Below are 55,767 nucleotides of genomic sequence, written 5' to 3' on the forward strand. Positions count from 1 at the left end.
AGATTTTGCGCAATATCATCGCCGAGCGTGTGCTGGGCCTGCCGGGCGACATCCGTGTCGACAAGGACGTGCCGTATAACAAGATCCCGACCAAGGGGCGGTGATATGGTCTTGTAGGGTGGGTTAGCCTGGCGGATGCGCGAAGCGCGGCCGCCACGCGTAACCCACCAATTCTGCCGACGCGGAAACAAAAGAGGTTACGCTAGCGGACTGTGCTTCGCACAGCCGCGAGCTAACCCACCCTACGAAGAATGCGAGCTGATTCATGGACGCACAAGTGAAACAAAATGACCGCATCGGCGTGCTCGAAGAGCTCCTCAACGAGCGCTACTCGGTTCGCGCCTTCCTGCCCAAGCAGGTCGACCGCGCCACCATCGAGCATGTGCTGACCACCGCGCAGCGCACCGCGTCCTGGTGCAACAGTCAGCCCTGGCAGGTCATCATCGCCAGCGGCGAGGCCAAGGAGCGTTTTCGCAAGGCGATCTACGCGGAAGCCTCGAAAGGCCTCGGCGACGATTACGATTTCACCCCGCCGCGCGAATATGTCGGGGTCTACCTCGAGCGCCGCCGCGAGAGCGGCTTCCAGCTCTACAACACGCTCGGCATCGCCCGCGGCGACAAGGCCGCCTACGCCAGGCAGGCGCTGGAGAACTACAATTTCTTCGGCGCGCCGCATATCGCGATCATCCACACCAACGAGCCGCTCGGCATCTACGGCGCGATCGATTGCGGTGCCTATGTCTCGAATTTCATGCTGGCGGCGCAGGCGCTCGGGCTCGGCACGATTCCGCAGGCGGCGCTTGCACGGCATTCCGGCCTGATCCGCCGCCATTTCAACCTGCCGGACGACCGCCGCGTCGTCTGCGGCATCTCATTCGGCTATGCCGACCACGCCCACAAGGTCAACAGTTACCGTACCTCGCGCGCGAGCGTGCCTGATACCGTGACGTTCGTGGAGGAGTAACGACGTGCACGAAGGCGGCCGCGCGAACGGCCGCCTTCACACGTGTGCTGTGGACCCGATGACCGCGCTATCCGCCGCTGCCGCCGATCACGGCGCGCACGGTCTCGTCGGGCCCGAAGTCTTCGGCGCCGTCGACATAGAGCAGCGCGGCGAGCTTCGAGCGCGCGCGATTGACGCGGCTCTTGATCGTGCCGACCGCGCAGCCGCAGATCGAGGCCGCGTCCTCATAGGAGAAGCCGGAGGCGCCGACCAGGATCAAGGCCTCGCGCTGGTCCTGCGGAAGCTTCTCGAGCGCGCCGCGAAACTCCTCGAACTCGAGATGCGCGTTCTGCGAAGGCTGCGTCTTCAGCGTCTTCGCATAATTGCCCTCGGCATCCTCGACCTCGCGCCGCCGCTTGCGATAGTCGGAGCGAAACAGGTTGCGCAGGATCGTGAACAGCCAGGCCGGCAGGTTGGAGCCGGGCTGGAAGGAGTCGATGTTGGCGAGCGCGCGCAACAGCGTTTCCTGAACCAGATCGTCGGCGCGGTCTGCGTTGCCGCTGAGCGAGATCGCGAACGCGCGCAGGCTTGGCACGGCCGCCAGGATGTCGTTACGCAGGGATTCCGTGAGAGGCATTAATCCCTCCCATTGTTGTTGTCGTTGGAGCCCCCATCAGTTTCCACTTGGGGTGCGCCTCCCGGCGCATCAAGTTTCTTGATCAGTTCCGCGAACCGGTCCGGAACCCCTTGCCGCACGACGTCGTCGTACATGGCGCGCAGTTGATGCCCGATCCGGGATTGAATCTCCGGAGTGAGGCCTCCCTTGCCGGGGGTCGTGCTTTTGCTGGCTTGAGACTTGAGATCTTTCATGACCTGTTCCACGTTTCCCCGAGTTAAGTCGCTGTAAAATCGAGAAGTTTTCTCAACCGGGAGCCGTTCCCTGGATAGGCACAATTCCAGGTTCGACAAAAAGTTCCCCCTCTCGCGGAACTTTTCTTGTCCTGAGGCGTAGTCAGTCCAGCAGGGGAACCCGGGCCTCCCCTCTTGGTTCCTATTCTCTGAGGTTGGCCCGAAGATGAATGGAGTGGGGATGTCCCGTTCACAGCTTGTCGCTGAACACTTGCCGTTGCTGCGCCGGTATGCCCGCGCCCTGACGGGCAGCCAGGCCTCCGGCGACGCCTATGTCGCAGCCATGTTGGAAGCCATGCTGGGAGATCCGTCGGTGCTCGACGAGAGCCACGGGCCGCGCGCTGGCCTGTTCCGGCTGTTCACCCAGATCTGGAATTCGGTTTCGGTCAACGACGATGCCGAGGTGACGACCCTGCCGATGCCGCCCGAGCGGCGGCTGTCGAACATCACGCCGCTGCCGCGGCAGGCATTCCTGCTGCTGTCGCTGGAGGGATTTTCGGAAGAGGAGGTCGCCTTCATCCTCAGCACCGACGTTGCCGAGACGCGGCGGCTCGCGGACGCCGCAGGGCGCGAGATGGCGGCCGAGATCGCCACCGACGTGCTGATCATCGAGGACGAGACTTTCATCGCCATGGACCTCGAGAGCCTGGTGAAGAATCTCGGCCACAATGTCGTCGGCGTCGCGCGCACCCATGCCGACGCGGTGGCGCTCGCCAAGAACAAGCGGCCCGGCCTGATCCTGGCCGACATCCAGCTCGCCGACGGCTCGTCGGGGCTTGATGCCGTCAACGAATTGCTGCGCACCTTCGAGGTGCCGGTGGTGTTCATCACCGCCTATCCGGAGCGCTTCCTCACCGGCGAACGCCCGGAGCCGGCGTTCCTGATCTCAAAGCCGTTCCAGCCGGCGATGGTGTCGGCGGTGGCGAGCCAGGCGCTGTTCTTCCAGCGCAACTCGCGCAACCGCGCGCCGAAGGTGCCGGCGGCGTAAGGAACCTCTGTCGGACAAGAAAACGGCGCGTCGCAGGGCGCGCCGTTTTCGTTCGCCAACCCTGCTCAACAACCCCGGCAGATGCTGTTGAGCTTCGTTTTCAACTTCGTTTCGTCCACCCATGGCCCGGTCAGGCGCTGCACTCCGTCGAGAGTCATGAAGATGGTAATCCGCTGGAGGTCTTCTTTGGCGTCGGAAGGCGGCTTCGGAAATGGCTCGCTTCGCTCGACCATCTTGAGAGCCGCCGCATCCAGGGGCGCGGAGCCTGTGCTTTCCACCAACGCGTGCGAGATCAGTTGGCCTGAGCGGTCGACCACGAATGTGACGCCGGCATTGCCTATCTGACCCATCGCCTCCGGAGGAAACACCCTGTGGCGCCAGACATGTTCGGTGGCCGCCTTGCGCCAGGCGGCCATGGCGTCGTCCTCTGATAGGACGGGACTGGGCCTGCTCAGTACCAACCCTGAAGGCTGCAACTGGAATTGACCGGCGTTGAAGACGATCGGCACTGTCAGGGTGAGTGACTCATCCTTGAGGCCCGAAGGCGGCGCCGGAAACGGTTGGGCACGGGCGACGATCTGCAGCGCGGCAACGTCGAGCGGCCGAGAGCCGGTACTCATGGCCAGAGCCTGCGATATTAACCTGCCGGACCGGTCGATGACGAATGTGACGCGGGCCTCGCCAGTTTTCCCCAGTGCTTCAGCCGGAAATTGCCTGTAGCTGGCAATGTGTGCCGACAGCCTCGCCTTCCAGGCATTGACGATCTCGCTCTGCGATTCAGTCTGGGCATGCGCGGGCAAAGTCGCGAGCAATCCGAGAAGCGCGGCCAGTACACGGAATTTCATCTGCATCGACCCGATACTAATCGCGGTCCGGTTGATTGCAAGGCTCGCTACTCGTATCGCGTTTCTCACGCTGTGGGCAATTCGCAGGGCCGCGAAGCATAGGCGCTTGACGCCAATCTCATTGCCCCGTTGATACGTCGGGCCAATGACGTGAATCGCAGCCTCAAGCCGCCGGGAGAGCCCTACCATGGACCAGCAACTCCTCGATCGCCTCGCCATCCGCGACCTCGTCGAGAACTGGGCGGTCTGGCGCGACGCCGGTGACTGGGAGCGTTTTGCTACCGTCTGGCACGACGAAGGCTGGATGTCCGCCACCTGGTTTCAGGGGCCGGCGCGGGACTTCATGCGCGTCAGCCAGGAGGGGTTCGCCAAGGGCGTGCGGATCCTGCATTTCCTCGGCGGCACCAGCATCGATCTGTCCGGCGAGCGCGCCATCGCCCAGACCAAGATGACGATCTCGCAGCGCGCACCTGTGCACGACGTGCTCTGCGACGTCGTCTGCACCGGGCGCTTCTACGATTTCCTGGAGAAGCGGCCTGATCAATCAGGTATTGGCAAATGGGGCATCGTCCGCCGCCAGCCGATCTACGAGAAGGACCGCATCGACCCGGTCGATCCCGCCGCGACGCTTCGCCTCGACCAGCAGGCGCTCGCTGCGCTCCCCGAGGGCTACCGCCACCTCGCCTACATGCAGGAGCTGATCGGATACAAGGTCAAGCGCGACATGCCGGGCCTCACCGGTGCTGAGGTCGAGAAACTCTATCGCGAGGGGCGGGACTGGCTGGCGAAGTGAGCCCCAGACAAAAGTAAGGCGCAACCGGCATCACCCCAGTCCGTGGTCGGCGGATAACGATCGATCCCGCGTAATGCCGCTACACCACGGCGTTGCACCCGGCGACTCCGCCGATGCTTTGTCGCGCATCTTCGCTGACGAGGTCCTCCAAGAAGCCTGGCTACCGATCATCGCTGAGGCCAGGCCGGGTGTCTCGCGCAAGTCTTGAGCGTGCGTGGTCGTCGCAATTTTCGTCACGCTGCTGATAAATTCATCCCGCAATATTCACGCGCAGACACGTCACGGCTTTGTCGCGGACCAACGGCAGACGCCGCGCGAGGCGCCGTTCAAAACTTTGAACGAAAAACAAGGTCTGCTTGACAGGCATTTTCAGCTGTCGCAGTTTTAAGTTGAATGGTCGTCGCATGATTTTGCTTTGCTCGTTTGATTTTCCAGGCACCAGACGTGGAGCATTCATATGACGACTATTCCTCCCGCCAGTGGCGTTACGCTCCACGATGGCGACACGATGGACGTCAGCGGCGGCGCCTCCGTCGATAGCACGACGATTTTGGCTGGCGGCTTGCAGACGGTCGGCGGATCCTTCGCAACGAGCACGGCAACCCACACTGTCATCAATGGCGGAGAACAGGACGTCGTCTTTGACGGCGTCGCCAGCTACACGACCATCAACGCAGGCGGCGTCCAGCGTGTCACCGGCGAATATATCCATGAAGGTCCAACCCCCGGCGCTGTCGATCACACCACGATCAATAGCGGCGGCGAGCAGGACATCGACACGGGCACCGCAACGACGACGACTGTCAATTCCGGCGGCGTCCAGAACGTGACGAATGGCGGCAGCGCCAGCGGCACGATCGTCAATTCCGGCGGTGTTCTCAAGGTCTCGGGTGAAACCGTGGAAACGGCGCCCGTGTATCCGGAGCCGGTCATCCGAAGCGTGGCGACGGCCGCAACCATCAACTACCGGGGCGAGTTTGACGTCACTGGTGGCGGGACTGCAGTGAACGCCATCGTCAACGGCGGCGTCATGACTGTCTCGGGATCGATCCCGGATCCGTTCGCCAACGTCCCCGGCCAGCCGGCCGTCGACGCCAGCATGGCGACCGGCACCATCGTTGAAGGTTTTGGAACATTAACGGTATCTGACGGAGCGCTCGTATCGGGCACGATACTCCAGAACTTCGGCACGCTGAACGTTGATGCAGGTGGCACGGCAACCGGCACGACGATCAATTACGGAACGATGGTGCTGTCCGCCGGCGCGACGGCGACCAACACAACCGTCAATCAGTATGGCGCCCTCATTGTGCTTGGTAATGCCAGTTTTTCGGGGACGGTATTCAACGCCGGCAGCACTTTGGAGATCGGCGACGGCACGATTGAAAGCGGATTTACTGTCGCGAAGAGCGTGACGCTGGCCGTCCTGGACGGCGGTGTCCTCAATAACAGCGTCGTCTCCGCAGGTGCAACGCTCATCGCTGAAGCTGGCGCGACGCTGTCCAAAACCACGTTCCAGAGCGGCGCAACGTTTATTGCCGATTATGGCTACTCGGAAAACGGCTTCACCGTATCGAACGGCATATTGTTCAAGGTATTCGGTACGGCCACGAACACGACGATATCGGCGGGCGGCAAGCAAATCGTAGGTAACTACGACTTGGGCGGCGTCGCCAGCAACACCGTCATCAATGGCGGCGAACAGGATGTCGGGCTTAGCGCCACCGCGAGCTACACCACGATCAACATGGGCGGTATTCAGCGTGTCACCGGCATCTATATGCACGATGCGCCGGGTCCAGGGCGGGCGGATCACACCACTGTCAACAATGGCGCCGAGCAGGACGTCGATACTGGCTTCGTGACGTCAACCACCGTCAATGCCGGCGGCGTCCAGAATCTCACCAATGGGGGCTTTGCCAGCGGCACCTTCGTCAAGGCGGGCGGTATCATCAATGCTTCGGGAGAGACGATCTATTATCCTCCCGGAGGCCCGTACGGCATCGTCATCAGAAGCGAAGTCGATTTTGCCGTTGTCGACAGCGGCGGCCAATTGCACCTGTTCGGGGCCGGGATCGCCAAGAAGGCCACCATCAATGGTGGTGTGATGACGGTTTCGGGATCCATTCCAGACCCCACGAACGACCCAAGCGCACCGGCGCTCGACGCCAGCGCGGCGAGCGGGACAATCCTCAATTCAGGAAGTCTCTCCGTCTTGGACGGCGGCATCATCACCTCCACGACTCTGAACGGTGGCACGCTTGATGTGCTCGATCAGGGTACCGCGAACGCCTCGACGATTCATCGCGGTGCCACAGAACTCGTCGAAGCAGGTGGCATTGTCGGCGCGACCACGATCGCCGGCGGCACGCTCGATCTCAAGACGGGTGCGATTTCCGACGACTCGATCACCTTCTCCGGCCAAGGCACACTCAAGATCGAGCAGAAGCTGGTTTCGGGCCAATCGACCTTTGCAAGCCAGATCAAAGGCATTGCGCTCGGTGACCAGATCGACCTTTCCGGGCTGTCCTATACAAGCGGCGCAACGGTGACTGTGTCCGGCTCGAAGCTCTCGGTCAGCAACGGCGCGGCCAGCGAGACCTTCACACTGGCGGATACTTCGGTCACGCGTTTCGGCATCGCGAAAGACAGCTCCGGCGGCATTCTGCTGACAGCCGCGGCTCTCCCGGTCATCGCTGGAGCCATATCGGGACAAGCGACCAGCAACGAGGCTCCAATCAATCCGTTCGCGACCGTAACGATCACAGATCCAAATGCAGCAGCAACGGATAGTCTGATCATCACGCTCGCAGGTGCGGCTGGCATCCTGTCCGGGGTAGGATTGACCTCGCTCGGAAACGGAACCTACGAGCTGGCAGCGACCACCGCTGCCAACCTGACCGCCGAGTTGCACGCCCTCACCTTTGTCGCCTCGCCGCACGGAGATGGCAGCGCAACGACCACGTTCACTTTGAGCGACACGAGCAGCGTCGGCCTGACCGTCAGCGACGCCAGCACGTCCGTCACGGACACGCATCAAGCCGCTGCCACGACGATCAACGGCCCGGCATCCGGTTATGCGATCATTCAGGGCACGACGGGCAACGACATCATCCACGCCTATGGCATGTTCAACACGATCCACGGCAATGGCGGGAGCGACACGATCTATGCCGGATTATACGGTACGGTTAATGTGCCGAGCGGCGACAGTACCGTCTATCTGCAGGGGATCGTCAACCACGTCACCGGTGGCAACGGCAATGTCACGGTGACCGGATCGACAGGCGCCACGACGATTGCGCTCGGCAATGGCAACGACACCATTGAGGCCGGCGGATATGGCAACGCCATCACGCTGGGCAACGGCAACGACGTTGTCCATCCCGGTGACGGCGCAAGCCAACTGACCGCCGGCAACGGCAACGACCAGGTGACGCTCTCCAGATATGGCAACACAGTCAAGCTTGGGAATGGCAACGATATCGTCGCGGGCGGGGATGGCACCAATAGTGTCACTCTCGGCGATGGCGACAGCACCGTGAATCTCGGCGGGATGGGAAACCAGATCACCGTCGGCTCGGGAACAAACACGATCATGGCCGGCAGTGGATCGGACAGCGTCGTTGCCGGCGCGGGCCACGATACAATCGTACTCGGCGGAGCCGCCAATCACGTGGTGCTCAACGGGTCTCAGGCGAATGTGACAAACCAAATCGGCCAAGACGTCATTACGGTCAATGGTGGATCAGACCAGTTCAACTTTGTCGGATTTGGCAATCAGGTGATCATCAATGGCCCGGCCCATGTAAACATCGTCGATCGCAGCGCCGGTCTGGCCGTCTCGATCAACTCCAGCAGCCAGGTCGATGCGATCTCCGGATTTGGGAATGACACGCTCGGCGTCGTCGAACTTGCGAACGGCGTAGGCAACTACCACTCCGTCGCCGACATCATGAGCGCGCTCAGGAGCGATGGACACGGCGGGGCCCTGCTTGCACTGGGGAGCGGTCCTGACGCCGGATCGATCGACTTCGTCGATACCGCGATCAGCCAATTGCACGCATCGAATTTTATGATCGTGTAGTGCTCAGCTTTCTTTGCAACGCTCTTTACGAAGGCAAGAGCTGGACTCGTCGCCGGGACGTGTCCTGACCTGGCGGTTGGGCCGCTCGGCCAGGTGGGCGGGTCGCTGGGGCGGAAGCTTGCAAAGTTCCCATAGCAAAAAAGTAAGGCGCGACTGGCATCACCACAGTCGCGCCCTACGTCGCCGGCTTATGGGGCAGGGGGGAATAGCCGGCTGCTGAGACGACTCCCAGGCGCGAGAGTCGTTCCAGGCGGTTGCGAATTTTTTTGCATGGGCGCCCCGACCTTTTCGCACACGGTTAAGTGATCGAGACGGCCGAGAACCCCCGGTCCTCGGCTCGCGTTGTTCCCGCGATCGCCATGGGGCGAGGGATCGACAGCCATGTCACAGATTCAAAAGGTATTTTTGGGCGCCGTCGCGATTGCCGCAACGCTTGGCGCCGTGCAACTCGCCTCCGGCCACGATCTGGCCGACCGTTGGCAGGCGGTCGCCGACAAGCCGGGTCACGACGTCAATCGGGCCGGCAAGGCCGACCGGCTGGCTGAGATCAAGCAGGCCCCGGTTCCTACCCGCACAGTGTCGATGCGGCTGAACGATCTCGCGGATACCTCGGTGCTGCTGCGGGTCCCCGCGGTGATCGAGACCGGCAACGCCAAGCCGCCGGTGCTGCTCCAGAACCAGAAGAAGCAGCAGGGCCGCAACAAGCCGACGATCGCCTGCGAGCCGATGGTCAGCTCGCTGACCGAGATCGCCAAGCTGCTCCAGCCGGGCCGTTGCGTGACCTGACCGCCCATCGTCCATGGACAGGATCGCCTCTGCCGCAGGCAGGGCCAAGCCCCTCACATCCCCTTGATCCGCCCACTCATCGCGTTATATCCGGGCTTTCCCCTTTTGATTGACCGGGTAAACGCATGACGACGTCAGATACGGCTGTGCATACGCAGCCCTTCCAGGCCGAGGTTTCCGAGCTTCTGCACCTCATGGTGCATTCCGTCTATTCGGAGACCGACATCTTCCTGCGCGAGCTTGTCTCCAACGCCTCGGATGCGTGCGACAAGCTGCGCTACGAGGCGATCGCAACTCCGGCGCTGCTGGGCGAAGGCGACGCGCTCAAGATCCGCATCATCCCGAACAAGACGGCCGGAACGCTCACGATCGCCGACAATGGCATCGGCATGGAGCGGCAGGAGCTGATCGACCATCTCGGCACCATCGCCCGCTCCGGCACCAAGGCATTCGTGTCCAAGCTGAAGGAAGCCAAGGACGGTCTCGGCCTGATCGGCCAGTTCGGCGTCGGCTTCTATTCCGCCTTCATGGTCGCCGACAGGATCGTCGTCATCAGCCGCCGTGCCGGCGAGAGCGACGTCTGGACCTGGACGTCGTCCGGCGGCTCCGGCTTCGAGATCGCCCGGGCCAGTGACGAGGACGCTTCGCGCGTCGTGCGCGGGACCGAGATCGTCCTGCACCTCAAGGACGACGCCAGGAAATACCTCGAAACCTACGAGATCGAACGCATCGTCGGCGCTTACTCCGACAACATCCTGTTCCCCATCGAGCTGGTGCCGGAAGAGGGCGAGCCGCGCCAGATCAACTCGGCGAGCGCGCTGTGGCAGCGCTCGAAGTCCGAGCTCACTGCGGAGGACTACAAGAAGGCTTATCAGCAGATCGCCTCGGCCTTCGACGATCCCGCGATGACGCTGCACTACCGCGCCGAGGGGCGCTACTCCTACGCCGTGCTGCTGTTCGCGCCGTCGACCAAGCCGTTCGACCTGTTCGAGCCGAACCGCAAGGGCCGCGTCAAGCTCTATGTCCGCCGCGTCTTCATCACCGACGATGCCGATCTGCTGCCGGGATACTTGCGCTTCATTCGTGGCGTCGTCGACAGCGAGGATCTTCCGCTCAACATCTCGCGCGAGATGCTCCAGAACAACCCGCAGCTGGCGCAGATCCGGAAAGCCGTGGCGACCCGCGTCGTGTCGGAGCTCGAAAGCCTCGCCGACAAGGATGCCGAGAACTTCACCAGGATCTGGGACGCCTTCGGCGCGGTTCTGAAGGAAGGCATCTACGAGGATTTCGAGCGCCGCGAGAAGCTGCTGGCGCTGTCGCGCTTCACCACCACGTCGGGCGAGAAGCGGTCGCTGAAAGAGGTCGTCGCCGATTTCAAGCCGAACCAGACCGAGATCTACTATCTCGTCGGCGACAGCATCGAGCGGCTGAAGTCCAACCCTCGACTCGAGGCCGCGACTGCGCGCGGCATCGAGGTTCTGCTGCTGTCCGACCCGGTCGACGCCTTCTGGACCTCGATGCCGACGGAGTTCGAGGGCAAGCCGCTGAAGTCGCTGAGCCAGGGCGATCTCAATCTCGACCTGATCCCGCGTCTCGACGACAAGGACGAGGCGAAGAAGGACGAGCCCGTCGCCGATGAAGCGGCCACCATCGCCGTGATCAAGGCCGCGCTCGGCGAGCGCGTCAGCGACGTCAAGGCTTCGACGCGGCTCACCAGCTCCGCCTCCTGCCTCGTCGCGGACAGCCAGGGCCCGAGCCGCGAGCTCGAGCGCATCCTGTCGCAGCAGAACCGCGGCATGCGCACCAAGCCGGTGCTCGAGATCAATCTGCGCCATCCGATGGTGGCGGCGATCACCAGGGCCCAGGCCGGCTCCGGGGACGTCGACGATCTCAGCCTGCTTCTGCTCGAACAGGCGCAGATCCTGGACGGCGAGTTGCCGGAAGACCCGGCGGCGTTTGCAGCGAGGTTGAACCGTCTGGTGCTGCAGGGGCTGGGTGGATAGTGCCGCAGCGCACCGTCCTCACCTTGCCGTCATATGTCCCCAGGAACAGTCGCCTCCGGCGTGGTGTTATGCCATAGGAGGGCGTCGGCATCAGATCTGCCGACGCCATCGATTCGAGGATGTCTCCATGCGTTTGCCGATCCTGACCCTCACCGCGATTGTCATGCTGTTTGCCGCGGCAGATGCCAGCGCGCAGACCTATGATCCGCGCTATCCGGTGTGCATGCACGTCTACATGCCGGGCGGCTTCGGCGGTGGCGGCGGTGATTACTTCGATTGCTCCTTCACCTCGCTGCCGCAGTGCCGCGCCACGGCGTCAGGCCGCTCCGCGAGCTGCGACCTCAATCCCTATTACGCCTTCGACGAACCGCCGCCGCCTCCGCGCAAGCGTCACAAGAAGGTGTATTAAAGCGATCCGGCGCGCAGGAGCGTTCGTCATGCGTTTCTCGTTCGGCCAGGTTGTGATCGTCGGCGGCGCGGTGCTCGCAGCGATGCCGTCGCACGCGCAGACCTTCGATCCCCGCTATCCCGTCTGCATGCATGTCTATTCCGGTGCGAATGGCGGTGGCGGGGAGTGGTACGACTGCTCCTTCACGTCGCTGCCGCAATGCCGCGCCACCGCTTCAGGCCGCGCCGCGACCTGCGATCTCAATCCGTATTATCCGGTCAACGCGCCGTCGCCGCGCCTGCGCCACGGCAGAAGCAGTTAGCGCTGCCTTTTCCGGATCATGCTTCAGGTGCCGTGAGGCGCCGTGTTGGTCGCGGCGGCGATCGCGTCGGCCAATTGCCAGGTCATCTTGTCCGTGGTCCAGTCGCTGACGTGCAGCCTGGTATCATCGCCCGGGTCCACCAGGCGGTCGAACGAGATCTTTGCGACCTCGTGCCAGCCCTTCATCAGCGCGAAGCGGCGGAAGACGTTGACGCCCTTCTTGTGCGCGGTCTGGCTGATCGCCTTGACCATGGCGTCCGCCTTCTTGCGCTTGGCCGGTGTCAGCACTGCGGGCACATATTGAAGGTCCATCAGGATCACGTCGATCCGTTTGGCGCGGAGCAGTCGGTCGACACCTGCACGGATGGCCTTCGTGGTGTCCGCGAACGACGGGCCATCGGCTTGCCACACCGAATTGGTGCCGATCTGCCAGATGACGAGGTCGGGTTTCAGGTCGAAGACGTCGTGGTCGAACCGCTTCAGCTCCAAAGGAGCGTCCTCGCCGCCGACGCCCCGGTTGATCACCTCGATTGCGACATTTGGAAATTTGATCCGAAGGTCCGCCAGCAGCCGCTGCGGATAGGGAGCGATGCCTCCTTCGCCCGCCGTGGTCGACGAGCCGATCGCGACCACCCTGGCCTGCCCACCGTTCACGCGGCTGGCGAAATTCGTCAGTGGCTGCTCGAACGGCGCGGCCTGGACTGGAAATTCTGACGGATCGAGAACCACGGGTCGCCTCCCTTTCAAGCCCCGGCAACGCAGGGTAGAAAAGAATATCCGGTTTACCCGGGATCGCCTAGCCGCGGCGCGGCCGGATCGCTATTCCTTCCTGATCCCCGACAACACGACCACCTTGCGCCAGCGCTCGGTCTCCGCCGTCAGCATGCCGCCGAACGCGCCGGCGTTGCCGTGGAGCGGGATCGCGCCGAGCTCGGCGATGCGGGTCTTGATGTCGGCGTCGGACAGCGCGGTGTCGATCTCGCGGTTGAGGAGGTCGACGATTTCGAGCGGCGTGTCGTGCGGCGCGCCGACGCCGTAGAACGAGCTCGTCTCATACCCGGCAAGCGTGTCCGCGATCGGCGGCACGTCGGGGAGGATCTCCGAGCGTTCGCGCGTGGTGACGCCGAGCGCGCGCAGCTTGCCGGCCCGCACCAGCTCGAAGGACGAGGTGACGTTGTCGAACATCCCCTGGATCTGGCCGCTCATCACGTCGGTCAGGCCCGGCGCCGAGCCGCGATAGGGCACGTGGGTGAACTGCACGCCCGACAGCGACTTGAACAGCTCGCCGGACAGGTGCAGAGAGGTGCCGATGCCGGAGGAGGCGATCGACATCTTGCCGGAATTGGCTTTGGCGTAGGCGATGAAGTCGGCAATGCTTTTCACCGGCAGATCGTTGTTGACGACCAGCACCAGCGGGATCCGCGCCACGCCCGCGACAGGCGCGATGCCCTTGGCGAAATCATACGGCAGCGCCGGATCGAACGAGGCGTTGATCGCGTTCGCGGTCGAGGTCAGCAGCAGCGTGTAGCCGTCGGGGGCCGCGGCTATCACGGCCTGCGTCCCGATATTGCTGCCGGCGCCGGGCTTGTTCTCGACCACGAAGGTCTGGCCGAGCCGGTCGGACAGGCGCTGGCAGAGCAGCCGCGACAGCACGTCGGTCGCGCCGCCGGGGGCATAGGGCACCACCCATTTCACGCTGCGCGAGGGATAAGAGGGGGTGCCTAATGCAAACGCACGCGGCGCAGCGAGCGTGGCTGCGGCACCGGCGACGGCCTGAAGGAAATGTCGTCTGGTGATCATCACGGTCTCCAGTTCACCTCGCCCGCTTGCGGTGAAGGGGGCATGCGCCGCGCGCCAGAATGACTGGATTTGCTATCGCAAGAATCGCCCCAGCCCGCACGCCGTTCCCGCCGGCTTGGTAAAGGATGACTAGAGTTAATCGCGCACTAACCGGCTTTTACCTTGTCTCTTAACACCTGGGCAGGACGCGCGAGCTAAGCTGCCGCCACCAGCAGACACGTTCCGAAAGAATGAACGGCATGACCACCGGCGTCATCGAGCAACCGAAGGCCGCGCGCGCGCCCTCGGCATCAAAGATCTGGCTGAAGGCCATCGAGCTCACCGCGCGGATCGAGACGCTGCCGGGCCGGCTGTTCGCCGACATCGTCGACGATTGGGCGCGGCGCCAGCCCGACCGCATCGCGCTGGCCACGGACGATGTCACGCTCGACTATGAAGGCCTGTCGAAACGCATCAATTGCTACGCACGCTGGGCGCGCTCGGTCGGCGTGGCCAAGGGCGATACCGTCGGCCTGATCATGCCGAACGGCATCGACTATGTCGCGGCCTGGCTCGGCATCAGCCGGATCGGCGGTGTGGTTGCGCTGATCAACACAAAACTCGTCGGCCGATCGCTCGCGCATTGCCTCGACGTCGCAAGGCCCCTGCACATCATCGTCGCGCACGATCTGGTGGAGATTCTGGAGAGCGCGAAGCCGCATCTGAAGACGGAAGCGAAGATCTGGACCCACGGCGATGCCCGCAGCGAGCGCGCCATCGACGTGGCGCTCGCCGCGCTCGACGACGGTTCGCTGCTGACGGAGGAACATGGCGATGTCACCATCGATGACCGCGCGCTGCTGATCTACACCTCCGGCACCACCGGCCTTCCCAAGGCGGCCAGCATCAGCCATCGCCGCATCCTCAATTGGGGTTTCTGGTTCGCAGGACTCACCGGCGCAACGCCGCAGGACCGGCTCTACGACTGCCTGCCGCTGTTCCACTCGGTCGGCGGCATCGTCGCACCCTGCAGCATGTTAGCTGCCGGCGGCTCTGTGGTGATCGCCGAAAAATTCTCGGCCTCGAATTTTTGGCCCGACATCGCGCGGCACGACTGCACGCTGTTCCAGTACATCGGCGAGCTCTGCCGTTATCTGCTCAAGGCGCCGCCGTCGGAATACGAGAACCGCCATCGGCTGCGGCTTGCCTGCGGCAACGGCCTGCGCGGCGACATCTGGGAAGATTTTCAGGCGCGTTTCGCCATTCCGCGCATCCTCGAATTCTATGCGGCGACCGAAGGCAATTTCTCGCTGTTCAACGTCGAGGGCCAGGTCGGCGCGATCGGACGCATCCCGCCGCTGCTCGCGCATCGCTTTCCGGCGAGCCTCGTCAGGCTCGCCCCCGATAGCGGAGCACCGCTGCGCAATGAAGACGGCTTTTGCCTCGCCTGCGCTCGCGGCGAGGCCGGCGAGGCGATCGGCCGCATCGGCACAGCGGACCAGGGCGGCGGCCGCTTCGAGGGGTACACCGATGCGGGCGAGACCGAGAAGAAGATCCTGCGCGACGTCTTCGCCAAGGGCGATGCCTGGTTCCGCACCGGCGATTTGATGCGGCTCGACGACAGAGGCTTTTTCCATTTCGTCGACCGCATCGGCGACACGTTCCGCTGGAAGGGCGAGAACGTCGCGACCTCGGAGGTGAACGATGCCGTGCGCGATTTCACCGGCGTGGTCGACGCCACCACCTACGGCGTTAGCATCCCCGGTACTGACGGCCGCGCCGGAATGAGCGCGATCGTGGTGAACGAGGGTTTTGACATCACCGCGCTACCTGCGCATCTCAGCCAGCGCCTGCCGGCTTACGCCTGCCCGGTCTTCATCCGCATCTCGCGCGAGCTCGATGCCACCGAGACATTCAAGCAGAAAAAGGGCGAGCTCGCCCGCGAGGGCTTTGACCCGGACGCAATCTCCGATCCGCTGTTCATGCTCGAGCCGAACTCCGGTGCCTATCTTGCGCTGGACAGGGAGGCCTATGCGGCAATCTCGGAGGGCGCGATCCGGCTGTAGTGCAACCAAAATCAGGAGATAGGTCCAATTTTATCTGAATTGTCCAAGAAGCCATTTACTTCTGTCGGGTAAACAGACGGCCATGGGGAGGCGGTTATCAAGAGCCGCCGCAACACTGAGATCGATAACAAAAGAGAGCCAACCATGTCGGTAAGGTCTAAGGTCATCGAAGCGATCCAGCAGATCGCCAAGGAGCAGCACGTCACGCTGCCCGCACTCTCGGACGATCTGTCCCTGCACGAGACGGGTTTTGACTCGCTCGCCTTCGCCATTCTGGTCGCGCGTCTGGAAGACGAGACCGGCGTCGACCCCTTCACCATTTCCGAGGATGCAGCGTTCCCCGCCACGGTAGGCGATTTCGTGCGGGCCTACGAAAATGTCCCCGCGTGAGATCTTTGCGCTTCGCGACCATCTCGGCGCGGAGCTGAAGGGCCGCACGATCTCCGATGCGCATGATGTCGTGTCGCTGACCGATATCCTGTCGCACACGGTTCTGGGCGGCCGCCTGCGGGAGCTGTCCGGCCGCGCCGTGCTGCTCAAGCTGTCAGACCAGCTCCGGTCGGGCCTTGCCATGATCGAGCTCGACGGCATCGCCCGCCGCATGCTGCTGTGTCCGCCCGATCTCAATCCGGCGCATCTCGACGCGCTGATCGCCGATGCCGGGATCGATGCCGTCGTCACCGACGAGCCCGATCGCTGGGCAAGGACCGGCGTGCCGCTCATCGTCACCGCACAATTGCCGCTTCAAGCCACGGCGCCGGCCAGGACCGAGCGCGCCACCGAATGGCTGATGCTGACCTCGGGTACCTCAGGCGTGCCGAAAATCGCCGGCCATACGCTGGAAGCATTGACCGGCGCCATCGTTGCCGAAGGCCCCGCGCGCGGACCTGCGCCGGTGTGGGCGACGTTCTACGATATCCGCCGCTATGGCGGCCTGCAGATATTCCTTCGCGCCGTTCTCTCCGGCGGCTCCATGGTGCTGTCGGATCCGCATGAGGCGCTCGCCGATCATGTCGCGCGGCTGAACGCCCGCGGCGTCTCGCACATCTCCGGCACGCCCTCGCATTGGCGCAAGCTGCTGATGAGCGGCTCAGCCGCGCAATTCGCACCGCGCTACGTTCGTCTTTCCGGCGAGATCGCCGACCAGGCGGTGCTCGATGGCCTGAAGGCGGCGTTCCCCAATTCCTCCGTCGGCCACGCCTATGCATCGACCGAGGCCGGCGTCGGCTTCGCCGTCAATGACGGGCTCGAGGGCTTTCCGGCCGACTATCTCGGCAACCGCAATGGCGTCGAGATGAAGGTCGTGGACGGCTCGCTGCGCATCCGCTCGACCCGCACGGCTCATGCTTACATCGGCCGTAACGCCGCCGCGCTCACCGATGCCGACGGCTTTGTCGACAGCGGCGATATCGTCGAGCTGCGCGGGGACCGCTATTATTTCGTCGGCCGACGCGGCGGCATCATCAATATCGGTGGACTGAAGGTTCATCCTGAAGAGATCGAGGCGGTGATCAACCGTCATCCTGATGTACGGATGTCGCGGGCGAAATCGCGCAAGAGCCCGATTACCGGCGGCATCGTCGTCGCCGACGTGATCCTCACTGAGGGCACCGATCCGGCGCGCGCGAAGGAGATCCGCGACCAGATCCTGGAGCAGTGCCGCGCCCAGCTCGCATCCCACAAGGTGCCTGCGGTGATCCGTTTCGTCGAGGCGCTCGACGTCACCCCGGCCGGAAAACTGGCGCGCACCGATGCATAACGTTCTCGTCACCGGTGGCAGCCGCGGCATTGGGCTTGCGATCGGCAAGCGCCTGGTCGCTGCCGGCTTCAACGTGATCGCGGCGGCGCGGCGCGAGAGCGACGAGCTCAAGGCGGCTATCGCCGCCTCCGAGGGGCGCCTGCATTTCCGCGCCTGCGATCTCGCCGTGATCGACGCGATCCCCGCTTTCGCAAAACTCGTGCGCGACGAGTTCGGCCCGATCTATGGCCTCGTCAACAATGCCGGCCTCGGCACCGAGGGCCTGCTCGCCACCATGCACAATTCCGAGATCGAGGCGCTGGTGCAGCTCAACGTGCTGTCGCCGATCATCCTCACCAAATATGTCGCGCGGCAGATGATGGCTGATGGCGCCGGTCGCATCATCAACATCTCTTCGATCATCGCGACCACCGGCTACAACGGCCTGTCCGTCTATGGCGCGACCAAGGCGGCCGCGACCGGCTTCACCCGGTCGCTCGCGCGCGAGGTCGGCAAGCTCGGCATCACCGTGAATGCGATCGCGCCTGGTTTCATCGACACCGAGCTCACGCACAATCTCTCCGACGAGGGCCGCAAGCGCATTGCAGGCCGCAGCGCGTTGCGCCGTTTGCCGGAGACGGATGACGTCGCGCGCATGGTGGAATATCTTCTGGGCGAGGGCGGCCGCAACGTCACCGGCACCGTGTTCACTATCGACGCGGGAAATACAGCGTAAGCGGAACCGAGCTGCCACAATTGAGTTGATTCGGCACAATGACATCCAGCCGGATTTGGTCGTAAGATGCTGCGCAATCGATTGGGTTACGTCAATCGATCTGCCCTAATCGAAGGGGAGCAGTCGATGGCCACTTCAAACATGACCGCGTCAAGTCAGGCTCTGACCGAGCCATCGCGCGCGAAGCCTGATGATGTCCGCTGTCCGCCGATGTCGCATCAGAATTCCGGCGATCACGGCCACGAAATGTATCCGCAGCAATTCGTGCGTCTGGTCGGTTGCCACGACGTTCCCGCATCCACGCTGCGCAAGCGCCAGGACGAGAAGCTGCACTAGGTCCGCTGCTTTGGCAGATCAAGCCGCTCGTGTGAGAATTCCGGCGGCCCCTCGGTGAGGCGGCGGATGCGACGCTCGCGTTCGTCCTCCGGCAATGCGGGATCGAGCAGCCCCTCGATCTCGTGCACCGCCAGCTCCTCGATCCGGTTGGCGTCCGATGCGACCAAATTTTCTGATGTCGATGCGGCGGGCGCGATCTTCAGGCCAAGCTCGACCAGCTGGCAGATTGCATCCGAGCGCGACAGTTGGCGGGCCTCGGCCCAGGCATCGACGGCGGCGGTGAGCAGCTCCGGCATTTTCACCGCACTGATCGCATCGAGCCCCGTGCGCCGGCGTACTGGCGAGGCGGAGTCCTTGCTGCCGAAATCAGACACCCCGATCATCCCCGCGCGGCCGTTACAGATAGATCAAGCGTAAACGTCATTTGCGGCCGGCTGTTTGATGCCGATCAATGACGAACTGCGGCATTGCGGCGCGGTGCGATCTTGTTGTCCGGCTCCATTTCGGCCAATGATCGGAAATCGAACCCCGATCGACCCTGCCACGTATCTGATTTCGGACGCTTCCCAACCCTCCGGCTTCACCCGATGACATCAGGCGAATCCTTTTACGGCGGCATTCCCGTCTTCCGCGGCTTCACCAGCCTGATGGATCCCACGCTCTATGCGCCGCTGCCGGACGATTGGAGCATCGGCGTCGCCGACATCGTCGATTCCACCAAGGCGATCGCGGCGCAGCGCTACAAGGCGGTCAACATGGCCGGCGCGGCCGTGATCGCGGCGGTGACCAATGCGCTGGAGGGGCGGGAATTCCCCTTCGTGTTCGGCGGCGACGGCGCGAGCTTTGCGGTCGCGCCCGGCGATCTCGACCGCGCCCGCGAGGCGCTCGCTGCGACCGCAACCTGGGTGCGGGAGGATCTCGATCTGAAGATGCGCGTCGCGCTGGTGCCGGTGAGCGCCATCCGCGCGCAGGGCCTCGATGTGCGCGTCGCGCGTTTCGGTCCGTCGCCAAATCTGTCCTATGCGATGTTCTCCGGCGGCGGGCTCGCCTGGGCCGATGCCGCGCTGAAGCGCGGCGAGTTCGCCGTCACGGAAGCGCCCGCCGGCACACAGCCGGACCTCTCGGGCCTGTCGTGCCGCTTCGAGGTGATGCCGGCTGCGCGCGGCCTGATCCTGTCGCTGCTGGTGATGCCGGCGCGCGGCGTCGATCCGCACGCCTTCCGCAAGGTGATCGAGGACATCATCCATCTCGTCGAGCGCAGCCCGGAAGGCGGCCGCCCGGTGCCGCCGCAGGGGCCGCCGCTGAAATGGCCACCGCAGGGGCTGGAATTCGAGGCCCGTACCAGGCGCGGCGGTCCGCTGCTCGCGCGCAGAGCCAGCGTGCTCGCCTATACATTGTTCGTCTATCTGATCATGCGTTTCGACCTCAAGGTCGGCGGCTTCGTGCCCAGCCTCTACAAGCGCCAGGTCGTCGAGAACTCGGACTTCCGCAAATATGACGACGGCCTGCGCATGATTCTCGACTGCACGCCGCAGCTCGAGCGCGCGTTGAGCGACCGTCTCGCGGCCGCTGCGCGCGACGGCATCGTGCGCTACGGCCTCTACCAGCAGGACGCCGCGATGATGACCTGCTTCACGCCGTCGGCGCTGCGCAGCGATCACGTGCACTTCATCGACGGCGCGCGCGGCGGTTACGCCTCGGCGGCGACGGCGCTGAAGGCGATGACGGTGTGAGGGCGGATTACCGCCCCGCGCGCGTCCAGGTCTCGCCGCCGCAGAGCGCGCCGACGCAGCCTTCGACCCGTAGCGAATCCGCACCCGTGACCGTGACGCTGCTCGCATAGGTGCTGCCGTCGTCGGCATTGTAGATCTGGCCGGACCATTTGTTCGGACCTGACGGCTGCATGCCGTTGAACAGCGGCAGGCCGACCATCGGACGCTTTGCGAGCGCGGGATTGGGGTTCTTGCTGTCGGTGGCGGGCTGGCCGGTCGCGGTGTCCATGGGCTCGCGCAGCCAGACGATGTGGCCGCAGATGCCGCCGCCGCACTTGCCGATCTTGACGCGGGCATCGCCGGCCTGGGTGAGCCAGGTTCCGTCGGCGCTCTGCGCGTTGGCGGAAGGCGCGCCGAGCAGCGCAGCCAGAATGACGGTGAAAGCGGCGAATCTGAATGTCATGGAGAGAGCCCTGGAATGGAGGCGCCTCCATAGCAGCCCGGCAGGATAGTGCAACGCCGGATTGAATCACATTCCTGCGCGCGATTTGCCTGCGCTCATTTGCCCCAGCGTACGAACGCGACCGAGGCTGCGGTCAAGAGTCCGAACACGGCCATGGCGCCGCCGACCAGCGCGAACAACGTCCAGGCCGGCGCCTGCGCGATCATGAGACCGATCCCGCCAATCGCGACGATCAGCAGCCGCGCGGTGGAGGCCAGCACGGGACCGCCGACACGCGCGGCGCCTTGCGAGGAGAAATACAGCGACACGCCCATGCCGAAGAACACGAAGGCCGGACCTGCCCAGTGGAAATAGCTGTGCGCCGCCGCCGTGACGCCGGGATCGCGCGTGAACAGCGAGACCCACAGCGCGGGATTGAGCGCGACGACGAGGCCGATCGTGCCAACCGTAAGCCCCGAGGCCGCCGCTGCCGTCCACGCCACGCGCCGTGCGCGCGCGACATGTTCAGCGCCCATCGCCATGCCGACCATCGGCACCGAGGCGATGCCGAACGCGAAGGTGATCGGGATCAGCAAAAATTCCAGCCGCGAGCCGATGCCGTAACCGGCCAGCATCTCGGTGCCGAAGGTCGCGAGGATCTTCGTGAAGATGAGGATGGTGAGCACTGTCTGGAGCGGCGACAGGCAGGCGACTGCGCCCACCTTGAGAATGTCCAGGAACATTGCGCGCTCGAAATGGAACGCGCGGAAATCGAGCTGCAGCCGGCTGCGGCCGGACAGGAGATACCAGAGGAAGAAGATCGCGGCGCAGCTGAACGCGATCAGCTGGCCGGCGGCAACGCCGGGCATGCCGAATTGCGGTGCGCCGAACAGGCCGAGCCCCAGCGTGCCGCCGAGCGCGATCTGGAGCACGCTCGCCCCGATCAGAATCATCGAAGGCAGGCGCATGTCGCCGGTGCCCCGGATCACCGAGGCGAGCGTATTCACCAGCCAGATCGCGACCGCGCCGGAGAACAGCACCTGTGAATAGCCGCTGGCTTCCTCCAGCACGCGCTCGCGTCCGCCGAGCAGCGTGAAGAACGAGCGGCCGAACGCCAGCATCATCGCCGTGAAGAACAGTCCGCCGCAGAGGCCGATGATGGCGGCATGCAGCGCCAGTGTCGCGGCGCGGTCGCGATTCCCGGCGCCGAGCGCGCGGCTGACCGCCGACGACACGCCGCCGCCCATCGCGCCCGCGCTCATCATCTGCGTCAGCATCGCGAACGGAAACACCAGCGCGATCGCCGCAAGCGGGATGGTGCCGAGCCGGCCGATATAGGAGGTCTCGGCGATCGCGACCAGCGTGCTGCCGACCATCGCGATCATGTTGGGGATCGCGAGCCGCAATAGCGTCGTCAGGATCGGCGCCGTCAGCAGGCCGGCGATGGGGGAGGCGGCCGGTGCACGGGGCGGCACGGCGTCTAGCGGGGCGTCGATCGTCATGTGCCACGGTGCGGAATATTGAATGATGATCGACATACTATAGGGCGCGCGATATCCGCGCCAGCCCCCATCTCACGCAGGGCTCACCAGGGCAGGCCGCATAGGTCGATGGTGCCCAGCGTCGGGGCGCGGACGATCTCGAAGACGTAGGGCGCCATGTAGTCGAAGCGAATCAGCCCCTCCGGCTGCTCGCAATAGACGTCACCTTTGAAAGGTTGCCATTTGCGTGCCTGGTAGAACGCGAAATTGTGTGGCTCGCAGAACAGGAGCCCGAAGCGGACCGCCTCGTTGGCGCGCATGGTATGCACCGCCGCGTCGATCGCGATGGTCGCGTAGCCGCGGCCGCGCCGGTCCTCGCGCGTGCAGACGCCGCCGATGCCGCCGACGTGAAGCTTCTGTCCGTTCCAGGTCACGGTGCGGAAGTAGACGCCGACATGGCAGACGAGGCCGTCCTCGGGCGTCTCGATCAGCACGCGCAGATCGGCATTGGCCCATTTGACGTGGCTCCAGGCTGGTTTCTCCGCGGCGTCTTGGCCCCAGACCGCGTTGAGCAGCGGCTTTGCGATCGGCCACGAGGCGTCGCCGTTCAAAATGTCGATCTCGATGCTCATGGCGTCGTCCTTCACAGATCCGCTTCGTGGCGCGTTTGTTCTGTCTTAAGCGCTTCAAAGGCAATGATATTTTATGGCGAACCGCAGGTTTGATCGACGGCGGCCCGTTGCGACGAATTTGTGCATTCGGGCAAGACCACCCCATCACGCCTTTTCGCAAATTCTAAGGTATTTAATGGCGTCGGAACCTTCTATAAGGGGTGACCGTTAGAACGTTCCCCACCAGTTGCGGACAAGAAGCCATGACCTTTACGCTGCCCCCACTCCCTTACGCCTATGACGCCCTCGGCCAGTACATGTCGAAGGAGACGCTGGAATATCATCACGACAAGCATCATCAGGCCTACGTCACCAACGGCAACAACGCGCTCAAGGGCACCGAATGGGAAGGCAAGTCCCTTGAAGAGATCGTCAAGGGCTCGTTCGGCAAGAACCCGGCCGTGTTCAACAATGCCGGCCAGCACTACAATCACATCCACTTCTGGAGCTGGATGAAGCCCAATGGCGGCGGCACCAAGCTGCCGGGCAAGCTCGAGAAGAAGATCAACGAGGACCTCGGCGGCTTCGAGAAGTTCAAGACCGACTTCCAGGCGGCCGGCGTCGGCCAGTTCGGCTCCGGCTGGGCCTGGCTCCAGGTCAAGAACGGCAAGCTCGAGATCTCCAAGACCCCGAACGGCGAGAACCCGCTGGTGCACGGCGCCACCCCGATCCTCGGCGTCGACGTCTGGGAGCACTCCTACTACATCGACTACCGCAACCGCCGTCCCGACTATCTCAAGGCGTTCGTCGAGAACCTCGTGAACTGGGAATACGTCGAGTCCCTGTTCGAGAAGGCCTGAGTTCTCACCTCGTCATTCCGGGGCGATGCGCAGCATCGAACCCGGAATCTCGAGATTCTCAGGTGCGCAGCTGCGCACCAGAGTTCGGCTTCGCCGCCCCGGAATGACGGAAATAAAAGGCGGTCGCATCAGTGGCCGCCTTTTTGCTGTGCGGAATTGCCCTGCGCGGCGCGCGTATCGGCCTGTGATCGTACCGTTTGCATCGCGTTGGCGGCGCCCTTAATCAGGATGGGCATCACCCTCGAGCCGCTCCACACCCGTTGTCAGACCTTCCCCCGAAAGCTCCGGCGCCCGCCGAGGACGCGGAGTCCGAGCCGCGGCCGGGACGCGTGCGCAAGCCGATCGGCTGGTCGACCATCATCATCGCGGCCCTGGTGGCGGTGAGCGCAACGCTGGTCTGGCGGCGTGACGGCAGCGCCGGCGTTCTCGACATCCTCACCCACGATCTCTCGCTGTTCGGCGGCATCCTGCCGCGCGTGCTGGCCGGTTGCCTGCTCGGGGCCTTCATCTCCGAGATCCTGCCGCACGAAAAAGTCTCGCGCTCGCTCGGGCCGAAATCCGGGCTGATGGGCCTCCTGATCGGCACTGCCTTCGGCGCGATCCTGCCCGGCGGTCCCTTCACCGCCTATCCGGTGGCGAGCGCGCTGCTCGCGGTCGGCGCCGATTTCGGCGCCACCATCGCCATGGTCGTGAGCTGGACGCTGATCGGCTACGGCCGGGCGGTCGCCTGGGAAATCCCGATCATGGGCACCGATTTCACTCTGTGGCGGATCGCGATTTCGTTGCCGCTGCCGGTGCTCGCAGGCGCCCTCGGCCGCTTCGTCTATGTCAGGCTCTATCCGAAGCCGCTCGCGAAGGGCGACGAGAGTTGAGCGCGGCCCTCCTGATCGACATCCTGCTGTGGGGCTCGGTGCTTGGCGTCGGGCTGATCGCCTTCCGCCGCGGCCCTCCGGTGTTCAAGGCGTCCTTACGCGAAGGCTCGATGGATTTCATCAACATCGTGCCGCGGATCGCGCTCGGTGTGATCGGCTCCGGCTACATCGCCGCGATCATCCCGCAGGAGGTGATCACCGGCTGGCTTGGTCCGGACAGCGGCTGGCTCGGGGTCGCAAGCGCCGTGGTCGCCGGCGCGGCCACGCCCGGCGGGCCGGTGATCGGCTTCTCCATTGGCACGGTGGCGCTGAAGTCCGGCGGCGGGGTGCCGCAGGTGGTCGCCTATGTCGTCGCCTGGGCGCTGTTTGCCTTCCAGCGGGTCATTCTGTGGGAAATCCCGTTCATGCCGGCCCGTTTCGTCTGGTTCCGCTGCGCCGTCTCGGTGCCGTTCCCGTTCGTGGCGGCCGCCATCGCCATGGTGATCGGCAAGCCCTGAGCGCCGCCGTGGACAGGGGTAATGTTATAATATAACGTCCGCGAATGGTTCCCGCCGCATCCCACGCCCACCAGCACGACCATGCCCACGGCCACTCCCATGACCACGCGCATTCGAATGGGCACGACCACACCCACGCCCATGTCCACGATGCAGCCTCGCCGCATCCGGCCCAGGCGGCGCCCTGGTCGATCCTGCGCATGACCATGGCGGGCCGCCTCGCGGCGGCGCTCGCCGTCTGCGCCGTGCTCTGGGGCGTGGTCTTCCTGGCGATGAGGTGAGGATGGCAGCGCTGCATTTCCACAACGTCACGCTCGGCTATGACCGGCATCCGGCGGTGCATCATCTCAACGGCGAGGTTGCGCGAGGCGCGCTGGTTGCCGTGATCGGCCCGAACGGGGCCGGCAAGTCGACGCTGCTGCGCGGCATCGTCGGCATCCTGAAGCCGCTCGACGGCAGCATCCATCTCGGCGGGCTCGACGCCCGCGACATCGCCTATCTGCCGCAGAGCGCGGAGATCGACCGCAGCTTCCCGATCTCGGTGTTCGATTTCGTCGGCACCGGGCTGTGGCGCGACGCCGGCCTGTTCGGTGGCATCGGCAAGGCGGCGCGGGACAAGATTCTCCGCGCGATCGCGTCCGTCGGTCTCAATGGCTTCGAGAACCGGCCGATCGGCACGCTCTCCGGCGGCCAGATGCAGCGCGTGCTGTTCGCGCGGGTGCTGCTCCAGGACGCCAGCCTGATCGTGCTCGACGAGCCCTTCAACGCCATTGACAGCAAGACCACCGCCGACCTGCTCGCGCTGGTCAAGCACTGGCACGGCGAGGGCCGCACCGTGCTCGCGGCGCTGCACGACATGGAGATGGTGCGCAACCATTTCAGCGAGACGCTGGTGCTGGCGCGCGGTCCCGTGGCCTGGGGGGCGACGGCGGAGGTGCTGACGCCGGAGAACCTGATGGTCGCGATGCGGATGTGCGAGGCCTTCGACGACACCGCCGCGGCCTGCGCGGCCGATGATATCAGCTCGCGGGCGGCCTGATATCCGATGGTCTATGACGCGCTGATCGGTCCTTTCACCGAATTCGAGTTCATGCGGCGAGCGCTGGCCGCCGTGATCGCGCTGTCGCTGGCCGGCGCGCCGATCGGCGTGTTCCTGATGCTGCGGCGGATGAGCCTCGTCGGCGACGCCATGGCGCATGCGATCCTGCCCGGCGCGGCCGTCGGCTTCCTGCTCTCCGGTCTCAACCTGTTTGCGATGACGGCCGGGGGCCTGATCGCCGGCTTTGCCGTCGCGATCCTCGCCGGCGTCGTCGCGCGCTCGACCGGGTTGAAGGAGGACGCCTCGCTCGCGACCTTCTATCTGGCCTCGCTGGCGCTCGGCGTCACCATCGTCTCGATCAAGGGCACCAATATCGACCTGCTCCACGTCTTGTTCGGCAACATCCTCGCGATGGACGACCAGACGCTGCTGGTGGTCGCCTTCAACGCCACGGTGACGCTGCTGGTGCTCGCGGTGATCTACCGCCCGCTCGTGATCGAGAGTGTTGATCCCTTGTTCCTGCGCACCGTGAGCCGGGCCGGGGGCCCTGCGCATCTCGCCTTTCTGGCGCTCGTCGTCATCAACCTCGTCAACGGCTTTCAGGCGCTCGGCACGTTGCTGGCGGTGGGCCTGATGATCCTGCCGGCCGGCATCGCAAGGTTCTGGTCGCGCGATCTCACCGCGATGATCTGCATCGCCGTGGTCGCCGCTGCCGTCTCCGGCTATGCCGGCCTGGTGCTGTCGTTCCAGACCCGCGTTCCCTCGGGGCCGGCGATCATCCTGGTGGCGACGGTGCTCTATGTCGTCTCCGTGCTGTTCGGCCGCGTCGGCGGCATCGTCCGGCAACTGTTTCCCGGCCGGCATCTGGAAGCGTGACGATGCGGCGTATCCTGCTTTGCGTGCTCCTGCTGATCGCCTCGCCGCTGCACGCCGCCGAGAGGCTCAACGTCGTTGCGAGCTTCTCGATCCTCGGCGACTTCGTTCGCAATGTCGGTGGCGACCGCATCAATCTGACGACGCTGGTCGGGCCCGACAGCGACGTCCATGTCTACACGCCGGCGCCCGCCGATGCGAAGCGGGTCGCGGCGGCGAAGCTCGTTATCGTCAATGGGCTCGGGCTGGAGGGCTGGCTGCCGCGCCTCGTGCAGTCCGCAGGCAGCAGGGCGCAGGTGGTCACCGCGAGCGCGGGCATTGCGCCGCTGAAGCTCGGCTCGGCCGCGGATCCCCATGCCTGGCAGTCGGTCCCCAATGCCAAGGTCTACGTGACCGACATCGCCAATGCATTGGCCGCCGCCGTCCCGGACGACGGAGAGTTCTTCCGCGCCCAGGCCAAGGCCTATCTGGAAAAGCTCGAAACGCTCGATCGCGAGGTCCGCGAGGCCGTTGGCAAGATCCCGCCGGAGCGGCGCAAGGTGATCTCCACCCACGACGCCTTCGGCTATTTCGCCGCCGAATACGGTATCCAGTTCATCGCCCCCCTGGGCGTCTCCACGGAAACCGAGCCCAGCGCGCGGGACATTGCGGCCATCATCGGCCAGATCAAGGCCCAAAAAATCCCGGCCGTGTTCCTGGAGAATATCAGCGATGATCGGCTGATCCGGCGGATCGCGGCCGAGACCGGTGCCAAGGTCGGCGGGACCCTGATTTCGGACGGTTTGACCGGCGAAAAGGGGCCTGCACCCACTTACATTGACATGGTCAGGCACAATATAAAGGCCCTGACCAGCGCGCTTGACCACTAGGGCAGGGGCCACCCCGCCTCGCGTCGCGCGAAAAAGCCTTAAAGTCCGGAGTTGTTATGTCTGAAGCGACCTCTCAGAAAATTCCCGTGACCGTCCTGACCGGCTATCTCGGCGCCGGCAAGACCACGCTGCTCAACCGCATCCTTTCGGAGAACCACGGCAAGAAATACGCCGTCATCGTCAACGAATTCGGCGAGATCGGCATCGACAACGACCTCATCATCGGCGCCGATGAGGAAGTGTTCGAGATGAACAATGGCTGCATCTGTTGCACCGTGCGCGGCGACCTCGTCCGCATCATGGACGGCCTGATGAAGCGCAAGGGCAAGTTCGACGCAATCATCGTCGAGACCACTGGCCTTGCCGATCCCGCACCGGTCGCGCAGACCTTCTTCGTCGACGAGGACGTGCAGAAGAACGCCCGGCTCGATGCGGTCGTGACGGTCGCAGACGCCAAATGGCTGTCTGACCGGCTCAAGGACGCGCCCGAGGCAAAGAACCAGATCGCCTTCGCCGACGTCATCGTGCTGAACAAGACCGATCTCGTCACCAAGCCGGAGCTCGCCGAAGTCGAGGCCCGCATCCGCGGCATCAACCCCTATGCCAAGCTCCATCGCACCGAGCGCTGCTCGGTGGCGCTGGCCGACGTGCTCGACCGCGGCGCCTTCGATCTCGACCGCATCCTCGACATCGAGCCGGATTTTCTCGAGGCCGACGATCATGACCACGACCATGATCATCACCACCATCACGGCCACGACCATCATCACCATGACCACGGCCTGAAGCACTATCACGACGAGGACATGCAGTCGCTGGCGCTGAAGACCGACAAGCCGCTCGATCCGAACATGTTCATGCCCTGGCTGCAGAATCTGGTGCAGGTCGAGGGCGGCAAGATCCTGCGCTCGAAGGGCATCCTCGCCTTCCACGACGACGACGACCGCTACGTCTTCCAGGGTGTCCACATGATGCTGGAGGGCAACCATCAGCGGAAATGGAAGGAGGGCGAGCCGCGCGAGAGCCGCCTCGTCTTCATCGGCCGCGAATTGCCGGAAAAGGCCATTCGCGAAGGTTTCGAAAGCTGCATCGTCTCGTGATGAAAGAGTTCACGCCGCCCCCCGATTCCGCCTCGATCGTCTCCGTCACCGACCGCGTCAAGCCCGTCGCGCTCGGCATGGCCGTGACCTCAGTGCACTTCCTTGGCCCTCGCGCCGCCTTCGTCGGCGGCGAGGAGAACGTCGCGTTCGTCGATAGCAACGGTGAGATCAGCACGGTCGCCGTGCACAGCGGCGGCATTCTCTCGAACGCTTCCGACGGCAAGCGCATCGTGATGGGCGGCGACGACGGCAAGGTCGTGTCGCTCGATGCCAAGGGCGAGGTGACGCTGCTCGCCACCGACCCCAAGCGGCGCTGGATCGACGCGGTGGCGCTGCATGCCGACGGCGCCTTCGCCTGGTCGGCCGGCAAGACGGCAACCGTCAAGAGCGGCAAGAACGAGGAGAAGTCGCTCGACGTGCCCTCGACCGTCGGCGGTCTCGCCTTTGCGCCGAAGGGCCTGCGGCTCGCGATCGCCCATTACAACGGCGCGACGCTGTGGTTTCCGAACATGGAGGGCTCGGCCGAATTCCTGCCCTGGGCCGGCTCGCATCACGCGGTCACCTTCAGCCCCGACAACAAATTCCTGGTCACCGCGATGCACGAGCCGGCGCTGCATGGCTGGCGGCTGGCGGACAACAGGCACATGCGCATGACCGGCTACCCCGGCCGCGTCCGCTCGATGTCCTGGAGCGCGGGCGGCAAGGGGCTGGCGACCTCGGGCGCCGACACCGTCATCATCTGGCCGTTCGGCAGCAAGGACGGCCCGATGGGCAAGGAGCCTGCGATGCTCGCGCCGCTGCAGGCGCGTGTGTCGGTCGTCGCCTGCCATCCCAAGAACGACATCCTCGCCGCCGGCTACAGCGACGGCACCGTGCTGATGGTGCGGCTGGAGGACGGCGCGGAGATCCTGGTGCGCCGCAACGGCACCCCGCCCGTGGCCGCGCTCGCCTGGAACGCCAAGGGCACGCTGCTGGCGTTCGCCGACGAAAATGGGGATGGCGGCCTGCTGGAGCTTTAATCTGTCATGATTCCGGCCGTATAGGGGGCCATGCGGTTTCTGACGACCTTCCAGCTTGCCGATTTCGCCGACACGCTGGTCAGCCTGACCACGGCTTTCGTGCTCGGCACGCTGATCGGCGCCGAGCGGCAATATCGCCAGCGTACTGCGGGCCTGCGCACCAATGTGCTGGTCGCGGTCGGAGCGGCCGCCTTCGTCGATCTCGCCATGCATCTGACCGGCGCCGACGGCGCGGTGCGGGTGATCTCCTACGTCGTCTCCGGCATCGGCTTCCTGGGGGCCGGCGTCATCATGAAGCAGGGCATGGACGTCCGCGGCCTCAACACCGCAGCGACGCTGTGGGCCTCCGCCGCGGTCGGCTCCTGCGCCGGGGCCGACCTCGTCGCCCAGGCCGCGGTGCTGACCGTGTTCGTCATCGCCGGCAACACCATGCTGCGTCCGCTGGTCAACGCCATCAACCGCATCCCGCTGAACGAGAAGGCGCTGGAGGCGACCTACTACTTCAAGCTGGCGGTTGCCGCCGACGCCTTGCCCGACATGCGCGACCGTCTCGTCGACAAGCTCGAGGCCGCGAAATACCCGGTGGCCGATGTCGACGTGGTCGAGATCGGCGAAGACATGCTGGAGATCGTCGCCAAGCTGGTCGCGACCGCGGTCGATCCGAACGAGCTGAACGCGGTGGCGACCGATCTGCAGCATCTGCCGGGCGTGCGTCACGCTACCTGGGAAGTCAGCACGACGGAGTGAGCACGGCCTTTTGGCGGGTGAGGGGGCGGTTCCCGGCCTCTCCGTTCCGGAACCCATGCGCCCCAGTTTCGTTGATCCTGTGGATGAAGGCGGTGATCAATATGCCCGGCCCAGACAAGCGCAGATTGAAGCTCGACCTGACGATTGCCGGTTTGCTGTTCGCAGCAGGCGTCGTGGTGTCGGTGATGTCGCTCGCCCAGATTCGCGCCGAAAGCCGGATGGAGCTGGCGCAGGGGACGCCACCGCTCCAGGGCACCCCGTCCGACGATCAGAGCAAGACGCCCGCGGAGTCCAAGCCCGGCGGCGACCGGCCGACCACGCCGGCCCCCGAGCCCGCGCGCCCCGACCCGCAGACGCAAGGCGCGGCGACGAAGCCGGCACTGCCGCAGGCACCCGCCGAGAAGATCGCGCCGCCGATCGAGAAGAAGTAGGGCGGCCGCACTCCTGGCCACGCACTTGCTGTCATCCCCCGCGAAGGCGGGGGATCCAGTATTCCAGAGACGAAGCGTGGATACGGAGAAGCCGCGGCGTACTGGATGCCCCGCCTTCGCGGGGCATGACGGTTGAGCTTGGGGCGAGAAGCTTTGTGCCCCTCACCGCACCAGGATATTCCGGAACTGCCAGGGATCGCTGGTGTCGATATCCTCCGGGAACAGTCCCGGGCGATCCGTCAGCGGCGTCCAGTCGGTGTAGAAACCCTTGACCGGGCCGAGATAGGGCAGCTGGATCTCCAGCAGGCGATCGAAATCCATCTCGTCGGCTTCGACGATGCCCTCGTTCGGGTTTTCCAGCGCCCACACCATGCCGCCGAGCACGGCGGAGGTCACCTGCAGGCCGGTGGCGTTCTGGTAGGGCGCGAGCTCGCGGGTCTCCTCGATCGAGAGCTGCGAGCCGTACCAATAGGCATTGTTGTCGTGGCCGAACAGCAGCACGCCGAGCTCGTCGATGCCGTCGACGATCTCGTTCTCGTCGAGAATGTGGTGCTTCTCCTGCATCTTTGCGGCGCGACCGAACATTTCGTGCAGCGACAGCACGGCATCGTCGGCGGGATGATAGGCATAGTGGCAGGTCGGCCGGTAGACCGCCGCGCCCGTTGCGTCCCGCACCGTGAAGTAATCGGAGATCGAGATCGATTCGTTGTGGGTGACGAGGAAGCCGTACTGCGCGCCGCGGGTCGGGCACCAGGTGCGCACGCGCGTGTTGGCGCCGGGCTGCATCAGATAGATGGCAGCGCCGCAGCCGGCTTCGTGGGTTCGCGCATTCTCGGGCATCCATTTCTCATGGGTGCCCCAGCCAAGCTCGGACGGCTGCACGCCTTCCGACAGGAAGCCTTCCACCGACCAGGTGTTGACGAAGACATCAGGCTCCTTCGGCTTCTTCGAACGCTGGGTGTCGCGTTCGGCGATGTGGATGCCCTTGACGCCGGCCTGCCGCATCAGGTCCGCCCATTCGCCCTTGGTCTTCGGCCGGGGAGCGTTGAGCTTCAGATCGGCGGCGACATTGAGCAGCGCCTGCTTGACGAAGAAGGAGACCATGCCGGGATTGGCGCCGCAGCAGGAGACGGCCGTGGTCGAGCCCGCCGGGCGCGCCTTCTTGGCGGCCAGTGTCACTTCGCGAAGCGCGTAGTTGGAGCGGGCTTCCGGGCCCTTCGACGAATCGAAATAGAAGCCGAGCCAGGGCTCGTTGACGGTGTCAATATAGAGAGCGCCGAGCTCGTTGCAGAGCTCCATGATGTCGGTCGAGCCGGTATCGACCGACAGATTGACGCAAAAGCCCTGGCCGCCGCCTTCCGTGAGCAGCGGGGTCAGCACCTCGCGATAATTGTCCTTGGTCAGGCCCTTCTGGATGAAGCGGACATTGTGCTTCTCGCAAAGCGCCTTGCGGCCTTCGTCCTTGGGATCGAGCACGGTGATGCGCGACTTGTCATAGTCGAGATGCCGCTCGATCAGCGGCAGCGTGCCTTTGCCGATGGAGCCGAAGCCGACCATGACGATGGGACCGGTGATCTTCGCGTAGATCTGCGAGGGAGGGCTCATGGGATGGGTTCTCCGGAACGTGCTGGCGGACAAATGGTGAGGGGTGGATCAGGCGCCGCGGCGCTTGTCAGACGCTGCGGCGCTTGGCGGTGACTTCGATCTCGACCTTCATCTCGGGCTTGGCGAGGGCGCTGACGACCAGCAAGGTCGCAGCCGGCCTGATGTCACCGAGAACCTCGCCGCAGACGGCGAAGTGGGCATCGATGTAGCTTGCGTCGGTGACGTAGTAGGTCGCACGGACGATATCGGCCATCTCGAATCCGCCCTCCTTCAGGGCGGCTTCGATGGTCTTGAAGCAGTTGCGTGACTGGCTCGTGACATCGGCCGGCATCGTCATCGTGGTGTAGTCGTAGCCGGTGGTCCCCGCGACGAAGGCGAACTCGCCGTCGATCACGGCGCGGCTGTAGCCGACGGTCTTCTCGAGCGGGGAGCCGGTGGAAATCAGGCGACGGGACATGGTCATGGGCCTTGACTGAAGGGGGTGTTTCGCGGGGTTAAAGGGCGTTTCCGGCGCCTGCGCAACCCCAAAGGAACGGGCTTGGCGCAGGCGCGGCCGGGCGTTGCCGCTCAATGCGGCTTGGGTCTTCGCTATGAAAGCGATCCCTTAGGCCGCGTGTGCGCGGAGGGCGCGAACTACCCTCCGTTTGGACAGGGCCGCGCCGGTCGGGACGATCATCCCCTCGGCGCCGTCGAGGCTACCTGCCTGGAATTCGATCGCCAGCAGGCGGTCGCGCTCGAACGGGCCGGGCAGCGCGAGCTCGGCCGTCTTCTCGGCCGAGAAGCCGAAGCGGGCGTAATAAGGGGCATCGCCGAGCAGGATCACGGCGGCATGCCCGCGCGCCCGGGCGGCGGCCAGCGCTTGATGCATCAGCGCGGCGCCGATCCCGAGCTCGCGGCAGGCAGGGTCCACCGCCAGCGGTCCGAGGACCAGAGCGGGCCTGCCTCCGGCGCTGACATGCCACAGGCGCACGGTTCCCACGAGCTTGCCCTCGCGCATCGCCGACAGGGCAAGGCCTGTGGCGGGCACGCGTCCGTCGCGCAGGCGCTGGCAGGTGCGGCCGTGGCGGGTCTCGCCAAAGCAGGCATCGAGCAGCGCTTCACGCGTCGCGACGTCGGCAGCACGTTCCGCACGGATCGCGAACGGAGCGGCTTTCGAGGTGAGGGCAATCTGTGGCTTCCGAGGAGCAGTCATGGCACGTCAGTCCCCGCTTGAATCCGTGCGCCAAGGGCACGCGGGCTCAAGCGTCGTCAGAATGGCAATGTCAGGGAGGAGCCGGCGGACCGGCTCCCGGGTTCGTCAGGCCTCAGAACGGGAGGCGGATCAGATGTGATACGTCTTCAGCGGCGGGATGCCGTTGAACGCCACCGACGAGTAGGTCGACGTATAGGCCCCGGTGCCCTCGATCAGCACCTTGTCGCCGATCTCGAGCGTGACGGGGAGCGGATAGGGGCTCTTCTCGTACAGCACGTCGGCGCTGTCGCAGGTGGGACCCGCGAGCACGCACGGCGTCATGTCCGCGCCGTCGTGACGGGTGCGGATGGCGTAGCGGATCGACTCGTCCATCGTCTCGGCGAGACCGCCGAACTTGCCGATGTCGAGATACACCCAGCGCACCTCGTCCTCGTCGCTCTTCTTCGAGATGAGCACGACCTCGGATTCGATAACTCCGGCGTTGCCCACCATGCCGCGGCCCGGCTCGATGATGGTCTCCGGAATCTGGTTGCCGAAGTGCTTGCGCAGCGCGCGGAAGATCGAACGGCCGTAGGTCACGACCGGCGGAACGTCCTTCAGGTACTTGGTCGGGAAGCCGCCGCCCATGTTGACCATGGTGAGGTTGATGCCGCGCTCGGCGCAGTCGCGGAACACCTGCGAGGCCATCGCCAGCGCACGGTCCCACGCCTTCACCTTGCGCTGTTGCGAGCCGACATGGAAGGAGATGCCGCAGGGCTCGAGGCGCAGGCGCTTGGCGAGGTCGAGCACCTCGACCGCCATCTCCGGGTCGCAACCGAACTTGCGCGACAGCGGCCACTCGGCGCCGGCGCAGTCATAGAGGATGCGGCAGAACACCTTCGCGCCGGGGGCGGCGCGGGCGACCTTCTCGACCTCGGCGGCGCAATCGACCGCGAACAGCCGAATGCCGAGCGCGAAGGCGCGCGCAATGTCGCGCTCCTTCTTGATCGTGTTGCCAAAGGAGATGCGGTCCGGCGTCGCACCGGCGGCCAGCGCCATCTCGATCTCGGCGACGGTCGCGGTGTCGAAGCAGGAGCCCATGGACGCCAGCAGGGCCAGCACTTCCGGCGCCGGGTTCGCCTTGACGGCATAGAACACGCGGCTGTCGGGCAGCGCCCTGGCGAAGCTCTGGTAGTTGTCGCGCACGACCTCGAGGTCGACGACGAGGCACGGCTCGGTGTCGAGGCCTTCGTTGCGGCGGTTGCGCAGGAATTCCTGGATACGTTCGGTCATGGCACTCTCCAACGGTCCCAGCGACGGGAGCCGTATCAACATGACGTCTGATGAGAGTGTTTCGGCCACATCGCGCGATGGAGGCGCGCTGAGGCCAAAGAACTCAAACCAGACTGTGCTGCCGTGGATTGGTTGGGAGAGATTCCCGCCCGCACACCTGGCAATGAAGGACAAGCCTTTTCAGTAGCCCGCGCCGGCGTTGGACTGCCGGTAGAGACCAAAAAAGCCCGATCCGTCGTTGCTTTAAGTCGCGTCCCCCGTTGAGAGCGAGGTGCGCCGGTTCGCCTCCGGCTGCCAGTCACGGTTGCAAAGAGCGAAGTCACCTTCGACATGGCATCTCTTTGAGAGAGATGCTGGACGCTCCGGGTTTGCTTCGGTCGCTCGACTTTTCAGTCCTCGACTTCCGCACTTCCGAAGAGCCCCTCGGCTTCTTCACCCCTTGGCGGCTGTCCGGCCTCTTGTCCGGATACCTACCGACTGACACACGACCACAGGCACGTGCGAAATTGGGCAAGTCCGCACATAAGCGTTTTGACTCTGGTTCGCAAGAATTTTTTTAGGCTGCGGACAGAATTGCCTAACGTCTGCTTGCGCGCTGTTGCGCGAGCGACGCTGAAGATGAACGAGCGTTAAGTTTTCGCTGCGCCGCGCGTGTTGCTCACGCGCGTGAAGCGTCAGCCGCGCTTCGTGAAGGGCTCGACGCGTTGAGCGCCGCGGATGAATGCGGTCATCACGAGCACGCCGAGCGCAAACAGCACGGCCTGCAGGATGTGGGCGCCTTGATCGCCCAGACCGAACAGGATCGCGAGCGCCCAGCCGCCGGCAAAGGCCGCGCCGAACACCTCCGCGCCGATCAGGATGGCGGCGCTGATGACGGTGATGACGCTGCGCCAGACGATCTGGCGGGACGAGGAAGAAGGCGCGTTCATGAGCTCGGGGGTCCCTGGTCTTCGAGGGCCGCAATCTCCCCGAAAAGCCGGCCGGGAGCAAGGCCAAATGGCCCAAAAAAGCCCCATCGCGTGCTATAGCTGGCCGCAACAATCGAGCCACCAAAATCGGGACTTGCGATGTCAGAACCCCGCCAGACTACGGACTCCGGGACCAATCCGCTGCTGAAGGCCTGGGTGACGCCGTTTGCGACCCCGCCCTTCGACGAGATCAATCCGGAGCACTTTCTGCCGGCCTTCGAGCAGGCCTTCGCCGATCATTCCGCCGAGATCGCGGCGATGACCAACGATCCCGCGGCGCCCGACTTCGCCAACACCATCACCGCGCTGGAGCGCTCCGGCAAGCTGCTGAGCAAGGTCGCGGCGGTGTTCTACGACCTCGTCTCGGCGCATTCCAACCCGGCCATCCTGGAGATCGACAAGGAGGTCTCCTTGCGGATGGCGCGGCACTGGAATCCGATCATGATGAACGCCGTGCTGTTTGGTCGCATCGCCCAGCTGCACGAGAACCGCACCTCGCTCGGTCTGTCGCCCGAGCAGCTCCGCCTGCTGGAGCGCACCTACACCCGCTTCCACCGCGCCGGCGCCGGCCTCTCCGAGGAGGCCAAGGTGCGGATGGCCGAGATCAACGAGAGGCTGGCCCAGCTCGGCACCGGCTTCAGCCATCATCTGCTCGGCGACGAGCAGGACTGGTTCATGGAGCTCGGGGAGGCCGACCGCCAGGGCCTGCCGGAGAGCTTTGTCGCCGCCGCCAAGGCTGCGGCGGAAGAGCGCGGCATGGAAGGCAAGGCCATCGTCACGCTGTCGCGCTCCTCGGTCGAGACGTTCCTGAAGAGCTCGGCACGGCGCGACCTGCGCGAGAAGGTCTACAAGGCCTTCATCGCCCGCGGCGACAACGGCAATGCCAACGACAACAACACGACCATCGTCGAGATCCTGAAGCTGCGCGAGGAGAGCGCCAACCTCCTGGGCTATCCGACCTACGCCGCCTACCGGCTCGAGGACTCCATGGCCAAGACGCCGGAGGCGGTGCGGAGCCTGTTGGAGCGGGTCTGGAAGCCGGCCCGCGCCCGGGCGCTCGCCGACCGCGACGAGATGCAGGCGCTGATCACGACCGAGGGCAGCAATTTCAAGCTCGCCCCCTGGGACTGGCGCTACTACGCCGAAAAGCTGCGCCTGCAGCGGGCTAATTTCGACGACGCCGCGATCAAGCCGTATCTCGCGCTCGACCATATGATCGCCGCCGCCTTCGATTGCGCCACGCGCCTGTTCGGCATCACCTTCGAGGAGCGCAAGGACGTCCCGGTCTGGCACCCCGACGTCCGGGTCTGGGAGGTGAAGGGGCCGGACGGCAAGCACAAGGCCCTTTTCTATGGCGATTACTTCGCCCGGCCGTCGAAGCGCTCGGGCGCCTGGATGACCTCGCTGCGCGACCAGCAGAAGCTCGACGGCGACGTCGCGCCGCTCGTTCTCAACATCTGTAATTTCGCCAAGGGTGCCGGCGGCGAGCCCGCGCTGCTGTCGCCCGACGACGCCCGCACCCTGTTCCACGAGTTCGGCCACGGCCTGCACGGCATGCTCTCCAACGTGACCTATCCGTCGCTTTCGGGCACCTCCGTGTTCACCGACTTCGTAGAGCTGCCGTCCCAGCTCTACGAGCACTGGCAGGAGCGGCCCGAAGTGCTGCAGCAGTTCGCCCGCCACTACCAGACCGGCGAGCCGCTGCCCGACGACCTGCTCCAGCGCTTCCTTGCCGCGCGAAAATTCAACCAGGGCTTTGCCACGGTCGAGTTCGTCTCCTCGGCGCTGGTCGATCTCGAGTTCCACACCCAGCCGGCCGCCGCCGCGCAGGATGTCCGCGCCTTCGAGAGACGCGAGCTGGAGAAGATCGGCATGCCCGAGGAGATCGCGCTGCGTCACCGGCCCACGCAGTTCGGCCACATCTTCACCGGCGACCACTATGCCGCCGGCTATTACAGCTACATGTGGTCCGAGGTGATGGACGCCGACGCCTTCGGCGCGTTCGAGGAGGCCGGCGATATCTTCGATCCCGCCGTCGCCAAACGTCTGCATGACGACATCTACTCGAGCGGCGGATCGGTCGATCCGGAAGCCGCCTACGAGGCCTTCCGCGGCCGCCCGCCGGAGCCCGACGCGCTGCTCCGCCGCCGCGGCCTGCTCGACGACGCCAAGGCGGCCTAATGAGCATGCGCCGCCTGTTCGGATGGCTGCTCGCCGCAGGACTGTCACTCGCGGCAGGCGCAGCGCACGCGCATCCGCATGTCTGGATCACCGCGACCAGCGAGCTGCTCTATGCCGCGGACGGTAGCATCACCGGCGTCCGCCACGCCTGGACCTTCGACGACATGTTCTCGGCCTATGCAGTGCAGGGGCTCGAGAGCAAGACCAAGGGCGCCTATACACGCGAGGAGCTCGGGCCGCTGGCGCAGACCAATGTCGAGTCGCTGAAGGAATACGCCTACTTCACCTTCGCCAAGGCCGACGGCAAGAAGGAGCGCTTCCAGGAGCCGGTCGACTATTTCCTCGACTACAAGGACACGGTGCTGACCCTGCACTTCACGCTGCCCCTGAAGAACCCGGTCAAGCCGAGGCAATTGGTGCTCGAAGTGTTCGACCGCTCGTTCTTCATCGATTTCCAGATGGCCAAGGACAATCCGGTCAAGCTGGTCGGCGCGCCTGCGGGCTGCCAGATGAAGCTGGACCGTCCCAGCGACGGCTCGGCCACCGCCCAGAAGCTCAATGAGCAGACCTTCCTGAACGGCGAGAACAGCAATTTCGGCATGATGTTCGCCAACAAGATCACGGTGGATTGCCCTTGAAGCCGCATCTCTCCCCGCTCGCCCGCGGGCTGATCGCCTGCGTGGCCGTTCTGCTGGTCGTGACCGCGGCCGATGCCGCGCTTCACGATCTCCTCGCGCAAAATCCGTTCGGCGCGCCGCGGCCCGCGCAGGCGGCCGAACCCGAGGCCAGCGGTCTCATTGGCTGGCTGCTGGCAAAGCAGTCGGAATTCTATCGCCAGATGTCGGCGACCATCCGCGCCGCGAAGTCCGACGGCTCGGCGGTGTGGACGCTGCTGTTCATCTCGTTCGCCTATGGCATCTTCCATGCCGCCGGCCCCGGCCATGGCAAGGCGGTGATCGCCTCCTATCTCGTCGCCAACCGCGAAACCGCCCGGCGCGGCATCGCGCTGTCGTTCGCCTCGGCGCTGATGCAGTCGCTGGTGGCGATCCTCATCGTCGGCATCTCGGCCTGGATCCTGAACGCGACCGCCAAGACCATGTGCAAGGCGGAAGGGGTGATCGAGATCGCGAGCTACGCCCTGATCGCGCTGTTCGGCCTGCGCCTCGTCTGGGTCAAGGGCCGCACCTTCCTCCGCGCGCTGCAGGAGGCCCAGCCGGTGCCGGCGATGGCGGGCGTGCCGCATGACCACGATCACGGCCATCACCATCATCACGATGCGCATGGTCATGAGCACGATCATCATCACCACGATCATGCTCATGCCCACGACCATGACCACCACGCCCACGATCACGTCCACGACGAGCATTGCGGCCATTCCCACGGGCCCACCCCGAGCGAGCTCGCGGGACCCGGCGGCTGGCGGCGTGGCTTTGCGGCGATCCTCACCGTCGGCATCCGGCCCTGTTCGGGTGCGATCCTGGTGCTGGTGTTCGCGCTGGCCCAGGGCCTGTTCTGGGCCGGTATCGCCGCGACATTCCTGATGGGGCTTGGTACCGCGATCACGGTCGCCGCCATCGCGGTCGTCGCCGTCTCCGCCAAGGACGTCGCCGCGCGCCTCAGCGCCGGCCGCGACGGCGGCGGCGCGCTGTTCATGCGCGGTATCGAATTTGGCGCCGCCGCCCTCGTACTGCTGTTCGGCGCGGGCCTGCTGTTCGGCTACATCGCCGCCGAACGGACGACGTGTTTTTGAGTGGAGCTACCATTAGCTAGTACCGTCACCCTGAGGTGGCCGCTTCTTCAGCGGCCCTCGAAGGGCGACGGCCACGCTGTATCTCGGCCGTTCATCCTTCGAGGCTCCCCATGGGACGCGCTGCGTCCCATGCCTCGCGCCTCAGGATGACGGGTTGAAAGGAGCTGTGCCGCCTCACACCGGCAAGAACCGCTTCAGCATCGGCATGAAGAAGATCCCGAGATTGATCGCAAAGCCGATGCTCCAGAGGATCGAGCGCAGCGTCGGGCGGTTGCCGAGATAGGTCAGCACATAGGCGATCCGCACGATCAGGAACAGCGCCGCGAGCTCGTCGATCAGCCGCTGCGGCGAGTCCCTGAATTCGGCGAGCAGCACCGCGAAGGCGAAGAACGGAAAGGTCTCGATGCCGTTCTGGTGGGCGCCGAGCGCGCGCTGCGCGATGGCGTCCTCATAGAAGGCGGGATCGCGCGGCCGGGAATTGTCGAAGCTGCGAAACCTGATCCATTTGATCGAGGCGATCGTGGACAGATAAAGCAGCAGCGCCCCGAATACGCACCATTCCGCGAGCGTCATCTTTCCTCCCCCGGCTTGGGTGCGACCCTAGCGAAACCGGCCTCATCTTGACAAGTTCGGACCAACGCGCGACCCAACCAGCCATGAACAGCGTCGTCCCCCTCGAGACTGCGAAACCGGCCACCCGATCCGCCGGGCCGTGCGTCGGCGTGCTCCTGATCAATCTCGGCACGCCCGATACGGCGGATGCGCCCGGCGTCCGGGTCTACCTGAAGGAGTTCCTTTCGGATGTCCGCGTCATCGAGGACCAGGGCCTGATCTGGAAGCTGGTGCTGAACGGGATCATCCTGCGCAGCCGCCCCCGCACCAAGGCGCTCGACTACCGCAAGATCTGGAACACCGAGCAGAATGAGTCGCCGCTGAAGACCATCACGCGGTCGCAAGCCGACAAGCTCGCGACCGCTCTGTCGGACCACGACCACGTCGTCGTCGACTGGGCGATGCGCTACGGCAATCCCTCGATCAAGGCGGGCATCGATGCGCTGATCGCGAAAGGCTGCGAGCGCATTCTCGCCGTGCCGCTCTATCCGCAATATTCCGCCTCGACCTCGGCCACCGTCTGCGACGAGGTCTTTCGCGTGCTCGCGCAGCTGCGCAACCAGCCGACGCTGCGGGTGACGCCGCCTTACTATGAGGACGAGGCCTATATCGCGGCGCTCGCCGTATCGATCGAGACGCATCTGGCAACGCTCCCGTTCAAGCCCGAGCTGATCGTCGCGTCCTTCCACGGCATGCCGAAATCCTATGTCGACAAGGGCGATCCCTATCAGCAGCATTGCATCGCCACCACCGAGGCGCTGCGCCGCCGGCTCGGCATGGACGAGACAAAACTGCTGCTGACTTTCCAGTCGCGCTTCGGCAATGACGAGTGGCTGCAGCCCTATACCGACAAGACCATGGAGCGGCTCGCCAGGGAAGGCGTGCGCCGCATCGCGGTGGTGACGCCGGGCTTTTCCGCCGATTGCCTTGAGACGCTGGAGGAGATCGCGCAGGAGAACGCCGAGATCTTCAAGCACAATGGCGGCGAGCAGTTTTCCGCGATCCCGTGCCTCAACGACAGTGAACCAGGCATGGACGTGATCCGCTCCCTGGTGCTGCGCGAGCTTCAGGGCTGGATCTGAGAGTGCCCATGAACCGCCGCGAGCTCCTGGCGCTTGGGATGATCGCGGCGCTGCCGTCATCGGTGCTCGCGCAGCAGCCCGCGCGCCGGCTCGGCGTGCTCTCGGTGACAGCCGCCGACGATGTCATCGGGCAGACGCGCAGCGCTATCCTGGTCGAGGCGCTCGCGGCCCATGGCTGGAAGGAGCACGACAATTTGCGAATCGATTGGCGCAGCGGCGCCGGTGACCGCGCGCGCATCGCCGGGCTCGCCGACGAGCTGATCGCGCTGAAGCCGGACGTCCTGCTCGCGGTCGGCACGCCCTCGGTGGAAGAGCTGCGCCGGCGCACCACGACGATCCCGATCGTGTTCGCTGTCGTCACCGATCCCGTCAGCCAGGGCTTTGTCCAGAATCTTGCGCATCCCGGCGGCAACATCACCGGCTTCACCGATTACGACGGCCCGCTGGCCGGCAAATGGCTGGAGATGCTGACCCAGGTCACGCCGAAAGTGTCCCGCGTCTTCGTCGTCTACAATCCCGCCACCGCGCCGTTCGCGCCGTTGATGCTGCGCACGATCGAGGACGCCGCACGGACGCTTCACGTCACGGTCGAACCCGCGCCGGTCCATGATACCGCTTCGATCGCGGCGCTGGCTTCGCGACAGGACGGCGGCCTGCTGATCCTGCCGGACTTCTTCACCATGGCCAACCGCGCGCAGCTGCTGGCGGCAATCGCGCAGGCGCGCGTGCCGGCGGTGTTCTGGAGCCGCACCTTCGTCGAGGAGGGCGGGCTGATGTCCTACAGCACTGACAGCGCCGAGCAGCTCCGTCGCGCCGCGGGCTACATCGACCGCATCCTCAAGGGCGCGCAGGCGGCCGACCTCCCGGTCCAGAACCCCACCAAGTTCGAGCTTGCGGTCAACCTGAAGGCGGCCAAGTCGCTTGGCGTCACGCTTTCCCCAAGCCTGCTCGCAATCGCGAACGATGTCATCGAATGAAGCCGTCCGTGCCGGCCGGATTCGTTAACTTTCGCTGATAGGTCTGCGCTCGCACGCTTTCAAGGCCGGCTCGCAAATACATAATCGCGACCGTTCCCTCTCCGTACGTCTTGTGCAGAATCGTGCCGATGCCGACGTTACGCGCGACCGCTGAACCGGTAAGGTCGTGATCCCGACCAATGACAGCGCGGGAAAGGGCTTCTTTCCGCCTTGGAGGAGTTATGAGCGGTTTCGACATTTTCGCGATTGTTCTGGTTTTGCTCGTCATCGTCACGCTGCTGGCCGGCGTGAAGACGGTGCCGCAGGGCTATGACTGGACCATCGAGCGGTTCGGCAAATACACCCAGACGCTGAGCCCCGGGCTCAACCTGATCGTGCCCTATTTCGATCGCGTCGGACGCAAGATCAACATGATGGAGCAGGTGATCGACATCCCCGAGCAGGAGGTGATCACCAAAGACAACGCCACGGTGACGGTCGACGGCGTCGCCTTCTTCCAGGTCTTCGATGCCGCGAAGGCGAGCTACGAGGTCGCCAACCTGACGCAGGCCATCACGGTCCTGACCATGACCAACATCCGTTCGGTGATGGGCTCGATGGATCTCGACCAGGTGCTGTCGCACCGCGACGAGATCAACGAGCGCCTGCTCCGCGTCGTCGATGCCGCGGTGTCGCCCTGGGGCGTCAAGGTCAACCGCATCGAGATCAAGGACATCGTGCCGCCGGCCGACCTCGTCGAAGCCATGGGCCGGCAGATGAAGGCCGAGCGCGTCAAGCGCGCCGACATCCTCGCCGCCGAGGGCCAGCGCCAGTCCGAGATCCTGCGCGCCGAGGGCGCCAAGCAGGGCCAGATCCTCCAGGCCGAAGGCCGCCGCGAAGCCGCCTTCCGCGATGCCGAGGCGCGCGAGCGTCTGGCCGAGGCCGAAGCCAAGGCGACGCAGGCGGTCTCTGAGGCTATTGCCAAGGGCGACGTCGCCGCGCTGAACTACTTCATCGCCGACAAGTACATCAAGGCGTTCGGCCAGTTCGCGGATGCGCCGAACCAGAAGATCATCATGCTGCCGATGGAAGCGACCAGCATGCTCGGCTCGCTCGCCGGCATCGGCGAGATTGCCAAGGCGACGTTCGGCGAAAGCGCGGCCTCTGCGGCGGCTGCGGCCCGCCGCGGCGGCTCGGTGCCGTCGTCCGGCCCGACACCGCCGGCGGTACCGCAGCAGTAACGGATCATACGCAGGCCCCGAACCCGGAAGACCATGCTAGTGGAAAGTGGGCACCGGTTTTCCGATAAGGGCCAGCGCCACTTCAAAGAGGTCGTGTCATGACCGACATGTTCGTATCGCTCGGCACCTGGAACTGGCTGATCTTCGGCTTCATCCTGATGGCGCTGGAGACGATCGCGCCGGGCGTCTTTTTGTTCTGGCTCGGGCTCGCTGCTTTGCTGGTGGGCCTGGTCTCGTTCGGCGTTCATCTGTCCTGGCAGATCCAGCTCGTGATGTTCGCGGTGTTCGCGGTAGCCGCGGTGCCGGTCTGGCGCCGCCTTGCGCGGCCGAAGCCTGACGAAAGCGCAAGCCCGTTCCTCAACAAGCGCACCGAGGCGCTGCTCGGGCGCGAGTTCACGTTGGAGAAGCCGATCATCGACGGCAGCGGCACCGTGCGCATCGGCGACACGGTGTGGCGCGTGGCCGGCCCGGATACGCCAGCGGGCACGCGGGTCAAGGTGGTGCAGGTCGACGGCGCCAACCTGACGGTCGCGGCGGCGTAGCCTTCTTCTTACCTCTCCCCGCTTGCGGGGAGAGGTCGGATCGCTCTTGCGATCCGGGTGAGGGGGTACAGGTCCCTCGACGACCTCTAGCGTGGAGAGAGGCCCCTCACCCCAACCCTCTCCCCGTAAGAACGGGGAGAGGGAGAACACCGTCCTACCTCTTCCACCTCTCCGCAAACCGGTACAGCGGCATGAAGGTCTCGCACAATTCCCGCCCCAGCGCGGTCAATCCGTAGCCGCCGCCGTCGCCCAGCTCCACGAATCCTGCTTCGCGCAGCTCCGTCAGCCGCGCCTGCAGCACCGTGGGCGAGGCCTCGTCGCAGGCGGTGCGCAGGACGCGCGAGGTGAGGGGCTCGTCGCGCAACTCCCACAATATCCGCAGGCTCCAGCGCCGGCCGAGCAGGTCGAGTAGCGCCATGATCGGCCGGCCCGTGCGTGAGCCGCGGACGCCGCGCGTCTTGGAAGCGGCCTGTTTCGCCATCGGTGGTCCCTTGCGTCATGCTACAAATAGTGTAGCGTATTGCTACGATAATTGTAGCAACGGAGGCCGCCTATGTCTTCCGCCACGTCCGAAGCCATGCCGCGCATTGCCCCGCTCACCCCGCCTTATCCCCCGGAGATACAGGCGCAGTTCGACCGCATCATGCGCGGCGCGCCGCCGTTGGTGCTGTTCCGGGTGATGGCGGGCCACGCCCGCGCCTGGGACAAGTTCCGCGCCGGCGGCCTGCTCGATCCCGGGCCGTTGTCGCTGCGCGACCGCGAGATCGTCATCGACCGCACCTGCGCGCTCAACAGATGCGAATATGAATGGGGCGTGCATGTCGCGATTTTTGCCGGGCCGGCGAAGCTCACCGAGGAGGAGGTTCGTGCCACGGTACTGGGCAATGCGACGTCGGCCTGCTGGTCACCGGGCGAGCAGGCGCTGATCGCGGCCGCCGACGCGCTGCACACCCGCGCGACGCTGAGCGACGAGGAATTCGCCGCGCTCGCAGCGCATTACGACGAGGCGCAGGTCTTGGAGATCATGCTCTTGTGCGGCTTCTATCGCACGGTGTCGTATCTGGCGAACGGGCTGCGACTGCCGCTCGAGGAGACGGCGGCGCGGTTTCCGGCGTAGCTTTCTTCATTGGGAGGTGCGCCGCACCCACGCTGTCATTCCGGGGCGCGCGAAGCGCGAGCCCGGAATCCATCGGGCAGCGATCTCGGAGTGAAATGGATTCCGGGCTCGCGCCAACTGGCGCGCCCCGGAATGACGGGTGGAGACAGCGTGCCCTACGCCACGCCCGCGCGCAGCAGATCGTGCAGGTGCACGATACCCACCACCTTGTCCGCCTCGGTTACCAGCAGCGTGGTGATCTTGCTGGCGTTGAGCACCTCGATCATCTCGCTCGCCAGCATCGAGGGCGGCACGGACTTCGGCTGCTTCGTCATGATCTCGTCGACCGTCGCCGTCAAAAGGTCGGGCCGCATGTGGCGGCGGAGGTCGCCGTCGGTGATGATGCCGACGGCCTCGCCCGCCTCGTTGACGATACAGACGCACCCCAAGCCCTTCGCGGACATCTCGACGACGGCGTCCGACATCTTGGTGCCTTCAGGCTTGAGCGGGATCTCGGCACCGGTGCGCATATAGTCGCGCACGAATTTCAGCATCGCGCCCAGCTTGCCGCCGGGGTGGAAATGCGCGAACTCCAGCGCGGTGAAGCCGCGGCCTTCGAGCAGCGCGATCGCGATGGCATCGCCGATCGCGACCTGCATCATGGTCGAGGTGGTCGGCGCCAGATTGTGCGGGCAGGCCTCGCGGGCCTTGGGCAGCTCGATCACGATGTCGGCGGCCTGTCCCAGCGAGGACGCAGCGTTCGACGTCACCGCGATCATGGGGATCGCGAACCGTGCCGAATAGTTCACCAGCGTCTTCATTTCCGGCTGCTCGCCGGACCAGGACAGCGCCATGATGACGTCATCAGTGGTGATCATGCCGAGGTCGCCATGGGCGGCTTCCGCGGTGTGAACGAAGAAGGCGGGTGTGCCGGTCGAGGCCAGCGTCGCCGCGATCTTGCGCGCCATGTGCCCGGACTTGCCGAGCCCGGTGACGATGACGCGCCCCTTGGCATTGCGGATCAGCTCGACCGCCCTCGCGAAGGTCGCGCCCAGCGGGCCGCGCAGCGCGACGGCGAGGGCGTTGATGCCGCCGCTCTCCGTCTCCAGCGTGCGGAGTGCGGATTCGACGCTGTCAGGGATGGAGCCGGATGATTGGGTCATCAGCGGTTTCGAACTCGGCATGTCCAGGTCCAGGGAGGAGGGGCGTTCGCCCGTTGGCGCCTGCTTAGCACGATGCCGCTGTCGAGGCGACGAGAGCCCTAATGCCCTCAACCGGTCATTAACCATAATTGTTTTAACTCCATTAACGATGGGTTCCCGCCAGCCGGCCGGAGGCCGTCTTGAAAGTGTTTGATTTCGTTGGAGTTATTCCATCGTGGGGTCGTCTCCAGGCATGGGCCGGAGCAAACGCGCGCATTTCCTGCGCGCCGCTTTGCCGTGCCTCGCGCTGACGGCCCTCGGCAGCGCCCCGGCGGCGGCGCAGAGCCTCACGCCCGACCTGTTCAATCCCAACCGCGGCGGCTTTGCCTCGCCCGACACGCTGCCGACGCGCCGCACGGCGGCCGTGCCGCAGGCGCCGTCGGACGCGCTGCCGGCGCTCCCCGATCCCAATGCCGATCCGCGCAGGAGCCAGCAGGCGCCCGCGACTTCGCGCGTGGGGCAGGTGCCGACCTACGGCCTGCCGGCCGCCAATGGCGCCAGCGGCTCCGGCTACGACTCGCTGAACCGCAAGCGCCAGCAGCCAAAACTCTATCCCGGCCAAGCGAAGCCGAAGCGCCCGCTCGGCCCGGGCTCGCCGCCACCCCCGGCAACGCCGGTCAGGACTCTGGGGCCGCCGCGCATCGCACCGCCGCCGTCCGAGAATGCGCACAAGACGCCGGTACCGCCCGCGATGGCCGGCAATGTGCCGGGCCAGCCGCTGCGCCGCCGCCTCAAGGCCGATGACGACGCGTTCCGCGCGGTCGGCGATTACGCCGGCAGCTTCCTGATCAAGGGCGGGCTCGAGCTCTCGACCGGCTATGACACCAACCCGGCGCGGCTGAACAAGCCGGTCGGCTCGCCGGTCTATGTCGTCGCGCCCGATCTCCTTGTCGTGTCCGACTGGGAGCGCCACGCGCTGGTCGCGGATTTGCGCGGCTCGTTCTCGGGCTACACCAACAACATGCCGGCGACGATCGACGGCTTTGCCTCGCCGTCGCCGGTCGAGATCAACCGCCCTGATTTCACCGGCCATGTCGACGGCCGCGTCGACGTCGACCGCGATTTCAAGCTCACCTCGCAGCTGCGCCTGCGGCTCGCCACCGACAATCCCGGCAGCCCGAACGTGCAGGCCGGCCTGCAGAAATATCCCGTCTACGCCACCTATGGCACGACGATCGGCTTCGACCAGACCTTCAACCGCTTCCAGGTCGCCGCCGGCGCCACCGTCGATCGCACCGCCTACACCGATTCGAAGCTCACCGATGGCTCGACCTCCAGCAACGACGACCGCGACTTCAACCAGTATGGCGGCGTCGGCCGCTTCTCCTATGATCTGAAGCCGGGGCTGAAGCCGTTCGTCGAGATCCAGGGCGACTCCCGCGTCCACGACCAGGCCGCCGACCGCAACGGCTATTTCCGCGATTCGAACGGCGGCTACGCCAAGGTCGGCTCGTCCTTCGAATTCTCGCGCATCCTTACCGGAGAGATCTCGGTCGGCTATTCCGCGCGCAATTATGTCGACCCGCGCCTCAGCCAACTCGCGGGCTTCCTCACCGCAGGCTCGCTGATCTGGAATGCAAGCGGACTCACGACCGTAAAATTCTTCACCGACACGCAGATCAACGAGACCACCGTCCCCGGCTCATCCGGCGTGCTCGTGCACACCTATGCCGCCGAAGTCGACCACGACTTCCGCCGCTGGCTCACCGCGGTCGGCAAGTTCACCTACGGCACCTACGACTACCAGAACCAGGGTCGCAACGACAAAACCTACTCGCTCGAAGGCAATTTGATCTACAAGCTCAACCGCAACATCTGGATCAAGGGCACGCTGCGGCACGACATCCTGGATTCGAACCAGGCGGGCTCGAGCTCGCAGGGGACGGTGGTGATGGTCGGGGTGAGGCTGCAGAATTAAACCCGATCCGGACGCCGCTCCGCGCACAATCGAAAGTCGGATATCTGCTACCCTAGGTGGACGGTCCCGCTTGTGTTAAGACGCATATGCTTGGTACCTGCGATCGTCGGTCTTGCACATGGATCACACTCAAAATAGCTCGGATGGCCTTGAAGCACTGGCAGTGCAACTCGAGAATAGTGGACAGTTCAAAGTACTGCGCCGCCTTATTCCGCGTGCAGCGTTTAACAGTGATTCAGGCGTTCTGCCATCAAAGGTTGGCGTTGTCCTTGACGTCGAAACTACTGGATTGGACATCGCTCAAGACGAGATCATTGAGTTGGGTATGCTTAAATTTGAGTACTCGCTCGATGGAGTAATACTAAGAGTGATCGATCGCTTCGAAAGTCTTCGTGAGCCGTCAATTCTCTTATCGACGTACGTCCAGAAGCTGACTGGTATTCATTCCGAGTCGCTTCGCGGAAAGCGTATCGATCCTGCAGTAGTGACGAACTTTATCGAAGACGCTTCGCTGGTCGTCGCCCACAATGCAGCATTTGACCGCCCTTTCTGTGAGCGTGAATACCCAGCCTTCGCGGGAAAGGCATGGGCGTGTTCGATGACCGAAGTCGATTGGTTTGAAGAAGGCTTTCATGGAGTTTCTCTAAAGTCGTTACTTGAAGATTATAGATTGTTCTATGAATCCCACCGGGCGATTGAAGATTGCCAAGCGTTGTTAGAATTGATGGCTAAGGTGTTGCCCAATTCTCGCAAAGGAGCATTCGAGCGGCTCTTGAATGTCGCGCGCATTCCCGTCGTGCGCGTGTGGGCAGAAGGAGCACTCTATGAGCAAAAAGACTTTCTTAAAGCGCGAGGTTACAAATGGTCGGACGGTTCTAATGGCGGGCTGAGAGCTTGGTGGATTGATGTAAGAGAGGAAGAACTTGCGCGCGAACTGGAATTTCTGGCGGCTACCGTGAAGCCGATCAGTGGATCGTTTGTTCGCTTTCCAACTAAGAGAATTACAGCCTTCGAGCGCTTCTCAAACAGAGCATTCTTGCCGGATTAATCCGAATGTCCCTTGATGAGCAGATTCAAGATTGGTCTCAGCTAACCCTAAAGCACGTATTTTATGCCTATCGCAAAGCCAAGGCAGATTGCTTTTTCGAAAGAACGGTCAATTGTGCTGGGAACTTCGTCGATTTTGAGCGAGATCTTGCGAACAATCTAGCGGTGATTTGCGATAGCTTGCGTCGAGGAGAGATAGATCGTCTCTTTTATGAGAGCCTCGGCGAAAATTGTCTGATCGCAAAGAGGTTAGCGATCATTCCTAAGCGGAGGAACGATAAGCAGTCAGAAGGTCACGACTTCTTTTCGGATCCCGTTAGAGCATTCAAAAGTCTTTGCGCGACGCACGATCTTGAGCCTCAGTTTAGGATCGTCGGTGACTTTCCTGTCACGATGCACGTGTTATCGGCGCTCTGGATTAATTTGGTTGGTCACAAGTACGACGCCGCCTTGTCGAGAGATTGCTACGGCTCGCGCCTTAGGCGTTACCGACCCACGACAGGAAGGCCTGTAGGCGAGTATCATATTGAAGCTGTCGGATCCTTCGAACCATATTTTGAGCCCTATAAGCGGTGGCGAGCGAAGGGGCTAACTGCAATTAGGTCGGAACTTGAAGCGGATCGCGAGGTGATCGCGCTTTCTCTGGACATTGCTAATTATTATCATCGGATAGATCCAACTTTCCTTGGAGACCCTCGGTTCCTGTCTGCGGCTGGAGTGACTCTATCTGCATGGGAGACTCAATTTACAACTGCTCTGATCTCTGCTCTTCAGAGCTGGTCACAACGTGTTTCTCAAGAGATTCATGCGATGGGCGGCGCGCTCGCCGAGGGAGGGCTCCCCATTGGCTTGTCCGCAGCTCGAATAATCGCAAATGTCCTTCTTGTGGAGCTGGATCGCGAGATCGAGCGGGAGCTTACTCCTGTCTATTTTGGTAGGTATATGGATGACATTCTCTTGGTCATCCGCGACCCCGGACATTTGTCGAGTGCTCGGGACGTTCTTTCGTTCATAGGTACGCGAGTAAAGCGCTTTCCCTATGTGGTGGGCGGCGCAGATCTCCGTCTGACTTTGGGCGACTATCAACAGCGAAGCGATCTGGTTCTGCAACGGGCGAAGCAGAAGACATTTTTTCTTCGAGGCCAGGGCGGTATCGATCTCTTGGACCACATAGAATCCGAGATGCGTAGCGTATCAAGCGAGCGTCGCCTCATGCCTTCCCCGAGCGCCCTTGAAAGAATGGCGTCGGCCCAGATATTGACGGCCACGGCATCCTCTGCAGACGAAACTGACACCATTAGAAAGGCAGACGGATTAGCTGTTCGCCGGCTTGGTTGGTCGATCCAGCTAAGGGCAGTTGAGATCTTGGCCAGAGATATCCCTGGTGAAGACTGGCGGGAAGAGCGGTTGCGGTTCTATGAATTTGCTCATTCGCACATTCTGCGAGCTGACAAAATACTGGATCAGATTGATTATCTTCCGCGCTTACTTTCTCTGGCTGTGACCTTGTCGGATTGGAGTGAGGCGCAAAGGCTACTCGATGGCAGTTTGATGGCATTGAAGATCCTTGGCGATCAGACTGCAGATGCTTCAATCACAGTGAATGGAGTCGCGATCTCTCAGTTGAATACCCAGATTTGGGAGAGATTGAAGGCAACCGTTCTCGCGTCAGCGGGCGAAGCGGTCATGGCCGCCATCCCGTGGGCGCGCGACACTGGGGCTCCCGTGCGCTTGGCTCCGCCGGCTTGGAAGCTTTGTCAAACAACGCTGCCAAGCTTAAGCGAGGCAGAAATATATGAAAGAGCTTTAGCAATCCGTGAGGCTGATTGGGCGAAGGTGGCCTACAAGGATCATTTGCGTTGGGACACATCTAGGCGTCGACCCTCGATACTCAATGAAGTCGCGCTCTATGGATTGTACAAGCACGAGGGGGTGCTTCGAACGTTCCTCTTCGAGACAAGCAAAACACGGGGCGATCGCGTATCTCGAGTAAATCTTCGATGTGCAGCAGAGACGGCAGAGGGAACTGGATCGTCATCGCTTATTCCATTTATCTGCCCCTCTCGGGCTTACACGGCACAAGAGATATCTCTTTTCGAGCCGGCCTGTGTGTTTGGGATCGCGCCAGAGCCGGCGCGGCTTTGGGCCGAATATACGCGTGCCGTACGAGGTGTTTGGGTCTGGCCAGCAATTGACGGCGGAGCGGTGCCGCCTCCAGTCCTGCCGTGGAATGGCGGTCCCTCCAATGGCGACCGTGGGAATGGATGGAGTTTGGCTGATTTGAGCGGCGAGGCTAGCTATGCCCCAGTGCGGCTTGGGATTAGCAGCTTATTGACAACAACGGCTAGCTGGCGAGCCGCAGCTTCGGGCTCCTCGGATACATCACCCGCGCGCTACGAACGCATTAGAACGATCGTCAATCAAGCCATTTCTTCGAAGCCAAAACCAACCCACTTGCTATTGCCGGAGCTCTCTATCCCGGACAGATGGATCAGGACTATTTCGGAGTTGCTGCACGCGTCCAACATCAATCTTATCGCGGGCTTGGATTATAGATTGGGTGGTAACAATTCAATCCACAGCGATGCTGTTTTGGTGCTCATCGATGATCGTCTGGGTTTTCCGGCGTCAGTGCAGATACGTCAACCCAAATCCCTCCCTGCGCCGAAGGAGGAGGAGGATCTTCTGTTGTTATTTGGACGCAGTTGGTCGGAGATCGAACCGACTAAGCCAATTTATATCCACGGTGGATTTTGTTTTGGCGTGCTGGTTTGCTCGGAGCTTCAAAACATCGAGCACCGTTCGCATTTCCAAGGGTATGTCGATTGCGTCGTCATTTTATCTTGGAATCAGGATTTAGAAACTTTCTCGGCGCTAGTGGAGTCAGCAAGCTTGGACGTCCATGCGCCGATAGCTCTAGTCAACAATCGCGCTTACGGCGATAGCCGTGTGCGCGCTCCGGCCAAGCAGCATCATCGCCGAGATCTTTGTCGCTTGCGCGGCGGAGAAAATGAGCATTTGGTGGTGGTAGAGCTAGACGTTGCGACCCTTCGTGCGTTTCAGAGTAGAGCCAGAAGATGGCCTTCGGATGCGGATCCATTTAAGCCAGTGCCAGAAGGTTTCAAGATTTGGCAGCAACGGCGAACCACACCCAAATAGGTCGCGACCACGATCGCAACTGTTGGCGGGTCGATGACATCGCTTTCGCCCGCTTTCGCGGGCGATCACACCTTTCGTCGATCGGGCAAGGGAGCGAACCGCGGCTTACCGCGGCAGATCCGTCTTCCCCATCAGAAACGTGTCGATCGACCGGGCACACAGCCGGCCCTCGCGGATCGCCCACACCACCAGCGATTGCCCACGGCGCATGTCGCCGGCCGTGAACACGTTCGGGCGCGAGGTCTGGTAGTCCAGCGTGTTGGCCTTGACGTTGCCGCGCGGGTCGAGCTCGACCGAGAGTAGCTTCAAGAGGCCCTCGTGCACGGGGTGGACGAAGCCCATGGCGAGCAGGACGAGCTCGGCATCGAGCTCGAACTCGGTGCCGGCAATCGGCTTGAACTTGTCATCGACGCGCACGCAGTGCAACTTCTTGACTTGGCCGTTCTCGCCCGAGAACTTCTGGGTCAGCACAGCGTATTCACGGACGGCGCCTTCGGCCTGGCTGGAGGAGGTGCGCATCTTCAGTGGCCAGTTCGGCCAGCTCAGGCCCTTGTTCTCGCGCTCGGGCGGGGCGGGCATGATCTCGAGCTGGGTCACGGAGAGCGCGCCCTGGCGCAGCGAGGTGCCGATGCAGTCCGAGCCGGTGTCGCCGCCGCCGATGACGACGACATGCTTGCCGCCGGCGAGGATCTCCTGGACGCCGTTCAAGGGCTCGCTGGAGACCCGGCGGTTCTGCTGCGGCAGGAAATCCATGGCATAGTGGATGCCGGCGAGATCGCGGCCGGGGATCGGCAGGTCGCGCGGGGCTTCGGCGCCGCCGGTCAGCGCCACGGCGTCGTACTCGTTGAGCATCTCGCGCGGATCGACATTGCCGTCAGCTCCGACATGGCTGTTGTAGTGGAAGGTCACGCCTTCGGCTTCCATCTGCTGGACGCGGCGGTCGATGACTCCCTTCTCCATCTTGAAGTCGGGGATGCCGTAACGCAGCAGGCCGCCGGCCTTGGCGTACTTCTCGTAGACGTGCACGTCGTGGCCGGCGCGCGCGAGCTGCTGCGCGCAGGCCATGCCGGCCGGACCCGAGCCGATCACGGCGACCTTCTTGCCGGTCTTCACCGAGGCCACTTCCGGCTTCAGCCAGCCATTATCCCAGGCGCGGTCGACGATCGCGCATTCGATGGTCTTGATGGTGACCGGGTTGTCGTCGATGTTGAGCGTGCAGGACGCTTCGCACGGTGCCGGGCAGATGCGGCCGGTGAACTCCGGGAAATTGTTGGTCGAGTGCAGGTTGCGCGAGGCCTCTTCCCAGTTGCCCTGATAGACGAGGTCGTTCCAGTCGGGGATCTGGTTGTTGACCGGGCAGCCGGGCGTGCCGGGCGCGACCGAGCCGGTGCCGTGGCAATAGGGAATGCCGCAGTTCATGCAGCGCGCGGCCTGGTCGCGCACTTCCTTCTCGCTCAAGGGAACGACGAACTCGTGGTAATGCTTCACGCGCTCGGCGACCGGGGTGTACTTGCGGTCGTGCCGTTCGATTTCCAGAAAACCCGTGATCTTGCCCATTAAACCCGAAGTCCCTGCCGCTTTCTTTTCCGTCGTTCCGGGATGCGCGCGCCGCGCGCAGACCCGGAACCTGGAGATTATCTTTGCGAGATTCCGGGTTCGCGCTTTGCGCGCCCCGGAATGACGCGAGTTGAGAGTTACGCCCCGATCGCGATCTTCGGCTCGGCGTCCGCGTTGCTGGCGGCCATCTCGCGCAGCGCGCGCCGGTACTCGACCGGCATCACCTTGCGGAATTTGGGCAGCCATTCCTTCCAGTTGGCGAGGATCTCGACGGCGCGCTTGGAGCCGGTCGCCTTGGCGTGGCGCGAGATCAGGACGTGCAGCCGCTCGACGTCGGAATCGAGCAGATTGTTGAACACGTCGACCCGGCCATGTGCCTCGAGGTCACCGGACTGGTGATAGGTGCTTTCGGCGATCATCTCCTCCGAGAGCACCGGCTCGAGCTCGACCATCGACAGGTTGCAGAGCTTGTCGAAGGAGCCATCCTCGTCCAGCACGTAGGCGATGCCGCCCGACATGCCGGCCGCGAAATTGCGCCCGGTCTTGCCGAGCACGACCACGATGCCGCCGGTCATGTATTCGCAGCAATGATCGCCCGCGCCCTCGACCACGGCGACCGCGCCCGAGTTACGCACGGCAAAACGTTCGCCGGCGATGCCGCGGAAGTAGCACTCGCCGTCGATCGCACCGTACATCACGGTGTTGCCGACGATGATGCTCTCCTCCGGCACGATGCCGCCGTTCCTCGGCGGCTTGACGATGATCTTGCCGCCCGAGAGGCCCTTGCCGACATAGTCGTTGCCTTCACCCTCGAGCTCGAAGGTGACGCCGTGAGCGAGCCAGGCGCCGAAGGCCTGGCCGGCGGTGCCCTTGAGGCTGACATGGATGGTGTCATGCGGCAGGCCGGCATGGCCGTAGATCCTGGCGACCGCGCCCGACAGCATCGCACCGGCGGAGCGGTTGGTGCTGTTGATCGCAGCCTCGATCTTCACTGGCGCGCCGCGGTCGAGCGCTGGCGTCGCCTTCTCGATCAGCGAGCGGTCGAGCACCGCTTCCAGATGATGGTTCTGGCGCTCCGAGTGGTAGATCTTCTGGCCCTTCTCTTCCTTCTGC

Annotated in this window: 57 protein-coding genes (2 of these 57 cut by a window edge); 37 read left to right on the forward strand and 20 right to left on the reverse strand. The window is 64.1% G+C overall.

Annotated elements, in window-relative coordinates; genetic code table 11:
• Both GGD63_RS12970 and GGD63_RS12975 read left to right on the forward strand, forming a co-directional pair.
• Positions 1-104: the 3' end of an acyl-CoA dehydrogenase gene (locus tag GGD63_RS12970; RefSeq protein ID WP_183242468.1), read on the forward strand. 1,141 nt of this gene lie to the left of the window's left edge; 104 of the gene's 1,245 nt are visible here — the last part of the coding sequence; the start codon falls outside the window, past its left edge; it ends in the stop codon at positions 102-104.
• Between the two features lie 161 nt (positions 105-265).
• On the forward strand, positions 266-964 hold the full coding sequence (locus GGD63_RS12975) for a nitroreductase (protein WP_183242470.1): 699 nt from the start codon (positions 266-268) through the stop codon (positions 962-964).
• Positions 965-1,031: 67 nt separating this feature from the next.
• Here the strand turns inward: GGD63_RS12975 and GGD63_RS12980 are convergent, their stop codons facing one another.
• Both GGD63_RS12980 and GGD63_RS12985 read right to left on the reverse strand, forming a co-directional pair.
• Positions 1,032-1,580, reverse strand: coding sequence for a sigma-70 family RNA polymerase sigma factor (locus GGD63_RS12980; RefSeq protein ID WP_018646832.1), 549 nt, complete (start codon positions 1,578-1,580; stop codon positions 1,032-1,034).
• Entirely contained in the window at positions 1,580-1,813 is a 234-nt protein-coding gene (locus GGD63_RS12985; RefSeq protein WP_080135209.1) for a NepR family anti-sigma factor, read from the reverse strand. Before GGD63_RS12985 ends, GGD63_RS12980 begins: the two co-directional genes overlap by 1 nt.
• Before the next feature lie 220 nt (positions 1,814-2,033).
• Between GGD63_RS12985 and GGD63_RS12990 the strand changes: the two genes are divergently transcribed.
• The gene (locus GGD63_RS12990; protein WP_026312585.1) at positions 2,034-2,840 is read left to right on the forward strand and encodes a response regulator; all 807 of its coding nucleotides are present in this window, start codon (positions 2,034-2,036) and stop codon (positions 2,838-2,840) included.
• Between the two features lie 65 nt (positions 2,841-2,905).
• On the opposite strand, the gene GGD63_RS12995 is transcribed toward GGD63_RS12990, so the two are convergent.
• Entirely contained in the window at positions 2,906-3,874 is a 969-nt protein-coding gene (locus GGD63_RS12995; protein ID WP_246785464.1) for an energy transducer TonB, read from the reverse strand.
• Here GGD63_RS12995 and GGD63_RS13000 point away from each other — a divergent pair.
• Positions 3,873-4,478 carry a nuclear transport factor 2 family protein gene (locus tag GGD63_RS13000; RefSeq protein WP_183242471.1) on the forward strand — a complete coding sequence of 202 codons (606 nt, stop codon included), beginning with the start codon at positions 3,873-3,875 and terminating at the stop codon, positions 4,476-4,478. The two genes, GGD63_RS12995 and GGD63_RS13000, sit on opposite strands and share 2 nt — an antisense overlap.
• Before the next feature lie 250 nt (positions 4,479-4,728).
• Here GGD63_RS13000 and GGD63_RS13005 read toward each other — a convergent pair whose 3' ends face one another.
• Positions 4,729-4,935, reverse strand: a complete 207-nt coding sequence (locus GGD63_RS13005; RefSeq protein ID WP_183242473.1) for a hypothetical protein — start codon at positions 4,933-4,935, stop codon at positions 4,729-4,731.
• Between GGD63_RS13005 and GGD63_RS13010 the strand changes: the two genes are divergently transcribed.
• From GGD63_RS13010 to GGD63_RS13030, 5 genes are all read left to right on the forward strand, one after another.
• Positions 4,936-8,565: a hypothetical protein gene (locus tag GGD63_RS13010; RefSeq protein ID WP_183242475.1), complete on the forward strand. Its 3,630-nt coding sequence runs from the start codon at positions 4,936-4,938 to the stop codon at positions 8,563-8,565. It abuts the gene before it with no gap.
• Positions 8,566-8,946: 381 nt separating this feature from the next.
• Entirely contained in the window at positions 8,947-9,351 is a 405-nt protein-coding gene (locus tag GGD63_RS13015) for a hypothetical protein (RefSeq protein ID WP_183242477.1), read from the forward strand.
• A gap of 125 nt (positions 9,352-9,476) precedes the next feature.
• Positions 9,477-11,354 carry a molecular chaperone HtpG gene (gene htpG / locus GGD63_RS13020; RefSeq protein WP_183242479.1) on the forward strand — a complete coding sequence of 626 codons (1,878 nt, stop codon included), beginning with the start codon at positions 9,477-9,479 and terminating at the stop codon, positions 11,352-11,354.
• Between the two features lie 127 nt (positions 11,355-11,481).
• Positions 11,482-11,763: a DUF3551 domain-containing protein gene (locus GGD63_RS13025; protein WP_183242481.1), complete on the forward strand. Its 282-nt coding sequence runs from the start codon at positions 11,482-11,484 to the stop codon at positions 11,761-11,763.
• Between the two features lie 28 nt (positions 11,764-11,791).
• Positions 11,792-12,064: a DUF3551 domain-containing protein gene (locus GGD63_RS13030; RefSeq protein WP_183242483.1), complete on the forward strand. Its 273-nt coding sequence runs from the start codon at positions 11,792-11,794 to the stop codon at positions 12,062-12,064.
• A gap of 23 nt (positions 12,065-12,087) precedes the next feature.
• Here GGD63_RS13030 and GGD63_RS13035 read toward each other — a convergent pair whose 3' ends face one another.
• On the reverse strand, positions 12,088-12,792 hold the full coding sequence (locus tag GGD63_RS13035; RefSeq protein ID WP_183242485.1) for an SGNH/GDSL hydrolase family protein: 705 nt from the start codon (positions 12,790-12,792) through the stop codon (positions 12,088-12,090).
• Positions 12,793-12,882: 90 nt separating this feature from the next.
• Positions 12,883-13,863 carry a tripartite tricarboxylate transporter substrate binding protein gene (locus tag GGD63_RS13040; RefSeq protein WP_183242487.1) on the reverse strand — a complete coding sequence of 327 codons (981 nt, stop codon included), beginning with the start codon at positions 13,861-13,863 and terminating at the stop codon, positions 12,883-12,885.
• 230 nt (positions 13,864-14,093) lie between these two features.
• Between GGD63_RS13040 and GGD63_RS13045 the strand changes: the two genes are divergently transcribed.
• The 5 genes from GGD63_RS13045 (at position 14,094) to GGD63_RS13065 (ending at position 18,718) form a co-directional block, all read left to right on the forward strand.
• Positions 14,094-15,908, forward strand: a complete 1,815-nt coding sequence (locus GGD63_RS13045) for a long-chain-acyl-CoA synthetase (protein WP_183242489.1) — start codon at positions 14,094-14,096, stop codon at positions 15,906-15,908.
• Between the two features lie 144 nt (positions 15,909-16,052).
• On the forward strand, positions 16,053-16,298 hold the full coding sequence (locus tag GGD63_RS13050; RefSeq protein ID WP_015688794.1) for an acyl carrier protein: 246 nt from the start codon (positions 16,053-16,055) through the stop codon (positions 16,296-16,298).
• Positions 16,285-17,667 carry a class I adenylate-forming enzyme family protein gene (locus GGD63_RS13055; RefSeq protein WP_183242491.1) on the forward strand — a complete coding sequence of 461 codons (1,383 nt, stop codon included), beginning with the start codon at positions 16,285-16,287 and terminating at the stop codon, positions 17,665-17,667. The genes GGD63_RS13050 and GGD63_RS13055 overlap by 14 nt, the downstream gene beginning before the upstream one ends.
• Positions 17,660-18,382 carry an SDR family NAD(P)-dependent oxidoreductase gene (locus GGD63_RS13060; protein WP_183242493.1) on the forward strand — a complete coding sequence of 241 codons (723 nt, stop codon included), beginning with the start codon at positions 17,660-17,662 and terminating at the stop codon, positions 18,380-18,382. The genes GGD63_RS13055 and GGD63_RS13060 overlap by 8 nt, the downstream gene beginning before the upstream one ends.
• A 126-nt stretch (positions 18,383-18,508) precedes the next feature.
• Positions 18,509-18,718, forward strand: coding sequence for a hypothetical protein (locus tag GGD63_RS13065; protein WP_183242495.1), 210 nt, complete (start codon positions 18,509-18,511; stop codon positions 18,716-18,718).
• Here the strand turns inward: GGD63_RS13065 and GGD63_RS13070 are convergent.
• Positions 18,715-19,101, reverse strand: coding sequence for a hypothetical protein (locus GGD63_RS13070; protein WP_183242496.1), 387 nt, complete (start codon positions 19,099-19,101; stop codon positions 18,715-18,717). The two genes, GGD63_RS13065 and GGD63_RS13070, sit on opposite strands and share 4 nt — an antisense overlap.
• 204 nt (positions 19,102-19,305) lie before the next feature.
• On the opposite strand from GGD63_RS13070, the gene GGD63_RS13075 reads away from it, so the two are divergent.
• Positions 19,306-20,451: a DUF3095 domain-containing protein gene (locus tag GGD63_RS13075; RefSeq protein ID WP_183242498.1), complete on the forward strand. Its 1,146-nt coding sequence runs from the start codon at positions 19,306-19,308 to the stop codon at positions 20,449-20,451.
• 7 nt (positions 20,452-20,458) lie between these two features.
• On the opposite strand, the gene GGD63_RS13080 is transcribed toward GGD63_RS13075, so the two are convergent.
• From GGD63_RS13080 to GGD63_RS13090, 3 genes are all read right to left on the reverse strand, one after another.
• Positions 20,459-20,893 (reverse strand): DUF2147 domain-containing protein, encoded by a 435-nt coding sequence (locus GGD63_RS13080; RefSeq protein WP_183242500.1) that lies wholly within the window; start codon positions 20,891-20,893, stop codon positions 20,459-20,461.
• Positions 20,894-20,988: 95 nt separating this feature from the next.
• On the reverse strand, positions 20,989-22,374 hold the full coding sequence (locus GGD63_RS13085) for an MATE family efflux transporter (RefSeq protein WP_183243066.1): 1,386 nt from the start codon (positions 22,372-22,374) through the stop codon (positions 20,989-20,991).
• 83 nt (positions 22,375-22,457) lie between these two features.
• Complete coding sequence (locus tag GGD63_RS13090; RefSeq protein ID WP_183242502.1) at positions 22,458-22,985, reverse strand: GNAT family N-acetyltransferase; 528 nt, start codon at positions 22,983-22,985, stop codon at positions 22,458-22,460.
• 242 nt (positions 22,986-23,227) lie between these two features.
• On the opposite strand from GGD63_RS13090, the gene GGD63_RS13095 reads away from it, so the two are divergent.
• From GGD63_RS13095 to GGD63_RS13145, 11 genes are all read left to right on the forward strand, one after another.
• Positions 23,228-23,824 carry a superoxide dismutase gene (locus GGD63_RS13095; protein WP_183242504.1) on the forward strand — a complete coding sequence of 199 codons (597 nt, stop codon included), beginning with the start codon at positions 23,228-23,230 and terminating at the stop codon, positions 23,822-23,824.
• 260 nt (positions 23,825-24,084) lie between these two features.
• The gene (locus GGD63_RS13100; RefSeq protein WP_183242507.1) at positions 24,085-24,696 is read left to right on the forward strand and encodes a permease; all 612 of its coding nucleotides are present in this window, start codon (positions 24,085-24,087) and stop codon (positions 24,694-24,696) included.
• Entirely contained in the window at positions 24,693-25,193 is a 501-nt protein-coding gene (locus tag GGD63_RS13105; protein ID WP_183242509.1) for a hypothetical protein, read from the forward strand. The genes GGD63_RS13100 and GGD63_RS13105 overlap by 4 nt, the downstream gene beginning before the upstream one ends.
• Positions 25,194-25,237: 44 nt before the next feature.
• A complete protein-coding gene (locus GGD63_RS13110) occupies positions 25,238-25,474 on the forward strand; it encodes a hypothetical protein (RefSeq protein ID WP_183242511.1) in 237 nt (78 codons plus the stop codon).
• 2 nt (positions 25,475-25,476) lie between these two features.
• Positions 25,477-26,232: a metal ABC transporter ATP-binding protein gene (locus GGD63_RS13115; RefSeq protein ID WP_183242513.1), complete on the forward strand. Its 756-nt coding sequence runs from the start codon at positions 25,477-25,479 to the stop codon at positions 26,230-26,232.
• Between the two features lie 6 nt (positions 26,233-26,238).
• A complete protein-coding gene (locus GGD63_RS13120; RefSeq protein WP_183242515.1) occupies positions 26,239-27,108 on the forward strand; it encodes a metal ABC transporter permease in 870 nt (289 codons plus the stop codon).
• A gap of 2 nt (positions 27,109-27,110) precedes the next feature.
• Positions 27,111-27,974, forward strand: coding sequence for a metal ABC transporter substrate-binding protein (locus tag GGD63_RS13125; protein WP_183242517.1), 864 nt, complete (start codon positions 27,111-27,113; stop codon positions 27,972-27,974).
• A gap of 56 nt (positions 27,975-28,030) precedes the next feature.
• Positions 28,031-29,074 carry a GTP-binding protein gene (locus GGD63_RS13130; protein WP_183242519.1) on the forward strand — a complete coding sequence of 348 codons (1,044 nt, stop codon included), beginning with the start codon at positions 28,031-28,033 and terminating at the stop codon, positions 29,072-29,074.
• Positions 29,074-30,093, forward strand: a complete 1,020-nt coding sequence (locus tag GGD63_RS13135; RefSeq protein WP_183243068.1) for a WD40 repeat domain-containing protein — start codon at positions 29,074-29,076, stop codon at positions 30,091-30,093. The genes GGD63_RS13130 and GGD63_RS13135 overlap by 1 nt, the downstream gene beginning before the upstream one ends.
• Before the next feature lie 30 nt (positions 30,094-30,123).
• Positions 30,124-30,840, forward strand: coding sequence for an MgtC/SapB family protein (locus GGD63_RS13140; RefSeq protein WP_183242521.1), 717 nt, complete (start codon positions 30,124-30,126; stop codon positions 30,838-30,840).
• A 101-nt stretch (positions 30,841-30,941) separates the two neighbouring features.
• Positions 30,942-31,271, forward strand: a complete 330-nt coding sequence (locus GGD63_RS13145; protein ID WP_183242523.1) for a hypothetical protein — start codon at positions 30,942-30,944, stop codon at positions 31,269-31,271.
• 162 nt (positions 31,272-31,433) lie between these two features.
• Here the strand turns inward: GGD63_RS13145 and GGD63_RS13150 are convergent, their stop codons facing one another.
• From GGD63_RS13150 to GGD63_RS13170, 5 genes are all read right to left on the reverse strand, one after another.
• Complete coding sequence (locus tag GGD63_RS13150) at positions 31,434-32,876, reverse strand: homospermidine synthase (protein ID WP_183242525.1); 1,443 nt, start codon at positions 32,874-32,876, stop codon at positions 31,434-31,436.
• A 67-nt stretch (positions 32,877-32,943) separates the two neighbouring features.
• Positions 32,944-33,333 (reverse strand): RidA family protein, encoded by a 390-nt coding sequence (locus GGD63_RS13155; RefSeq protein WP_183242527.1) that lies wholly within the window; start codon positions 33,331-33,333, stop codon positions 32,944-32,946.
• Positions 33,334-33,480: 147 nt separating this feature from the next.
• The gene (locus GGD63_RS13160; protein ID WP_183242529.1) at positions 33,481-34,068 is read right to left on the reverse strand and encodes a GNAT family N-acetyltransferase; all 588 of its coding nucleotides are present in this window, start codon (positions 34,066-34,068) and stop codon (positions 33,481-33,483) included.
• Positions 34,069-34,197: 129 nt separating this feature from the next.
• Positions 34,198-35,340 carry a type III PLP-dependent enzyme gene (locus GGD63_RS13165; protein ID WP_183242531.1) on the reverse strand — a complete coding sequence of 381 codons (1,143 nt, stop codon included), beginning with the start codon at positions 35,338-35,340 and terminating at the stop codon, positions 34,198-34,200.
• 674 nt (positions 35,341-36,014) lie between these two features.
• The gene (locus GGD63_RS13170; protein ID WP_183242533.1) at positions 36,015-36,269 is read right to left on the reverse strand and encodes a hypothetical protein; all 255 of its coding nucleotides are present in this window, start codon (positions 36,267-36,269) and stop codon (positions 36,015-36,017) included.
• Between the two features lie 138 nt (positions 36,270-36,407).
• Here GGD63_RS13170 and GGD63_RS13175 point away from each other — a divergent pair, with 138 nt between their 5' ends.
• Genes GGD63_RS13175 through GGD63_RS13185 form a run of 3 tightly spaced genes read left to right on the forward strand, consistent with a single transcriptional unit; the run spans position 36,408 to position 40,242 of the window.
• A complete protein-coding gene (locus GGD63_RS13175) occupies positions 36,408-38,489 on the forward strand; it encodes a M3 family metallopeptidase (RefSeq protein ID WP_183242535.1) in 2,082 nt (693 codons plus the stop codon).
• On the forward strand, positions 38,489-39,127 hold the full coding sequence (locus tag GGD63_RS13180; RefSeq protein WP_183242537.1) for a DUF1007 family protein: 639 nt from the start codon (positions 38,489-38,491) through the stop codon (positions 39,125-39,127). The genes GGD63_RS13175 and GGD63_RS13180 overlap by 1 nt, the downstream gene beginning before the upstream one ends.
• Positions 39,124-40,242, forward strand: a complete 1,119-nt coding sequence (locus GGD63_RS13185) for a nickel/cobalt transporter (RefSeq protein ID WP_183242539.1) — start codon at positions 39,124-39,126, stop codon at positions 40,240-40,242. Before GGD63_RS13180 ends, GGD63_RS13185 begins: the two co-directional genes overlap by 4 nt.
• Positions 40,243-40,416: 174 nt before the next feature.
• Here GGD63_RS13185 and GGD63_RS13190 read toward each other — a convergent pair whose 3' ends face one another.
• Positions 40,417-40,815, reverse strand: a complete 399-nt coding sequence (locus tag GGD63_RS13190; protein ID WP_183242541.1) for an MAPEG family protein — start codon at positions 40,813-40,815, stop codon at positions 40,417-40,419.
• An 83-nt stretch (positions 40,816-40,898) separates the two neighbouring features.
• On the opposite strand from GGD63_RS13190, the gene hemH reads away from it, so the two are divergent.
• From hemH to GGD63_RS13210, 4 genes are all read left to right on the forward strand, one after another.
• Positions 40,899-41,936: a ferrochelatase gene (gene hemH / locus GGD63_RS13195; protein ID WP_183242543.1), complete on the forward strand. Its 1,038-nt coding sequence runs from the start codon at positions 40,899-40,901 to the stop codon at positions 41,934-41,936.
• 8 nt (positions 41,937-41,944) lie between these two features.
• Positions 41,945-42,913, forward strand: coding sequence for an ABC transporter substrate-binding protein (locus GGD63_RS13200; RefSeq protein WP_183242545.1), 969 nt, complete (start codon positions 41,945-41,947; stop codon positions 42,911-42,913).
• Between the two features lie 221 nt (positions 42,914-43,134).
• Positions 43,135-44,133 (forward strand): SPFH domain-containing protein, encoded by a 999-nt coding sequence (locus GGD63_RS13205; RefSeq protein WP_183242547.1) that lies wholly within the window; start codon positions 43,135-43,137, stop codon positions 44,131-44,133.
• A 98-nt stretch (positions 44,134-44,231) separates the two neighbouring features.
• Positions 44,232-44,675, forward strand: coding sequence for an NfeD family protein (locus GGD63_RS13210; RefSeq protein ID WP_183242549.1), 444 nt, complete (start codon positions 44,232-44,234; stop codon positions 44,673-44,675).
• Between the two features lie 154 nt (positions 44,676-44,829).
• Here the strand turns inward: GGD63_RS13210 and GGD63_RS13215 are convergent, their stop codons facing one another.
• Complete coding sequence (locus GGD63_RS13215; RefSeq protein WP_183242551.1) at positions 44,830-45,156, reverse strand: helix-turn-helix domain-containing protein; 327 nt, start codon at positions 45,154-45,156, stop codon at positions 44,830-44,832.
• A gap of 72 nt (positions 45,157-45,228) precedes the next feature.
• On the opposite strand from GGD63_RS13215, the gene GGD63_RS13220 reads away from it, so the two are divergent.
• Entirely contained in the window at positions 45,229-45,792 is a 564-nt protein-coding gene (locus tag GGD63_RS13220) for a carboxymuconolactone decarboxylase family protein (RefSeq protein ID WP_183242553.1), read from the forward strand.
• Positions 45,793-45,947: 155 nt separating this feature from the next.
• Here GGD63_RS13220 and GGD63_RS13225 read toward each other — a convergent pair whose 3' ends face one another.
• Positions 45,948-46,955 carry an SIS domain-containing protein gene (locus GGD63_RS13225; protein WP_183242555.1) on the reverse strand — a complete coding sequence of 336 codons (1,008 nt, stop codon included), beginning with the start codon at positions 46,953-46,955 and terminating at the stop codon, positions 45,948-45,950.
• Between the two features lie 193 nt (positions 46,956-47,148).
• Between GGD63_RS13225 and GGD63_RS13230 the strand changes: the two genes are divergently transcribed.
• The 3 genes from GGD63_RS13230 (at position 47,149) to GGD63_RS13240 (ending at position 53,097) form a co-directional block, all read left to right on the forward strand.
• Entirely contained in the window at positions 47,149-48,891 is a 1,743-nt protein-coding gene (locus GGD63_RS13230) for an outer membrane beta-barrel protein (protein ID WP_183242557.1), read from the forward strand.
• Between the two features lie 118 nt (positions 48,892-49,009).
• On the forward strand, positions 49,010-49,939 hold the full coding sequence (locus tag GGD63_RS13235) for a 3'-5' exonuclease (RefSeq protein WP_183242559.1): 930 nt from the start codon (positions 49,010-49,012) through the stop codon (positions 49,937-49,939).
• A 5-nt stretch (positions 49,940-49,944) separates the two neighbouring features.
• Complete coding sequence (locus tag GGD63_RS13240; protein WP_183242561.1) at positions 49,945-53,097, forward strand: RNA-directed DNA polymerase; 3,153 nt, start codon at positions 49,945-49,947, stop codon at positions 53,095-53,097.
• A 105-nt stretch (positions 53,098-53,202) separates the two neighbouring features.
• Here GGD63_RS13240 and GGD63_RS13245 read toward each other — a convergent pair whose 3' ends face one another.
• Both GGD63_RS13245 and gltB read right to left on the reverse strand, forming a co-directional pair.
• Positions 53,203-54,654 carry a glutamate synthase subunit beta gene (locus tag GGD63_RS13245; RefSeq protein ID WP_183242563.1) on the reverse strand — a complete coding sequence of 484 codons (1,452 nt, stop codon included), beginning with the start codon at positions 54,652-54,654 and terminating at the stop codon, positions 53,203-53,205.
• Between the two features lie 137 nt (positions 54,655-54,791).
• Positions 54,792-55,767 carry the 3' portion of a glutamate synthase large subunit gene (gltB, locus tag GGD63_RS13250; RefSeq protein ID WP_183242565.1) on the reverse strand. The gene runs 3,761 nt beyond the window's last position, so 976 of the gene's 4,737 nt are visible here — the last part of the coding sequence; its start codon lies off the right edge, out of view — the gene reads right to left on this strand; the stop codon is at positions 54,792-54,794.

This window comes from Bradyrhizobium sp. cir1 (assembly GCF_014198245.1).
Classification (GTDB): Bacteria; Pseudomonadota; Alphaproteobacteria; order Rhizobiales; family Xanthobacteraceae; genus Bradyrhizobium.

Bases quoted from the DNA above. Each gene is read 5' to 3' on its own strand.
- GGD63_RS12985 (WP_080135209.1), bottom strand. From the start codon at position 1,813: ATGAAAGATCTCAAGTCTCAAGCCAGCAAAAGCACGACCCCCGGCAAG.
- GGD63_RS12980 (WP_018646832.1), bottom strand. From the start codon at position 1,580: ATGCCTCTCACGGAATCCCTGCGTAACGACATCCTGGCGGCCGTGCCA.
- GGD63_RS13245 (WP_183242563.1), bottom strand. From the start codon at position 54,654: ATGGGCAAGATCACGGGTTTTCTGGAAATCGAACGGCACGACCGCAAG.
- GGD63_RS13135 (WP_183243068.1), top strand. From the start codon at position 29,074: ATGAAAGAGTTCACGCCGCCCCCCGATTCCGCCTCGATCGTCTCCGTC.
- GGD63_RS13200 (WP_183242545.1), top strand. From the start codon at position 41,945: ATGAACCGCCGCGAGCTCCTGGCGCTTGGGATGATCGCGGCGCTGCCG.
- GGD63_RS13110 (WP_183242511.1), top strand. From the start codon at position 25,238: ATGGTTCCCGCCGCATCCCACGCCCACCAGCACGACCATGCCCACGGC.
- GGD63_RS13155 (WP_183242527.1), bottom strand. From the start codon at position 33,333: ATGTCCCGTCGCCTGATTTCCACCGGCTCCCCGCTCGAGAAGACCGTC.
- GGD63_RS13075 (WP_183242498.1), top strand. From the start codon at position 19,306: ATGACATCAGGCGAATCCTTTTACGGCGGCATTCCCGTCTTCCGCGGC.
- GGD63_RS13240 (WP_183242561.1), top strand. From the start codon at position 49,945: ATGTCCCTTGATGAGCAGATTCAAGATTGGTCTCAGCTAACCCTAAAG.
- GGD63_RS13045 (WP_183242489.1), top strand. From the start codon at position 14,094: ATGAACGGCATGACCACCGGCGTCATCGAGCAACCGAAGGCCGCGCGC.
- GGD63_RS13030 (WP_183242483.1), top strand. From the start codon at position 11,792: ATGCGTTTCTCGTTCGGCCAGGTTGTGATCGTCGGCGGCGCGGTGCTC.
- hemH (WP_183242543.1), top strand. From the start codon at position 40,899: ATGAACAGCGTCGTCCCCCTCGAGACTGCGAAACCGGCCACCCGATCC.
- GGD63_RS13120 (WP_183242515.1), top strand. From the start codon at position 26,239: ATGGTCTATGACGCGCTGATCGGTCCTTTCACCGAATTCGAGTTCATG.
- GGD63_RS13115 (WP_183242513.1), top strand. From the start codon at position 25,477: ATGGCAGCGCTGCATTTCCACAACGTCACGCTCGGCTATGACCGGCAT.
- GGD63_RS13215 (WP_183242551.1), bottom strand. From the start codon at position 45,156: ATGGCGAAACAGGCCGCTTCCAAGACGCGCGGCGTCCGCGGCTCACGC.
- GGD63_RS13015 (WP_183242477.1), top strand. From the start codon at position 8,947: ATGTCACAGATTCAAAAGGTATTTTTGGGCGCCGTCGCGATTGCCGCA.
- GGD63_RS13175 (WP_183242535.1), top strand. From the start codon at position 36,408: ATGTCAGAACCCCGCCAGACTACGGACTCCGGGACCAATCCGCTGCTG.
- GGD63_RS13050 (WP_015688794.1), top strand. From the start codon at position 16,053: ATGTCGGTAAGGTCTAAGGTCATCGAAGCGATCCAGCAGATCGCCAAG.
- GGD63_RS13235 (WP_183242559.1), top strand. From the start codon at position 49,010: ATGGATCACACTCAAAATAGCTCGGATGGCCTTGAAGCACTGGCAGTG.
- GGD63_RS12990 (WP_026312585.1), top strand. From the start codon at position 2,034: ATGTCCCGTTCACAGCTTGTCGCTGAACACTTGCCGTTGCTGCGCCGG.
- GGD63_RS13070 (WP_183242496.1), bottom strand. From the start codon at position 19,101: ATGATCGGGGTGTCTGATTTCGGCAGCAAGGACTCCGCCTCGCCAGTA.
- GGD63_RS13025 (WP_183242481.1), top strand. From the start codon at position 11,482: ATGCGTTTGCCGATCCTGACCCTCACCGCGATTGTCATGCTGTTTGCC.
- GGD63_RS13095 (WP_183242504.1), top strand. From the start codon at position 23,228: ATGACCTTTACGCTGCCCCCACTCCCTTACGCCTATGACGCCCTCGGC.
- GGD63_RS13205 (WP_183242547.1), top strand. From the start codon at position 43,135: ATGAGCGGTTTCGACATTTTCGCGATTGTTCTGGTTTTGCTCGTCATC.
- GGD63_RS13055 (WP_183242491.1), top strand. From the start codon at position 16,285: ATGTCCCCGCGTGAGATCTTTGCGCTTCGCGACCATCTCGGCGCGGAG.
- GGD63_RS13165 (WP_183242531.1), bottom strand. From the start codon at position 35,340: ATGACCGAACGTATCCAGGAATTCCTGCGCAACCGCCGCAACGAAGGC.
- GGD63_RS13080 (WP_183242500.1), bottom strand. From the start codon at position 20,893: ATGACATTCAGATTCGCCGCTTTCACCGTCATTCTGGCTGCGCTGCTC.
- GGD63_RS13065 (WP_183242495.1), top strand. From the start codon at position 18,509: ATGGCCACTTCAAACATGACCGCGTCAAGTCAGGCTCTGACCGAGCCA.
- GGD63_RS13150 (WP_183242525.1), bottom strand. From the start codon at position 32,876: ATGAGCCCTCCCTCGCAGATCTACGCGAAGATCACCGGTCCCATCGTC.
- GGD63_RS13040 (WP_183242487.1), bottom strand. From the start codon at position 13,863: ATGATCACCAGACGACATTTCCTTCAGGCCGTCGCCGGTGCCGCAGCC.
- GGD63_RS13090 (WP_183242502.1), bottom strand. From the start codon at position 22,985: ATGAGCATCGAGATCGACATTTTGAACGGCGACGCCTCGTGGCCGATC.
- GGD63_RS12995 (WP_246785464.1), bottom strand. From the start codon at position 3,874: ATGGTAGGGCTCTCCCGGCGGCTTGAGGCTGCGATTCACGTCATTGGC.
- GGD63_RS13190 (WP_183242541.1), bottom strand. From the start codon at position 40,815: ATGACGCTCGCGGAATGGTGCGTATTCGGGGCGCTGCTGCTTTATCTG.
- GGD63_RS13170 (WP_183242533.1), bottom strand. From the start codon at position 36,269: ATGAACGCGCCTTCTTCCTCGTCCCGCCAGATCGTCTGGCGCAGCGTC.
- GGD63_RS13005 (WP_183242473.1), bottom strand. From the start codon at position 4,935: ATGAATGCTCCACGTCTGGTGCCTGGAAAATCAAACGAGCAAAGCAAA.
- GGD63_RS13140 (WP_183242521.1), top strand. From the start codon at position 30,124: ATGCGGTTTCTGACGACCTTCCAGCTTGCCGATTTCGCCGACACGCTG.
- GGD63_RS13125 (WP_183242517.1), top strand. From the start codon at position 27,111: ATGCGGCGTATCCTGCTTTGCGTGCTCCTGCTGATCGCCTCGCCGCTG.
- GGD63_RS13010 (WP_183242475.1), top strand. From the start codon at position 4,936: ATGACGACTATTCCTCCCGCCAGTGGCGTTACGCTCCACGATGGCGAC.
- GGD63_RS13130 (WP_183242519.1), top strand. From the start codon at position 28,031: ATGTCTGAAGCGACCTCTCAGAAAATTCCCGTGACCGTCCTGACCGGC.
- htpG (WP_183242479.1), top strand. From the start codon at position 9,477: ATGACGACGTCAGATACGGCTGTGCATACGCAGCCCTTCCAGGCCGAG.
- GGD63_RS13160 (WP_183242529.1), bottom strand. From the start codon at position 34,068: ATGACTGCTCCTCGGAAGCCACAGATTGCCCTCACCTCGAAAGCCGCT.
- GGD63_RS13145 (WP_183242523.1), top strand. From the start codon at position 30,942: ATGCCCGGCCCAGACAAGCGCAGATTGAAGCTCGACCTGACGATTGCC.
- GGD63_RS13210 (WP_183242549.1), top strand. From the start codon at position 44,232: ATGACCGACATGTTCGTATCGCTCGGCACCTGGAACTGGCTGATCTTC.
- GGD63_RS13220 (WP_183242553.1), top strand. From the start codon at position 45,229: ATGTCTTCCGCCACGTCCGAAGCCATGCCGCGCATTGCCCCGCTCACC.
- GGD63_RS13085 (WP_183243066.1), bottom strand. From the start codon at position 22,374: ATGACGATCGACGCCCCGCTAGACGCCGTGCCGCCCCGTGCACCGGCC.
- GGD63_RS13000 (WP_183242471.1), top strand. From the start codon at position 3,873: ATGGACCAGCAACTCCTCGATCGCCTCGCCATCCGCGACCTCGTCGAG.
- GGD63_RS12975 (WP_183242470.1), top strand. From the start codon at position 266: ATGGACGCACAAGTGAAACAAAATGACCGCATCGGCGTGCTCGAAGAG.
- GGD63_RS13180 (WP_183242537.1), top strand. From the start codon at position 38,489: ATGAGCATGCGCCGCCTGTTCGGATGGCTGCTCGCCGCAGGACTGTCA.
- GGD63_RS13060 (WP_183242493.1), top strand. From the start codon at position 17,660: ATGCATAACGTTCTCGTCACCGGTGGCAGCCGCGGCATTGGGCTTGCG.
- GGD63_RS13225 (WP_183242555.1), bottom strand. From the start codon at position 46,955: ATGCCGAGTTCGAAACCGCTGATGACCCAATCATCCGGCTCCATCCCT.